Source organism: Streptosporangium sp. NPDC000095 (genome assembly GCF_042899335.1).
Classification (GTDB): domain Bacteria; phylum Actinomycetota; class Actinomycetes; order Streptosporangiales; family Streptosporangiaceae; genus Streptosporangium.
In genome coordinates, this window is record NZ_JBIAZS010000010.1 from 57,672 (window position 1) to 113,132 (window position 55,461).

The following is a 55,461-nucleotide window of genomic DNA, read 5'->3' on the forward strand; positions in this document are numbered from 1 at the left end:
CGCGGCGTAGCCCTCCTTGCCCTCCGAGTCGGCGAAGACGGAGGAGTCGATCCGGAAGTCCTCGCGCGCGGGGACGAGCGCCAGGTCTCCGGCCCAGTCGGAGACGCCCTCGCCCACCGTCAGGAACTCGATCAGCGTGGCCGCCTCGGCCACGTGCTTGGAGCTCTTGGGGATGGCGAGCCCCACCTCGGCCGTACTGCGGACGGCGGGCTTGGAGCCCTGCAGGACGGTCGGGAAAGGTCCGGCGCCGATCTCCTTGACGGAGATCTTCGCGGTCTTGCGGTAGGACGCGGACAACATCGGGCTCCGGCCCGAGCCGTCCACCAGGAACAGGGCCTTGCCCGAGCGGAAAAGCTCGGCCGGGCGGTCGCCCTTGAGCGCGAGTCCCGACTTCGCCAGTACGCCCCTGTCGAACAGCGACCTGTAGGCGGTCAGGGCCGAGACCACCTCGGGGCCGTTCCACGGCCTGTCGTCGGCCAGCAGTTCGTCGGAGAGGGTGGGGTGGCTCTGGCTCGCGATGGTGAACAGCAGTTCCTCCTGCCGGCGCGGATCACCGGAGAAGACGATCGGCCGGAGGTCGGGGATCTCCTTCTTGACCCGCCTCACGACGCTCTCCAGATCGGCGGCCGTCTTCGGGAAGGAGAGTCCGAGCTCGGACAGGAGGCCGGCGTTGTAGTACATGACCGCGCCGCCGTTGGACCCCATCGGGACGGAGTAGAGCGTGCCGCCCTTGGCGGCCTTCTCCGTCTGCTTCACCGCGTTCTTCTCAAGCTCGTCGACCCAGCCGCCGGAGACCTTGTCCTTCCAGTCGTCGACCGGGCGGAGCCGGTTCGCGACCGAGCGGGTCATCGTCGGGATCGGGAGGCCGACGACGTCGAGTTTCTCGTCGTCGGCGAGCGCCTTGGGGAGCCGCTTGCGGTAGTCGGCCTCGGCGAAGGTGCGCAGCTCGACCTTGATGCCGGGGTTCGCCCGCTCGAACGCGGTGACCGCCTTCTTCAGCGCGGCCTCGGGCGGGGTGAAGGTCCAGTACTTCAGCGTGACGGGTCCCGCCGGCTTCTCGGGCTTCTTGGTCTCCTCACCGGCCTTGGGGACGGCCTGCTGCACCGGCCGGCCGTCGGCCGGCGCGCCCGCGCTACAGCCGGTCAGTCCGAGGGCGAGGGCGGCGGTGGTCACGGCGAACGCACGAGCTGTACCACGCATGGCATACCTCCAGCAGAATCACGGTGCGGGTGACGGTGTTCAGCCCGGCGAGGTCGATCACGGTCATTCCGGTCGATCACGAAAAAAGATCTTATGGGGTCCTCTGCCGCCACAGGGGGTCGTCAAACTACCCGGCGGAGCCACGGCTCCCGATCCGAGGTGATGCTCGGCGGCCCGGCGGTGTTCGCCTGTCCCCGCCCTCGGCCTTGACCTCGGGGAAAAGATCCACCGCCCCTTTGGCGATCATGAAACTCATGTCGGCGCGAACGGGCCACGCGGGAAGGCGGTACGGAAGGACGGCACGATGTCCGCTTCACGACAGACTTGTACAGGTATGTGATTTCTCGTCCATGTTTGCCCGTCTTTCTCGGATGACCAGGACAAAACACCGCGTTTTAGATACATTGCGCGAGCGTGTCGAGACTTCACGCTGTTCGGCTCGACGCTGTTCGGCTCGACACCGTTCAGGGATAAAGGGAGATCAATGAAAGCCCGGATCACGGGCGTCGCGACGTATCTGCCGGAGCGGACCGTGTCCAGCGCGGACGTCGAACGGCGGATCGAGGGTTACACGCCCCACAGGGGCGTCGTCGAACGGCTGACGGGAATCCGGCGCCGCCACGTGGCCAGGGACGACCAGCAGGCGTCGGACCTGGCCGTGGAGGCGGCCCGCGAACTCGACCACTCCGACGTCGACCTGCTCGTCTTCGCGTCGGCCTCGCAGGACATGATCGAGCCCGCCACCGCGCACATCGTGGCGGCCAAACTGGGACTCTCGTGCCCGGTGTTCGACGTCAAGAACGCCTGCAACAGCATGCTCAACGGGATCCAGATCGCCGAGGCGCTCATCCTGACCGGGGCGCACCGCAAGGTGCTGGTCTGCTCGGGCGAGATCCCGTCGCGGGCGATCCGGTGGCGGGTCAGGGACCGCGCACAGTTCGTCGACTCCTTCGCGGGCTACACGCTGTCGGACACCGGGGCCGCGGTCACGGTCGCCGCCGATTTGGAACGTGGCATTTTCTACCGCGACTTCGCGGCCGACTCCACGGCCTGGGCGATCGGCACCCTGCCCGGAGGCGGTTCCGCGCACCCCCGCGACCTCGAGTACTCCTACTTCCGTGGCGACGGGCGCAGGCTGAAGGACGCCTTCGAGGCGATCGGCCCGGACATCTTCCTCAACGCCCTCAAGCGCACCGGACTGACCTGGGACGACTTCGCCGTCGTCGCGGTACACCAGGTGGCGCTGCCCTACCTGCGCTTCCTGGCCGAGGTGCTCGACATCCCCGAGGACAGGCTCGTGGTCAGCCTGCCCGAGCACGGCAACTGCGCCTCGACGACGCTTCCGCTCCAGCTCACCCTGGGCGACTGGCGACCCGGCGACCGGGTGGCGCTGCTCGGGCTGGGCGGCGGGATCAGTACCGGTGTGATGCTGGCGGAGATGTGATGGACCTCTGGGTGATCGTTCCCGCCTACAACGAGGCCCCCGGCATCGAGGCGACACTACGGGCCCTGGCCGAGCAGGACGACCGGGACTTCACGCTGCTCGTGGTGGACAACGCGAGCACCGACGGCACCGCCGAGGTCGTACGGCGGCACGGTGTCCAGGTGGTCGTCGAGACTCGGAAGGGCACCGGCGCCGCCTCCGACACCGGCATGCGCCACGCCATCGCGCACGGGGCGACCCACCTGGCCAGGACCGACGCGGACTGCCTGCCCCGCCCCGACTGGGTGCGCAACATCCGGCGGGCCTTCGGCGACGGGCTGGAGATGGTCGGCGGGCAACTGAGACCCAGGACCGACGAGTTCCGGCTGAAGTTCTGGGAGCGCCACCTCATCCCGTTCGTGGTGGAGGTGGCGGCGACCTTCGGACGCTTCCGGCCCGGCAACAGGGACCCGCGCTACCTGGGCCCGTACGTGATGATGCCCGGCGCCACCCTCGCCATCACCGCGGACCTCTACGAGCGCGCGGGCGGCTTCCCCAGGACCGCGATCGAGGAGGTCCACGAGGACCGCGCCCTGGTCAACCGGGTGCGCACGCTCACCCCCGCGTACGCCTCGCGCCGTGACGTGGTGGTCTTCGGCTCCGTACGCAGGCTGCGGGCGTACGGCCTCGCGGGCACCCTCGCCTGGTACGCCGACCACCACTACCGGCCGGAAGTGATCGACGTCCGGTGAACCACGAGACCCGCCTCCACCTGGCCGCCCACCCCTTCGCCTACCCGCTCATGCGGCTGCTGGCCCGGCTCGGGCCCGTGGTGCGCGTCCCCGGTCTGGGAGTGGTGGTCAACGACGCCGCCGTCGCGCGGGCCGTGCTGATGGACGAGCGGTTCCGCAAGGACGGGCCGGGTTCGCCCGGCGACCTGTGGACGCCCGTGCTCGGTCCCTCCGTGCTGCTCAACATGGAGGGCCCCGGCCACCTCGCGCTCCGCAGGAAACTGATGCCGCTGTTCACCGCCGGGTACGTGTCCTCTCTGGTGGAAGACGTGCTCCGCGGGCCGCTCGACGATCTCTCCGCCCGCTTGGGAAAGGGCGAGACGGTCGACCTGGTGGACGCCATGCGGCTGATGGCCGGGGCGGTGATCTGCCGGGTGATCGGGCTGGGCGAGGTCTCCGAGGCGCGGGCGAGGGAACTTTTCGCGGACGGGGAGCGGGTCGTCTCGATGGTCTCGCTGCGCTCGCGGCGGCTGTCCGACCGGCAGGTGGCCGTCGCCAGGCGGGTGCTGGACCGGATCGGGGACATCGCGCAGGCCGCCTACGAGGCCGGGGACGAGTCCACGGTGATGGGCCGGATGCGGGCGCAGGGGCTGTCCGTGGCCGAGGCGCGGGGCGCGGCGGGGGCGTTCTTCCTGACCGGTACCGAGACCGTCGCCACGTTCGTCCCCCGGCTCGTCGCCCTCCTGCACGACCACGGCACCCAGGTCGGCGACCTGGACAGGGTGATCGAGGAGGCGATGCGGGTCACCACGCCGACCCCGCTGATGCTGCGCTCGGTGGCCGCCGCCGCGCACGTCGGCGGCACGGCGGTACGCCCCGGCGACCGGATCCTGATCGTCACCCACAACTGCGCCAGGGCGTACGGCCCGTTCGACCCCTCCCGCGCCCACCCGCCCGAGCTGCGCAGGCTCTGGTTCGGCGCGGGCCCGCACTTCTGCATCGGCTACCCGCTCGCCCTCGCGGAGATCCGGGCGGTGGCCTCCGTCCTGCTCTCCCACCGGGTGCGCGTCGTGCGGCGACGGGCGGCCAGGCGGGTCCTCATTCCCACGTACGAGCATCTGTGGATCGGCCGGGCGGGAGCCTCGTGAACGACATCGTCAGCGGGATCATGACAATCGCCGGGCGGGAGCCGGGGCGTACCGCGATCGCCGACGGGCGGGGCCGCGAGATCACCTACGGCGAGCTGGCCCGTCGGGTGTCGGCGGTCCGCGACGCGATGGGCGGAGGCCGGCCGGGGGACGGGGTGCTGTTCGCGGTGCGGCCGGGGGTGGACGCGGTGGCGCTGGCGCTGGGGGCGGTGGCGGCGGGCGGGACGCTCGTCCTCGCCGACCCCGGCCTGGCCCCCGACGTGCTCGCGGCCCGCATGGCCGCGACCCGGCCCGCCTGGGTGATCAGCGAGTCCCTCCTCTACACCCTGAGCGGCCCGCTCAGGCGCCTCGCCCGCCGCCGTGGGCTGCTGCTGCCCGACCTCGCGGACCCGCTTCCCGGCCACCCCGTCCGTCACCTGTACACGGGCCCGTGGCTGCCGGGAGTACCCCGCGGAGCGCTGCGGCTCTCCCGTGTCCTGCGACGATCGCCCGCCGTTCCCGCCCTGGAGGGGTACGGGACGGATCCGGACCAACCGGCGGCGGTGATCTTCACCTCGGGGACCACCGCGCGTCCGCGAGGGGTGGTGCACACCCGTGGGTCGCTCGCGGCCGGACTGGAGATGTTCAGGAGCGCGTTCCCGCTCGGTCCCGGTGACGTCGTGCACACCGACCAGCTGATGCTCGGACTCCCCGCGCTGCTGGCCGGGGCGACCTGGTCCCTGCCCGGGGGCGGTGACCTCGCCGCGGAACTGGCCGCGCGGCGGGCCACCCACACCTTCGCCGTACCGGTGCACCTGGACCGGCTGCTGCGCGAGACCCCCAGGCTCCCCGGGACCCTCCGCTACCTCCTGCTCGGCGCCGCTCCCGCCCCGCCGGGCGTGCTCCGCCGCGCGATCGAGGCCGGGCCCGAGGTCCTCTCGGTCTACGCGATGACCGAGGCGCTCCCCATCGCGGTCGCGTCCGCCCACGAGAAACTGGCCCAGGCCGAGGGGGATCTGCTCGGGGAGCCCCTGCCCGGCGTCGGGGTCCGGGTCGCCGAGGACGGCGAGTTGTTCGTCTCCGGCCCGCACCTTGCGCGGCGCTATCTCGGCGAGGAGCCGCTGCGGGAGATCGCGACCGGTGACCTGGTCAGGCTCGAAGGGAACCGGCTGGTGCTGCTCGGCCGGAAGAAGGACATGATCCTCCGCGACGGGGTCAACATCTACCCGGGCCTGTACGAGTCCGGCATCGCGGCGCTGCCCGGGGTCGCCGAGGCCGCGATCGTCGGACTCTCCGACCCCGAGACCGGGGACGAGGAGGTCGTGCTGGCCGTCGTTCCCTCGGAGGGCTACGACGAGGGCCTGCTGCGCAGGGCGCTTCCCGAGATCGTGGACGCCGCGGCCCTGCCCGACCGTATCGAGCCGCTCGACGCCTTCCCCCGCTCGGGACGGGCCGACAAGCTCGACCGGGCCGCCCTGCGAGAGCTGGTCACCCGCCGTGCCTGAGCACCCCACCCTGCCTGAGCGACCCGCCGCGGCCGAGCGACCCGTCGGGCCGGGCGGGCGGCCGAGGGTCGCGGTGACGGGCGCCTCCGGATTCGTGGGCGGCGCGGTCTGCCGGGCGGCCGTGGCGCGAGGCTGGACGGTGCGGGCCTTCGGCAGGCGACCCGCTGTGGACACCGGGCACCTCGGCGGCGCTCCGTACACGTCGTGGGACCTCCGCACCCCCCGGCCCGCGACACCCCCGATCGAGGTGGACGTGGTGATCCACTGCGCCGGGAGCGTCACGGACTGGGGATCGCCACGCGACATCTGGGCCGCCAACGTGGACGGCACCCGCAACGCCGCCGCGGCCTTCCCGGGCGCCAGGTTCGTGCACCTCAGCACGGCGAGCGTCTACGACCCGTTCCGGCCGACCGTGATGGCCGTCGAGGACACCGCCCCGGTCGGGCGGTACGCCAACGCGTACGGCGCCTCGAAGGCCGCCGCAGAGAGATGCCTGGAACGGGCGGTCATCCTGCGACCGCACGCGATCTACGGCAGGGGGGACACCACGCTGCTTCCCCGGGTCCTCCGCGCGGTCAGCGGCCGCAGGCTGCTCGCGGTGGGCGACGGGCGCCAGCGGATCAGCCTGACCTCGGTGGACAACCTGGTCCAGGCCTGCCTGCTCGCCGCAGAAGGCCCGGTCGATCACGGCGTCTTCAACGTGACCGACGCCGAGCCCGTCGTGCTCGACGACGCCCTGCGCGCGATCCTCGCGGAGCGCGGCATCGACGCCGAACCGCACTATTTGCCGCTCGCGCTGGTGGATCCCCTCGCCGCCGTCGCCGAGACCGTGTCACGGCTGCTCCGGCGCCCGCGCCCGCCCCGGCTCACGCGCTACGCCGCGGGCCACCTGGCCGTCGAGCGGACCCTCGACATCACCGCCGCGCGCACCCGGCTCGGCTATCACCCCTCGGAGACGTCCTTCGAGGGGTCCGCGGGCTGGTGACGACGGTCCTCGAGCACCGCGGCCGCGAACCTGGAACGGACGCGCTTTCCCTTGACGACGAAGGCGGTCGCCGCCACGAGCAGGCCCAGCGTGAAGAGCACGCGCAGGCCGTCCCTCAGGAAGGCGGTCAGCGCGTCGAATATCGCGGCCACGGCGGAGTACGACATGCCGCCGGTGGCGGAGGCGGGCAGGTAGACGTTGCGGATCACGGACAGGACGACGGCCAGCGCGAGCATGCTCGTGGCCAGGCCGAGTCCGGCGCCGATCAGAGCGGCGCACCGGTCGCGGGGCAGGAGCACCCCCGTGACGATCAGTGCCGGTGACAGCCCCAGCAGGACCCATTTCAGCGAGATCAGCCTGTCGTAGAAATTGTCGATCACGAAAACGGCGGAGGTGGGCAGCAGCAGGGTGACCGGGTGCGTGCTGGGCAGGCGGGACGCCTCTCTCACGCCGACGACCTTCAACCTCCGCTTGACCAGTTCGTACACCGGGGCGAGGTCGTAGCCGACGCCGTCGTCCGCCATGCCGGGATTCGGGGCGTGGCCCAGGATCGCGAGGAGCCTGCGGTGTGTCTGCCGGTTGACCTCCACCCAGGCGACGGCGAAGTCGTTGTCGACGCCGGACTTCACCGTCTCGCGGACGACCTCCCCGCCGACCGAGACGCCCAGCGCGCGCAGCCGCACGACGACCTCGTCGGTGACACGATCCGTGATGGCGTTCCTGACGTCCGGGTGAGCGGCCAGCGGGGCCACGTTCTCGATGTAGCGGTCGGGGTCGGCGATCTCGTTCGCCGCCCAGTAGGCGGTGAGGGCGAAGGGGGCGAGGAGGCACCCGAGCACGATCAAAATCGAGCCGATCACCGTACGCACGGACTTCCCTAACCGCATTACCGGGAAATCCCCGCGTTTGCCAGGCAAAACCGGTTACGACCTATTTTTGACGTGAACTTGGAGATCAATGTCATCCCGACGGCGAAATCTGGTTTACAAACCTTGACCCGCCGCCCTCAGCGCGTCGAACAACCACATAGCCGATTCACCCGAAAACCGTTACTAACCTGCGACGTATTGGTCTGACGGACGGGAGATGTCACGGCTATGGCAGGCAATACGGGGCGAACAGGCGTCGGATCGAGCCTGGCACTGACACTGGGCTCAGCCGTTCTGTGGGGTCTGGCCCACGTCTGGGTGGGCCGCCGCCTGACCGGTGCCATCCTGATGGGCATCGAGTTGATCCTCGCCGCGGCCGTCGCGACCGCCGTGCTGACCGCCGGTCCCTCCCTGCTCTCCCTCGCCGTACAACCCTCCTGGCTCTGGGTCTTCGCCCTCACCGCGATGCTGGTCGCCGGCGTGACGGTCGCCGTGACCATCCGCTCCCACCTGCTGGTGCGGCCGAAGACGGTGTCGCCTGCGGCCCGCTACCTCTCCGCCGCGGCCGTCGGGGTGATATGCGCGCTGGTGGTCGCTCCGATGATCTACACGGCCAAACTGGCCTACATCTCGCACGGCGTCGTGACCTCGGTGTTCGCGGAAAGCGTCGCGCCGATCCCGGTGGACCCGTGGAAGGACGTGGACCGGCTCAACATCCTGCTTGTCGGCGCGGACGCGGCGGCCAACCGGATCGGCGTGCGCACCGACAGCATGACCGTGGCCAGCATCGACCCCAGGACCGGAGACACGGTGCTGTTCGGCCTGCCCAGGAACCTGGAGAACGTCCCGATGCCGCCGGGTCCGGCCCGCGAGCGCTTTCCCTACGGTTTCCAGGGCGAGCCACCGTACACACCGGGCATGCTCAACGAGATCTACCAGTACGCCGAGGACTATCCCGAGATGGTTCCCCGGCAGAGCAAGCGGCACCGCGGCCCGACGCTTCTGAAAAGAACGATCGGCGGCATCCTCGGCCTCGACATTCCCTACTACGCGATGGTCGACATGAGGGGCTTCGTGGAAATCGTCAACGCGATGGGCGGTGTACGGGTCCGCATCAAGGATCCCATCGTGTACGGCAGGCAGAACGAGGGCCTGATCGAGGCGGGAAAACGGAAACTCTCGGGCGAGGAGGCGCTCTGGTACGGCAGATCCCGCACCTACAGTGACGACTACGTGCGGATGGGCCGCCAGAAGTGCCTGCTGAACGCCGTCGCCAAACAGGCCGACCCGGTGACGGTCTTCAGGAGCTTCGAGAAACTGGCCGCCGCCGCCGTCGACACCATCTCCACCGACATACCTCGGCAGTTGCTGCCCGACCTGGTCGAACTGTCGGAGAAGGTGAAGAACTCCAGGATCAGGAGTCTCCAGTTCGTCCCCCCGCTCATCTACTCGGGTGCGCCCGACTACCACCTGATCAGGCGCGAGGTCACCGCCACCCTGGCGGCGCCGCCCGCTCCGCCCCGCTCCGTATCCGCCGCACAGGCCGGAGACCAGGGGAAGGCGGGCGAATACGCGGAGACAGTCGAGACAAAGGCCGTCGTCCTCGATTCCGCCTGCCACTGACGAACCGGCCGAGACCGGAGAACTCGTTGGGCCCGAACGCTCCGGTGGAGCACAGGACCGGCAGGGCGACGAACCAAAGAACCGGCTAACCAGCGGATCGCGGACTGAGGGCCGGCGGACCGAGGGCCAACGAACTGATACGCCGACGGCCTCACGGATGACGGCCCAGCGCCGTGTCCGGCGCGTTGAGAGCGCCCACGAGGTCCAGAATGCTGTTATGGAGTGATTACTTAGTGTGACAACGGAGGTTAGAGGATGAAACACCACCTGGCGAGCGTGAGCCTGCTCGCCGCGATCGCCGCACCCGCTGTCGGATGGCCACTCGCCTGGGCCGATCCGGTCCCCTCGGTCTCCATCTCCCTCGACGACGGAGCGAGGGAGACCACGCCCGGCGCGGAGAACACCTACACACTCCGTCTCAGCAACCAGGGAGGCGACCGGTTGAAGCGCGTCCTCCTGGTGCAGTCCCTGCCACCGTCGATGACCTTCGTGAAGGCCGACGCCGGAGGGCATGTGGAGCAGGGCAAGGTGGCGTGGACGGTGAACGTCCCGCCGGAGAAGGACACGATCGTCCACGTGAGCGCCCGGGTGGGCGCGGTGGCCGGCGCGGCGGTGCAGAACCTGGCGACGACGGCCTGCGCTCGCAGGAGCGCCACCGGCCCCGTACTCGCCTGTGCCACGGACATCAACACCGTGGCCCCACCGAAGGAGACGGCCGCCTGGGTCCTGCCCGTCTCGCTGGCCGCCGCCGTCGCCGCCGGGCTGGCGACCGCCGCGCTCCTGTTCCGCCGCGGTCGCCGGGGCCGACCGGTCTGATCCGGCGCGACGAGCGCCCGGCCAAGGTCCGCGCCGGCCTCTACGCCGACCACGGCCCGTACCCGGCTAGGTTCTCCCTGGCCGGGTACGCAGCCGCAGGGCCAGCCCGAGGCCGGAGAGCAGGAGTCCCAACAGGGCCGGCCCGAGCGGCGGACCAGTGAACGGCAACGAGGGGCCGGCCGACACCTCGCGAGGCCCACGGGGGAGACAGGGGACCGAGAAGGATCGCCCCCGGCCCGGCACGCACGACGGGTCGGAGACCGGCTCCGGCACCCGCGCGGGCGCCGGTTTCCGATCCCGGCCGGGAACCGGAACCGGCGCGGGCACAGAACCGGGAACGGAATCCGACTCGGGAACCGACGCCGGCCCGGAGTCCGACTCAGGAACCGGCACCGACGCGGAGTCCGACCCGGGTACCCGCGTCGGCGCGGAATCCGCCCCGGAAAGCGGCACCGGCCCGGAGTCCGACTCGGGCGCGGGTGCCGAGCCGGGAGCCGGAACCGGCGCCGAGTCCGCCTCGCGATCCTCGGGCCCGAGCGTCCCGGTGCCCGTCGTCCTCTGTACGGCGACCCGCTGCGCGCAGCCGAGCCCCGTACCGGGGACGGGCGCGGCACGCCTCGCGGACCACGGCACCGGGTCCGGGCAGTTCGTCCCACCCCCGAGGGCCTGGACGGCGCTGTCCAGCACCCCGTCCCCGGTGGCGGAAGTACCGACGGTCACGCTGTAGGTGACCGTGACCGTCTCGCCCACCCGAATGTCCCCGGCCCAGTTCAGCTTCGGCGCGCCGTACGAGAGGGTGCCGCTTGTGGCCCGCGCGTCGCCGTTGTAGACCGCGTCGTCGAGGACCCTGGAGAGTTCCCCGGTGAGTGTGGCACCGGGATAGGTGGCGTTGCCGACGTTGCCGACGGTGATCGTGTAGGCGACCGTCTGGCCGGGGTCGGCGGTCTCGCTGTCTGCGGTCATGAGGACGTACAGCAGCGGCAGGCCGATCCCGCCGAGGTTTCCGCAGGCGCGATCGGCCGACCCGGCCTCGCAGTTGGAGCCCTCGGGCCCGACCAGTTCGCCGGAGAGACGTAGGTCCCCCGCCGGGGGGTCGTTCACCGTGACGCCGTAGGTGACCGTCACCGTCTGCCCGGCGGCCACGTCGCCGGTCCAGGCCACCCTGGGTTCGGCGAAGGAGACCGTGCCCGACGTGGCCGACTGGTCGTGGCCGAAGCTCGCGTCGTCGAGCAGCCCCGACAGGTCATCGGTGAAGGTGAGGCCCGGGTAGGCGATGTCACCGGTGTTGCGCACCTCGACGGTGTAGGTGACCTTCTGGCCGGGTTTCGCGAGGACGGGCGAGGCCGTCTTGGTGATCTTGATCTCCGGCTTTCCCACCCTCGCCGTACGACTCTCGCCGCCAAAGGCCCCTCGCGCGCTTCGCCTCCCCGCCACGAACGCGGGAGCCCGCCTTCCGGTCACGAACACGGGAGTCCGCCTCCCCGTGAACACGGGAGCCCGCCTCCCCGTGAACACGGGAGCCCGCCTTCCCGTCACGGACGCGGGCGAAGACACCCCGTTCTCCTTCCCCGCGGATACGGACGAGGGTTCCCTCTTCTTCCTCGCGACCCGCACGTTCTTCTCCACGACCCGCACGGCCGAGGACTTCCCGTCCATCGTCGTCCGGGGAACCGGGGCCTCCGCCCGGACGGACGGCGAGGACACCTCCGCCACCCCGGTCCGGGAGGCGGCGAGAGTGAGCGACGGCGTCACGAGCACCGCGAGCGCGACACTCCACGCGGCGAATCCACCGATCCCCCGCGGGGAAGACCTCCCGCGGGGAGACCACCGCTCGGAGAACCGCCGTTCAGGAACCCGCCGTTCGGAAACGCGACGCGACCAGGTACCGGTACGTGCCACCAGAGCCCCTTGCTGATCCTTGTCCACGATCTCACCGGGGGGTCAAGATCAACCAACTCGGGAGGGGATACCCGGACTGGCCGGATCTCATCGGCGCCGATGGCAAACATCCGCCCCGCCGATCCCCAAGCCGGTTGTCGAGTCCGTACAGGAGACCGCGAAGCGGTAACAGCGGATCTTTGGCACCGGTCATGACATGGCAGACGTTTCCCCTCACACCTTTCGCCGATATTTGTCATGAGACATCACCTTTATTGGCATTTACCAGGCGAGCACGCCTCCCCTCTTCCCCGCGATACGCGTCACGCGCCCCCGCCCGTCGTGGCATGATGGGCCCTCCGAGGTCTTGAAATGATTTTCATAATCAGATTGGATCGTTGTTGTGAGGGTGGCATTCGTCGGTAAGGGCGGCAGCGGCAAAACGACCCTGTCGGCGCTGTTCGCGAGATACGTGGCGAGCCGGAGCGGTCCCGTGGTCGCCGTCGACGCCGACATCAACCAGCACCTGGGCATGGCACTGGGGCTGGCCGAGAGTGCGCTGCCCAGGCCGATGGGCTCGCACCTGACCGAGATCAAGGAATACCTGCGGGGCGACAATCCCCGCATCTCCTCGGCCGCCGCGATGGTCAAGACCACCCCGCCGGGCTCCGGCTCGCGGCTGCTCCGACTCGACGAGGACGACCCGATCCACACCGGATTCTCCGTCGTCACGCCGGAGGGGCCCCGGCTGATGGTCACCGGGCCGTTCAGCGAGGACGACCTGGGGGTGGCGTGTTACCACTCCAAGGTCGGCGCCGTGGAGCTCTACCTCAACCACCTGCTCGACGGTGCGGGCGAGTACGTCGTGGTCGACATGACGGCCGGGGCCGACTCCTTCGCCTCGGGGCTTTTCACCCGTTTCGACATGACCTTCCTGGTGGCCGAGCCGACCCGCCAGGGCGTGAGCGTCTACCGGCAGTACCGCGACTACGCCGCCGACTACGGCGTGCCGATCGCGGTGGTGGGCAACAAGATCCACGGCCCCGGGGACGTGGCCTTCCTCCGCGATCAGGTCGGCGACGACCTGCTGGTCTGCCTGGAGCACTCCTCGGCGATCCGCGCGATGGAGCAGGGCCGCCCCTTCACTCTCCAAGACCTCGAACCGGCCAACTCCCAAGCCCTGGGCACGCTTCTCGACCGTCTCGACAGCCAGGAGAAAGACTGGTTCCGCTTCGGACGCCAGGCGGTGCAGTTCCACCTCCGCAACGCGACGGCCTGGGCGAACAGGGCGACGGGCGAGGATCTGGCGGCCCAGATCGACCCCGGCTTCGTCTTCGGGCCCACACGAGTGTCGCTCTCCCGCTAGGTGGAGCGATCGGTAGGCCCGACCTAGTGTCTGATGAATCCCCTTCTGTGAGGAGAACGCAGCATGTCGCTGACCGTTTCGAACGATCTTCTCGACCAGGCCAAGGCCGGTGAGGTGGACGACGCGGCATTCGTCACCTGTGTCAGAGACTCCCTTCCTTACGCCTGGTCGCTCATCAGCGGCCTGGTCAAGGAGCGCGAGGACACCGGTGCCGAATTCGCCGACAACACGGTGCCCCCGCCGGACGAGGCCGCTCGCGGCCAACTCCTGCGCGCTCTCGCCAGCGACGCCATGCGCGGCGCCCTGGAGCGCCACTTCGGGGTGAGACTCGCCTTCCAGAACTGCCACCGGGTCGCCGTCTTCGACCCGACCGCCACCGGCGCCCACGCGGAGTTCGTCACCGCCAGGTCACAGATCCTCAACCAGTCGCCCGAGCTCGTCGACTGCTGACGGCCTCGTTCCGAGGCGGACCGCCTTCCCCGGTCTCGTCCCGGCCTCCGGACCGGTTTCATCGCGTCCGGCCGGCCCCGGCCGGACGTCACCGGGCGGGCCGGAGGCCCCATATAAAGGGGCGTCTATCCGAAAAGCCCGAGTTGGCCCTCTCCGGCCAGCGGGTTGCGATGCCTCTTGAGGTGGCGCCACCGGGGAAGGTCGTCCAGATAGGACCAGGAAAGGCGGTGATGCTCCGTAGGGCCGAGGGAGGCGAGCGCCGCCTGGTGAACCGGCGAGGGGTATCCCGCGTTGTCGGCGAACCCGTACTCCTCGAAACCGAGTGAGGCCATGTAGGTGTCCCGCCGGACCTTGGCGATCACGGAGGCCGCGGCCACGGAGACGCAGGAGAGGTCGCCCTTGACCTCGCACCTGACCGGCCAGGGCGCTCCCAGATAGTCATGCTTCCCGTCCAGAACGACCACGTCGGGACGGACGGGAAGCCCGGCCAGCGCCCTCCTCGCCGCCCTGCGCAGGGCCTCGGTCATCCCGAGTTCGTCGATCTCCTCGTGGGACGCCTCGCCGTACCCGATACCGGCCGCCCAGGCGGTGATCTCGGAGACCATGGCGGAGCGGCGGGCGGGGGTGAGCAGTTTCGAGTCGGTGAGTCCGGCGGGCGGTTCCGACAGGTCGGTGACCACGGCGCAGACCGCCACCGGACCGGCCCAGGCTCCGCGCCCGACCTCGTCCACCCCGGCGACCAGTTTGGAACCGCCGTCGTTCAGCAACCGCTCAAGGGCGTAGGTGGGAGGCACGTGCCGACGTTACCGGGACGCGAGCCTCCGGGAGCCGTCTCGCTCGAACACCACCCTCATCAGACACCGTCCTGATCGGGACCCACCTTCGAGCGTCACACCAGCCGAGCCCTCGGAGTCCGGTCAGGCATCACCTCCGAACCTCACACCCGCCCGGGCCTTCGAAGCCCGGTCAGGCATCACCTCCAAGCCTCACACCGGACAGACCTTCGGAGTCCGGACCCTCCCTGGACGCCGGCTCGACCCCCTCCAGGTCGGCGGCGAGGAGTCGCGCGGCGACGTGGACGGCCCTGAGGGTGACGGACACCGCGGGGCGGTGGACGCTGGACGATCGAGCCACGGCGTACACGACCCGGCCGACCGACGGACCGGGGAACCGGCGGACGGCGATGCCGCGGACCCCCGCGGCCAGCGCCAGGGCGGGGACGGCCGCGATGCCGATGCCCTTGGCGACGAGGCCGATGATCGTTCCCAGCCCTTCGAACTCCCAGGTAACCGGCCGGTGCCCGCCGACGTCGGCCATCAGCCTGTCCACCGCCAGCCGGGAGGGCTCACCGTCCGGAGTGGCCATCCAGGGCTCGTCGCGCAGATCCCACAGGTCGACGGGGACGTCGGGGGAGGCGAGCCTGTGCCTGCGCGGCACCACGAGCACCAGCGGGTCGCGCAGCAGCGGGAAGACCCGCATCGTGTCGGGCTCGCGCATCCGGCCGTACCAGTCGTCGACCAGGGCGATGTCCACCTCGCCCGACTGCACCTCGCGCATGCCGCGTCCCGAGCGGGCCTGTCCCATCCGCAGGGTGAGCTCGTCGTGCCGTCGCAGCGTCCTGGCGAGCGCGGGCGCGAAGGCCACCGCGGCGGTCGGGAAGGCGGTCACGGTGACCCGCCCCGACGGGGTCGCGGCCTGTGCCGACAGGTCCGACTCCGCGCTCTCCACCATGGCCAGGATGCGCTCGGCGTGCTCGACCAGGCGGCGCCCCGCGTCGGTCAGCTCCGCGCTCCTCGCGGTCCTGTCGATGAGCACGGCTCCCGCCTGGCGCTCCAGCGCCGCGAGTTGCTGCGAGACCGCCGAAGGACTGTAGCCCAGGGAGGCCGCGGTGGCCGCGATGCTGCCACGTCGGGCGAACTCACAGATCAGCGCGAGCCTCCGTAAATCAAGCATCAGTTTTCCTTACGCCCACCCACGACAACCGAAGCTTGTCCTGATGCCGTCCATCCCAGCAGGCTTGAAGACGTTCCACAACGTTCCCCAGACGACCACGACGTACCGCTGCGTTCTGCCGCGTTCTGTCGCGCTCCGTAGCGTTTTCGTGGTGTTCCGCGACGAGGTAAGGACCCCGCGATGAGCGTCACCCTTTCCGCCACCCTGGCGGCCAACGAGGACATCGAACGAAGACGGCGCGCAGGTGAGAGCGTGCTGCACCTGGCCTTCGGTGAGGCGGGCCTGCCCGTTCATCCGGCCCTGCGCGAGCGGCTGATCGCGGCGTCCGACCTCAACGGGTACGGACCGGTCGCCGGCGCGCCCGCGCTGCGCGAGGCGGCCGCCGGTTACTGGTCACGGCGTCACCTGCCCACCGATCCCGACCTGGTGGTCTGTGGTCCGGGAAGCAAGCCCCTGCTGTACGGCCTGCTGCTGGCGATCGGCGGCGACATCGTGCTGCCGATGCCGAGCTGGGTCAGCTACGCCGCCCAGACCGAGCTGGTCGGAGCGCGTTCCCTGCTCGTTCCGACGCCCCACGGCGAGGGTGGGGTGCCGGACCCCGAGCGTGTGGCCGCGGCGGTGAGGCGCGCCCGCGCCCAGGGGCGAGACGTGCGCTCGCTGCTGGTCACGCTTCCCGACAACCCCGCCGGCACGCTGGCCAAGGCGTCCACGATCCGGCGGATCGCCGAGGTCGCCCGCGAGCTCGATCTGACGATCGTCTCCGACGAGATCTACCGCGACCTGGTCCACTCCCCGGCCACCGCTTTCCTCAGCCCGGCCGACGTCGCCCCCGAGCGGACCGTGATCACCAGTGGGCTCAGCAAGAGCCTCGCCCTGGGCGGTTGGCGGATCGGCGTGGCCCGCCTCCCGTCGCCGCTGCTGCGCGACCGGCTCCTCGCGGTGGCGAGCGAGATCTGGTCCAGTCCCGCCGCGCCGGTCCAGCAGGCGGCGGCGTACGCCTACACCGAGCCGCCGGAGCTCGTCGAGCGGGTGGACCGGAGCCGTGAGCTGCACGGCGCGGTGGCGCGGGCGGTGTACGAGCGGTTCGTCCGCGCGGGGGTGCGGGTGGATGCGCCTCAGGGCGGTTTCTACCTCTACCCCGACTTCACCGGGCTCGACTTCGCCTCCTCCGCCGACCTGGCCGCGTACCTGCTCGACCGGCACGGTGTCGGCGTGCTTCCCGGCCACGCCTTCGGTGACGACCCCGAAGCCCTGCGGGTGCGGGTGGCGACGAGCCTCCTGTACGGCGAGACGACGTCGCTGCGGCTCGCCGCGCTCGACGCCGCGGACCCCCTGGAGTTGCCCTGGATCTCGGCTTCGCTGGATGATCTGAGCGAGGCGCTGACCGCCCTGCGCGCGACGCGTCAGGCATCCCGCTCCCACGTGCGTCTCCCGCTCGTCACGGCTCCCGCGACGGGGTGATCGCACCCCGTCGCGGGAGGGTTCCCGCGACGGGTTCTCCACGGGGTTTCAGCGGCTCCCACCTGCGATTTCTCCGTGGAGAGGCCCACCCGTCACGGACGTCCCCCGATGCTCACCAAGATGTCTCGCACTGTTTGGCATCAGGCGTGGTGAGGAGCCCCCATGATGTGCTCATGCCCGCTTTCGTCACCCTGTCCGGGCGCCTCGTGCGCCTGGAACCGCTCAGCCTCGCGGTCGTCGACGACCTCGTCGCCGCGGCGAGTGAAGACCGTTCCACCTATACCTTCACTCGTGTCCCCAATGGCCGGGACGAGATGGTCTCCTATGTGGAGGCCGCTCTGGCTGAGCAGGCGGAGGGCCGCACGATGCCCTTCGCCATCCGGTGGCTTCACACCGATCGTGTGGTCGGTGCCACCCGTCTCATGCACCTGGAGTACTGGCAGGGGCCCATGCCCTGGCCGCCGGGCGCTCGTGGGGCGGTGGGCGATGTCCCGTCCGTGGCGGACATCGGTTACACCTGGCTCTCCGCCTCCGCGCAGGGAACCGGTATCAACCGCGAGAGCAAGTACCTGATGCTCTCCCTCGCCTTCGAGACCTGGCAGGTCCACCGCATAACCCTCAAGGCCGACATACGGAACGTACGCTCCCGGGCCGCCATCGAAGCCCTCGGCGCACACCTCGACGGTGTGCGGCGGGCGGAGAGCCGAGGCGCCGACGACACGGTCCGAGATACCGCGTACTACTCGATCTTGAGCGCGGAATGGCCGGTCGTCCGAGAACGGATGCACGCGCGGATGGGCCTCGCCCAGGCCGCGTGAGACGGACGCCTGACAGGTGCGGGAATACGAGGAGAACGGTTGACCGAAAAGGCCATAGTTATATAACCAGAGCAAAACACTGCAAATAGCACTTTGATCATTTAAAGGAACAAAAGGCCCGCCCGAATTTTCGGGCGGGCCTGGTGTTCGTCCGGTGCCGTACGCGAGTCGCGGCTCACATGATCACCGGGTCGAGCGGAGATCGCGGGCGGAGGAGGACACTGGTATATGGATACCACCGGTACGGGCTACCGGATGGGTTCGCCGAAGACCTCTGGGTCACTCCTCGTCGTCGGAGTCGACCTCGTAGATGTAGTTCCACTTACCGCACAGCGTCTTCTTGGCCTGGTGCCTGTCCCAGTAGCAGACCCTGACCTGCAGGTTGTCGACCTCGTCCGCGACGTAGTGGAAGTTCTGGTAGCCGCTGGTGCCGCACTTGCGCGCCCAGGTGTAATCCTCGTCGCCGTCGTGGTTCTCGAACTTGAACTGGGCGTAGCCGCAGAGCCGGCTCGGCGAGTACTTGTCGTAGAGCCTGCCCTGGACGTGGAGGCGGTCGGCCCCGTCGACCCACACGCTCCCCCTCGCCTTGGCGCGGGAGTCGTCGTAGTACTTGGAGTAGTAGTAGCCCCAGGGCTCCGCGTCGTAGCCGCTTGAGGCGGTGAGAGTGGCGGAGGCGGAGGCGGGGGAGGCGAGGGCGGGAACGCCGATCGCGACAACGGCGGTGGCGGCGGCGAGACCGAGAAGTTTGCTGATCGAGCGGCGCATGATGGTTCTCTCCTTGAGGGGTGCGGCTCCTTTCTTTCTTCAGGAGCCATGGCTCATTGATAGGCGCGCATGCCTGCATCGCACTTACAGAGCCTTTATCCATGCCTGCAATCCGCTGACATGTCGGGCACGGCCGCCCCCGTATGGGGCCATGCCCGACAGCGCCAAGCATCCGCCGCAGGGCTCAACGGCCGATTGACGTGCAATCAACGTCCCGGCGAACAACCAACCCTCCGCCTACGAGGGAAGCGACGGAGGATCTATCATTTGGCCATAAAACTTTCCTTTGGGCGGAGATTCGGGAAATGGCTGTTCAGGGCAGCGGAGACGGACTGCGGTTCGCCGTGCTCGGTCCTGTCCAGGCATGGCGCGACGGCTCCGAGCTCGATCTGGGCACCCCACTGCAACGTTCCATCCTGGCGATGCTCCTGCTCAGGGAGGGTCGGGCGATCACTCCGGCCGAGATGATCGACGCGATCTGGGGAGACGACGCCCCGCCCCGCGCGCTCGGCGCCCTGCGCACCTACGTCTCCCGGCTGCGCACGGTGCTGGAGCCCGGCAGGTCCCCGCGCACCCGTCCCGAGCTGCTCACCTCCGTCGGCAGAGGCTACGCGCTGCGGCTGAACGACAACTCCTTCGACCTGCTCCTCTTCGAACGCGGTGTCCAGGAGGCCGAGGTGGCGCGCCGCGAGGGCGCCCTGGCCCGGGCCGCGGAGAGCCTGCGTGCGAGTCTGGCGCTGTACACCGGCGACCCGCTCGCCGGAGCCGTCGGCCCGTACGCCGAGCACCAGCGCGGACGGCTCGCCGAGCGCCGGATGAGCGTGCTCGAGGTCCTGATGGACCTCGACCTGGAGCTGGGCAGGCACGCCGACGTGCTGTCCGAGCTGATCGCGCTCACCGCCGACCACCCGCTGCGCGAGCGGCTCCGAGCCCAGCTGATGCTCGCCTACCACCGGTGCGGGCGCAGCGCGGAGGCGCTCGCGGCCTTCGCCGACACCCGCGCCACGCTGATCGAGGAGCTGGGCATCGAGCCGGGCTCCGACCTGACGAGCATGCACCAGCGCATCCTCACCGGTGACCCGGCCCTCACGCCGACCCGGCCCGTCCCCGCCGGAGCCGACGAGGTCACGGCACCGTCCGCGCAGGAAACCCCCGAGCCGGATCCGGAGCCCGCGAGGGCGACGGCGACGCCCCCGGAGCTGCCGCGACCGGCGCAGCTGCCTGCCGCCGTGAACGACTTCACCGGCCGCCGCCAGATCATCGCGCGGCTCCGCGCGCTGCTGTCGTCCGGTGGCGGCTCCGAGGGTGTGCCGGTGGCGGCCATCTCCGGTATCGGCGGCGTGGGCAAGACGGCCCTCGCCGTGCACGTCGCCCACGCGATGCACGACCTGTTCCCCGACGGTCAGCTCTACGCCGACCTGCGCGGATACGGCGAGGAGCCGACCGCGCCCGAGTCGGTGCTCGCGGCCTTCCTGCGCGGGCTCGGACTGCCCGCCGACGCCATCCCCGACGGCCTGGCCGAGCGGTCCGCGCTGTTCCGCTCGCTCCTCGCCGACCGGCGGATGCTCGTGCTGCTCGACAACGCCCGCGACGCCGACCAGGTGAGCGAGTTGCTCCCCGGCTCCGCCGGGTGCGCGGCGATCGTGACCAGCCGGGGCAAGCTCGCCGACCTGGCCTCGGCCAGGCTGATCGACCTGGACGTCATGGAGCCGGAGGAGGCCCTCGCGCTGTTCGGCATCGTCGCCGGCGTGGAGAGGGTGGAGGCCGAGCGCGCCGCCACCATGGACGTGGTCGCCGCCTGCGGCTTCCTGCCGCTCGCGGTGCGGATCGTGGCGGCGCGCCTCGCGGCCAGACCCTCCTGGACGGTCGCCTCCCTGGTGCCCCGGCTCGCCGACGAGCGCCGCCGCCTGGACGAGATGCGCGTGGGCAACCTCGCGGTGGAGTCGACCTTCGCCCTCGGGTACGGCCAGCTCACCCCCGCCCAGGCCCGCGCGTTTCGGCTGCTCTCCCTGCCGGGAGGCCCGGACATCTCGATCGGGGCCGCCGCCGGGTTGCTCGCGCTGGACCCGATGGACACCGAGGACCTCCTTGAGTCCCTGGTGGACGCCAGCCTGCTCGAAGCCCCGGCCCCCGGCCGCTACCGCTTCCACGACCTGCTCAAACTCTTCGCCCGCCGCGTCGCGGAACGGACCGAGAACGCGGCCGAGGAGAGCTGCGCCGCGGGCGAGACGAGGCGGGGCGAGCGGCGCGGAACCGGTGTGAGCGTGACCGTCGGCGGGGAGAGCGAGGCGGCGCTGCGCCGGCTGCTCGACTTCTACCTGGCGTCCGCGCGCTCGGCGCACCGCCTCGCCTACGAGGGCAGCACGATGGCCGACCTGCTGGGAGTCACGGGGACCGGTCACGTCTTCGCCTCCGCCGACGAGGCGGTGGCCTGGCTGTCGGTGGAGGCGGAGTCGCTGTTCGCGTCGATCGCCCAGGTGACCTGCGCGGACGAGGCCGACGAGCTGCTGCCGGGGGCCGACCTGCTGCTCGCGATGGAGCCGCTGCTGGAGTCGGGGAGCCACGCCCGCGAGTTCGAGGGCCGGACGAGGGAGATGCTGGCCGTCGCGCGGCGGCTCGGCGCCGTCTCCAGCGAGCTGCGCTGCCGCTACGTGCTCGGGCGGGTGCTGTTCGGCGCGAACCGGCTCGCCGAGGCGGAGGAGGAGTTCCGTACGGCGCTGGAGCTGTCGGCCGGAGGCGACCGCATCGTCACCGGCGAGACGCTCAACGCGCTCGCCGTCGTGGCCGGGCGTCGGCGCCGCCACGCGGAGGCCCTGGCCTGGTTCGACTCGGCGCGCGAGGCGTTCAGAGAGGTCGGGGCACGGGGCGGGGAGGCGCTGACGCTCAGTTACTCCGCCCGCGACCACCTGTTCCTGAAGCAGCCGAAGGAGGCGATCGCCGCCGCCGAGCAGGGGCTCGCCCTGTTCATCGAGATGGGCTCCAGCGCGGGCACCGCGAGGGCCCGCTACCACCTGGGGATGATCCTGTCGCGGGTCGGCCGGCTGAACGAGGCCGTCCACCACCACGCCGAGTGCCTCGCCTTCTTCAGGGCCAGCAAGCAACGGGTCTGGGAACAGCGGGTCTGCTCCCGGCTCGCCGAGACGTTCATCAACGCGGGCCGTTTCACCGACGCGGCCCGTCACGCGGAGCAGGCACTCACCGTGAGCCGGGAGATCGGTCACCCGTACGGCGAGGCGCAGGCCCTGTCGGTGTTAGGCACCGCGCTCAACGGGCTCGGCGAGGTCGAGCGCGGCCGGGGCTGCCTCGAACGCGCCTACGACCTGTTCGGCAGGCTCGGAGCACCTGAGGCCGAGGATCTGCGTCTTCTGCTGGAGCGCGACCAGGTCGACAGCTGATCCCAGGCCGTCGTACAGGTCGTCGTCGAGACGCGTCATCCAGACGTGGTTGATCACCGGCGTTCCCCTCGCAGTCGGACCCCGTGTTTCGGGGCGGGTGTGGAGGTCCGGCCGGCCGTCTGACCCGGGCGACGCGTAGGGGGCCCGGTCATCCGGTGCGTCGCCCGCGGGTCGGCCGCCTCACTGTGACGGTCGGCCGGACGTGGCACGGACCCTTCACCCCCCGGGTCCGTGCCCCACGGCCAGAGCTTCGCCCACGGCGTTTGCCATCCGATTGACAAGTGATAGCGACGATATCCACAGGCTGTGGACAGTCACCCTGTGGATATGTGGAAAAACCCCTCCGCGATCAGCGGGCGAAGAGCCGCGGGGGCCTTTGTCCGCAGGTCATCGTGGTCCTCGCCGGTCAGTTCCGCGATCGCGGCGAGCAGCGGATCCAGTGGATAATCACCGTCGCAGACCCCCGCGAGCGCGGCTTCCACGGTCCCGACCACAGCCCTGCGACGCAGCCCCCCGCTTTGCCTGAGAACGATCCGCGCCGGGTCCTCCGCACCCGGCGGGCCGATCCTCTCCTCCAGCACCCCCTCGGCCACCACAAGCCTGGAGCCGAGCAACTCGGCGTCACTCAGCCGGTGCGCTGCGGCGATCGCACCGAGCACCTCGTCCACATATCCACCGACCGGCAGTTCCACCGGCCCCCCGTACTCCTCCACCCGCACGACAGGATCGAGACTCCCGGAGTCGTTCAGCGTGATCCAGCCGAAGCCGATCCCGGTGACGTTCGCGGCCTCGAACCAGCCGAGCCAGTTATCGTAGAGTTCGCGGTAGCGCGGGGTGCCCTGCTCCGCGGCGTCCCTCAGCCACAGCTCGACGTACTCGGCGGGATCCTGGACGTCACGCTGCACCACCCAGCCGTCACAACCGGTCCCGGTGAGCCAGCCGCCCACCCGGTCGCGCCAGTCCTCCCCGTCGACGTGCAGCCAGTTCGCCAGCAGGTGGCAGGTGCCGCCGGGCGCGAGGTGACGAGGCACGCCCCGTACGAGATCACGGCAGAAGCCGTCGGCGTGGAAGCCCGACTCGCGGTAGGTGAACCGGCCGGCAGGGGAGATCACGAACGGCGGGTTGGAGACGACCAGGTCGAAGTGGTCCCCCTCGACGGGGTCGAACAGGGAGCCCAGCCGGACGTCGACGTCGACGATCCCGGACAGCGCCCAGCTGAGACGGGCCAGCTCCAGCGCGCGCGGGTTGACATCGGTGGCCGTGATCTCCTCCGCCCTGCCGGCTAGGTGGAGGACCTGCACCCCGCACCCGGTCCCCAGGTCCAGGGCACGCCCGACGGGACGGCGGGAGGCGAGCTGGGCGAGGTTCGCCGAGGCGCCGCCCGCGCCGACGACGTGGTACGGGCTCAGGGCCGGGTCTCCCGGCCTCACCTTGCGGTCGGAGACGACGTAGCCGCCGGGGGCGTCGGCGGCGGTGTCCCAGGGCTGCAGGTGGACCGCAGAGGTGACCCGGTCGCCCTCGACGGTCACCAGGCCCGCGACGGCCAGTTCCTCCACGGGCAGGGCCGTCGGCACCCGTCTCGCCTCCACGGGGACGCCGAGCCACCACAGCCGGATCAGGGTGGCGAGCGGGTCACCTTCCGCGGTGGCGCGCAGGGCGGGCACCGTCTCCTCGCGGGAGAGCGCGGTGGCGGCGACGCCGCCGAGACGCTCGCGGACGCCGTCGATGGTGTAGCCGGTGTCGAGCAGAAGCCCTCTGAGCCGGCCAGGCAGATCGTTCACGGGGCAATCCTCGCATCGGGCACGCCCGAACGCTCCCGGTGATGAGACTGTTACCCACCGAGGTAAGCGTTCTGCAAGCGGACTTCAAGCGATAAGCGGTACTTCTTGGTAGCCGCACCACACGCTTCAAAGGATCCTTGATGTTGATCCCCTGCTTCGCCTGCGAGACCCGTTTCCACCCCGACGAATACTTCCGCGCCTGCCACGACTACCACCGTGGCAAGGACCTGGTCGCATGGACCTGCCCGCGGTGCGGCAATCGGGATGAGTTACGGGTCTTTCCCGGAGAGCTGGGGTTCGGCTACGCCCGGCGTGGCGGGTTCGACGTGTCCGACCGGGTGCTGGTGCCCGGCCTGCGGCGCCGACGTCAGGACCTTCGGCTGGACATCTCACTGGACGAGGACGTCTGGCGGGTGTCGACGCGGACGCGTCAACTGGTGGGGGCGCGCTGATACCGCTCCGGCCCGGAAAAGCCCCCGTGATCCGGGCCGGAGTATCGGCGGCGCCACGACCTCAGGGGTTTCGCTGCCTCAGGCTCTGCCAGGCCGCGTCACAGAGGCCGCTGATCTCGTCGGGGGTGGGCTGGTGCGCGCCGGCGAACCACAGGCGGCACATCTCGGTGGCCGGCCCCAGCCAGAGCACGTAGCACATCGTCGGGTGAACGGGCTGGAGCAGGCCGTCCTTCATGTGCGGACGCCACCACTCGGAGACCTTCCTGAAGAACGCCCTGCGCGACTCCGACACCTCGGTGCCGCCCGGCTCGTCGCGCCTGGGCGGCCGCTCGCTGATGAGCAGGTGCGCCCGCTCGCGGTGCTCGCCGCTCCAGGACATGTGCATGGCGACGATGGCCTCGATGCCTCCCCGAGCGCTCTCGTGACGCTGGAGTTCGGCGAGGAACGCCTCCTGGTACATGTGCAGGGTCTCCGCGTACAGGACGCCGAAGACGTGTTCCTTGCTGGCGAAGTGGTGGTAGAAACTGCCGACGCTGACGCCGCTCTCCTCGCGGAGGCTCGCCAGGGTGGTGGCCGAGACACCGTCCTGGCTGAATCGGCGGAGAGCCCCCTCGACGATCCTGGTGCGGCCGTCGCGTCCGTTCTTGGCGGTCTTCACGGATCCATGGTGAGGCAACAGAACCTTGTTCCGCAAACTGCCCGGAAACCGGCTTGGACCATGTCGATCATACCGCCCGCCCTCGGGGCCGCGTCGTCGTCCCGGCGCCCGGCCACCCGTGCTCCCATACCTCCCGACCAGGGGCCTCCGTCCGGCGAATCCCGGTGGGGCCGGCACGGGAATCGGCCGTAAGAGTTCGGCGCCGCCGTCACCGTCGAGCCCGAACACCCCGCTCACATGGGAATCGGCCGTAAGAGTTCGGCGCCGAACCCGTTCGGCGAACCCCGGGACGACCCGCGCGAGGACCGGCCAGGGGTGGCGTTCAACGGAGAACCTGTGCGGTCACCTCGACCATGCCGGAGGAGGCACGCATGGTCGCCTCCGGCCACATCCCGCGGACCATGGACAGGACCTCGCGGTTGTCCCCGAGCACGTCCATCCCCACCGTCACGGCACCCCTCGCCTCCGCGCGGCGCATCAGGGTCCGGATGAGCCGGGAGCCGATCCCCATCCCCTGCCACTCGTCGCTCACCACCACGGCGATCTCGACGTCGACCTCCTCGCCCCGACAACTCATCGCGTGCCCGACGAGCACGTTCCCCCGCACGGCGAGCAGGGCGTCGCGCCGCTCGTCCACCGCGAGCAGCGTCCTGACGAAGCTCGCACTCGGGCGGCTCATCCCGGCGAAGAACCTCAGCGCCCGCGTGCGCGGCGACAGCCCTCCGAGGAAGCGGCGGATCCCCTCCTCGTCGCCCGGCCGCGCGGGCCGGATCTCCACGGCGGCCTCCGACAGCGCCGCGACGTCCCCCGAGGCCGCCCCGACACTTCCGGACACGTCCCCGGATGCGGCCGTGCCCGCTCCGGCCTCCCATGTGACGTGCCCGGATGCGGCGAGGATGCCCTCGGCCCCCTGGGTGACGTTCCCGCACACGACCGGGATGCCGGCGGACCCCGGTACGCCACCCGCCGGCACCAGCTGAGTTCGCATCATGAACTCAGACTCTCGCAGCACACCTGAGTATGTCAACTAGACTTAGACCCACGTTGGAGGTGGTGCGATGGCGACTTACGATTCGCACATGAATGCGGCGACTCCCGGCGACCTGCCCCTGCGGATGGACAACTGCTCCATCGAACGTGCCCTGGGCGTCGTCGGCGAGAAGTGGACGTTCCTGGTGCTGCGTGAGGCGTTCGGCGGCGTTCGGCGCTTCGCCGACATGCAGGCCGCCACGGGAGCGCCCAGGCAGGTGCTCAGCGCCCGGCTGACCCGGCTGGTGGAGGAAGGGCTGCTGCGCAAGGTCCCCTACCGCGAGCCCGGCCAGCGGCAGCGCGACGAATACCGGCTGACCCAGATGGGGCTCGACCTCTATCCGACTTTGATGGCCCTGATGTGGTGGGGCGACCGGTATCTCAGCGACGCCGCGGGACCGCCGCTGCGCATCACCCACCGCGACTGCGGCGCCCTGGTCGAACAGCACTTCCGGTGCGCGGAAGGGCACGAGGTGTCCGGCCCGAGAGAGGTCACTCCGGTGCCCGGTCCCGGAGCGCGCCTTCGCGCTACAGCCCCCGCGTCTCCGGACCCGGCGCCGAAGCCTCCGCAGGCCACGTCCCCCGCGTCGTCTCCAGCCTCCGCAGGCAGTGCCTGAAGCTGAGCACCGAGACCAGCGCCACACCGCCGAGCAGCACCGCGACCGCGGAGGTGCGCACCAGGAGATAGGTCTCCAGGGTCTGGCTGAGCAGCAGCCACAGGCTCAGCGCACCGTTCAGCAGTTGCGCGCAGCCCCACAGCACCGACTGCGACACGAAGAAGCGGCGCATCCGAGGATGCTCCATCACCTGGTCGGGCAGCGGCACGAGGTCGGCCACCACCCGCCGGATCAGCGGCCTCCGCAGCGGCGCGGTGAGCAGAAAACCCATGCTCACGCAGAACACTCCGAGGCAGGGCTGCAGGAAGAACACGATGGGATTGCCCGTCGCCAGCGTCAGTGCCACCCTCACGGTGATCGTGCCCGCCGCCAGCAGCAGCGTGCCGGGGGCCTCACCGCCCTTCACCAGTCGCCAGGCGACGCCGCCGTAGACCCACGCCGCCGCCACCGCCAGCGCGCCGTTCGCGTTGGTGAAGACCAACGCGACGTAGAAGACGAGAACGGGAAGGATCATGCTCTCGAACACCCTGGGGACGGCGTGCCGCAGCAGGACCCCGATGCGGGGGAGTACGAGCGGAGCCGGGGGGGCGGGCATGAGCACGGTCATCAGGGGCGGGCTCCGGAGGTGATGGAACATCCCGAGGGGAAAACTCAGACGACCGTATGCGATGCCCGAAGTGTCCGGTGAGCTTTCCTGACATCCGAGGATCAGGCGGTCCCGGGAACTTTACTACGCCCCAAGGCGTATCCGGCTATCCCCGGAGGCCCACTCGGAGGACAGTCGGAGGGCAGGGCGATGCCCCCGGTGCCTACTCTTGATGACGTGTACCGGTTCCTGCTGACTCCCCGATGGCTCGCTCTCCACGTGGTGGTGCTGCTGGTCATCCCCGCTTTCGTGCTGCTCGGCCAGTGGCAGTTCGGGCGTTTCGAGGAGAGATCCACCAGCAGCCACCAGATCACCGGCAACCTCGCCGCCGCCCCCGTCGCCGTGGAAGAGCTCACCTCACCCGGCGGCACTGTCTCCACGCAGGACAAATACCGCACCGTCCTGGCCAAGGGGACGTACGACGCCGGCGCCCAGCTCCTGGTCCGGCGCCGCGTCCAGGACAAGGCGGTCGGCTTCTACGTGCTGACCCCGCTGGTCACGGCGGACGGCACCGGCGTGCTGGTGAACCGTGGCTGGGTCAGGGCGGGCAGCACCGCCGACGCCCTCCCCGAGGTCCCCGCGCCCTCCTCGGGTGAGGTGACTGTCACCGGCAGGCTACGTCCCACCGAGACCGAGGAGACCTCCGGCATCCGCGACCGGACGGGCCTGCCCGCGGGGCAGGTCCTGCTGATCAACACCGAGGCGATCGGACGCGGCCTGCCGTACCGGCTCCTCGGCGGCTACGTCGACCTGATCGAGCAGTCGCCCGCGGCCGCCGTCGCTCCCGCGCCCGTCCCCGCGCCGGACGTCGGCGAGGGGGGCGGCCTCAACCTGGCCTACGGCGTGCAGTGGTGGTTGTTCATCGGGGTCGCGATCGGCGGCTGGGCCCTGCTGATCCGCAGGGAGGCCGCCGACCTCAAGGCGGCCGCGACGACACCCGGCGAACCCGGGCCGGGCGAGCCTGGAGACGGAGAACCCGGAGACGGAGAACCCGGGCCGAACGCACCCTCCAGGTCCGCAGCGCCCTCAGCGCCCTCAGTGTCCCCGGTGTCCCCGGTGTCCCCGGGGCCTTCAGGAAGGTCCTCCGCGCCCGGCGACTCCTCCGACGAGCCCTCCTCGCCCGGCGACTCCGCAGAGTCCGCCGAGCCCGCTGCGTCCTCCCCGTCCGGCGAATCCACCGAGTCCGCCGTGTCCTCCCCGTCCGGCGAGTCCGCCGACCTCCGCGCCTAGTTTCCGACGAGGGTCAGCAGACAGCCGAAGGCCGACACCAGGCCGAGGGAGAGCAGACCGACTCCGATCGCCAGCAGGAAGCCCCGGCCGCCGCCCAGCCGCTCGCGCGGCGCGAGACGTCGCCCGGCCGCGAACCAGAGCGGGCGGGGTTCGAGCAGCAGGAACAGGAGCGCGCCCACTTTACGATCACGCGTTCACCATCGACAGGCCGAAAAGGAGCGCCACCGCGATCACGAACCCGCGTGTCCCGTCGATCCTGGCCGGCGCGGGCAGCGCCTCGTACGGAGCCCGCCACAGGGGTCTCGGCTCCAGCAGGACGTAGAGCAGCGAGCCGCCGGTGAGAAACATCCAGAACCACGCCCAGCGGCTGGCGTAGCGGGGGTTCGGCCGGGCCAGCATGAGCAGCCAGGCCAGGATCTCCGCCGCCACCGCCACCGGGGCGAACGGCTCCCACCACCGTCCGTAGGCGGGCGAGCCCGCCAGTGCCCTGAAGCCGTCGGTGCGCACGATCTCCACCGAGGGATCGGCGATGGCGCGCACCTGGGCCATGAAAGCCTCCTGGCGGCGTTCCAGGGCCTCGGGGACGAGGCGGGTGGTCTGGGGATCCCAGACGTCGTCCGGCTGGTCGAAACGGGCCTGACTCCAGGAGAGCGGCCCGTGCGACCAGGTCAGCGTGCCGTAGGCGGGCCAGTTGCCGTCGTAGACGATCTTCGTCACCTCGCCCGCCCGCAGGTCCGCCAGGAGTTCGACCGCGGGTCGCAGGGGAGGGGCCTGGTTGATGTGGACGATCACCGTGGAGAGCGCGAGCACGAACAGCAGCGCCACCCGCGCGACGTACGGGATGTCGTCCCGTGCCGGAATCACCACTCGCATCCCCGCCCCCATCGGCCCCCATCAGGCGAGGCCCGCCGCTGCATAGACTAAACGGCGGGTCGGGCTCGCGCGGGTGTACGACTCCCGCCATGCGGCGGGGACGTGCGGGGTTCTCGCCCACGAACCTTAAATATGGACAAAAAGAGCATTTTTCCCTCAAGTATCAACTTATGAAAAATCCTGATACTGGGGCGATCTCTGGGTAGGCGCACCCCCGGGCCCGCCACGGGCGGCACCCTTCCGGCGGGCCCGTCCCGGGGCCGCCCTCCACCCCCCTCGGGTGGTCCCGGGCCGCGACACAGGACACCACGGAAGGTGGCCGCGCGGGACGACCGGGGAGGCGCCGCGCGGGACGGTCGGGAGGCACCGTGAAAACGGTCGCGTCGAGTGTCGCGGAAGGCAGTTACGGAGCGTCATAAAAGGCGTGATGGGGACATCGCAGAAGACGTCACGAGAGACAGAGATACCAAGCGGAGACCTTGCGGCTTGATGAGTGTTATTCCAGCGGAATACGGTTGACCGTGTGACTACGCCGCTGCTCCCCGATCCCGAGCCAAGGCGGCGGGACTATGTGATCATTTCAGCCGACGACCACCTGATCGAGCCGCCCGACATGTTCGACGACCGGCTGCCGGAGAAATACGCCGACCTGGCGCCCAAGGTGGTCGAGACCGACTCAGGTCACCAGGTCTGGCGTTACGGCGGGGCCACCTACCCCTGCGCCGGGCTCGACGTGGGCGCCGGCCTGCCCCGCGAGCAGTGGACGCTCGATCCTGTGCGGTTCGAGCACATGCGTCCCGGCTGCCACGACGTCGAGGCCCGGATCGAGGACATGGACCGTGCCGGTGTCTGGGCCGCGCTGTGCTTCCCCGGCATGCTGGCCGGGCAGTCCGGCATGGTCTTCGCCAAGACCCGCGACCAGGAGCTGGGCCTGTCGGTCCTGCGTGCGTGGAACGACTGGCACGTGGAGGTCTGGGCCGGCACCTACCCGGAACGGATCATCGCCCTGCAGCTGCCCTGGCTGACCGACCCCGAGGTGGCCGCCAAGGAGATCCGCGACAACGCCGCGCGCGGTTTCAAGGCGGTGCTCTTCCCCGAGTTCCCCACCCGGCTGCGCCTGCCGTCCATCCACAGCGACCACTGGGACCCGTTCTTCCAGGCGTGCGAGGAGACGGGCACCGTCGTCTGCCTGCACGCCGGTGCCGGTTCCTGGGCTCCGGTCCCCTCTCCGGACACGCCGATCGAGGCGATCACCACCCTGATGCCCGCGAGCGCCATGTTCGCCTGCGCCGACTGGCTCTGGTCGGGCATCCCGCTGCGCTTCCCCGCGTTGCGGATCCTGATCGTGGAGGGCGGCGTGGGCTGGCTGCCGATGCTGGCCGAACGGGCCGACTACGCGCTCGACCACCCCGTGGCGGGGGAGGCCTCGTGGGAGGGCGGCCTGAAGCCCAGCGAGGTGCTGCGGAGAAACTTCTTCTTCGGCACGCTCAACGACCATGCCCTGTCGGGGGTTCGGCTCGCCGTCGGGCTGGAGCACGTGCTGCTGGAGAGCGGCTACCCGCACTCCGACTCCACCTGGCCCGACACCCAGCAGGCCATCGCGACGAACCTGGGCAGCCTGCCGCCCGCCGACATCGCCCGGGTGGCCTACGGCAACGCCGCCCGCCTGTTCGGCCACCCGCTGCCCTCACGTGCCTGGCTCAGGATGGAACAGATCTGATCCCCTCGCGTCCGATCCCCTCGCGCTCCCAGTCGACGTAGCGCCCGCCCTCACCGAGCAGGGAGCCCATCAGCCACAGGAAGACGCCGAAGTCGTCGGCCACCCCGACGAGGACCAGGAAATCGGGGACGAGGTCGACCGGCGAGATGATGTAGAGAACGCCGAGACCCATCATGGCCAGCTTGCCCTTGGTCATGCCGGGATACCGCCCGTTCATGACCGCGCCGATCATCCTGGGGAGGGCGCGGAGACGGGTGCCGAGACCGGGCGAACCCGGCTTCGTCACCTCTCTGTATGCCCGCCACGTCTGCGCCGCGCGCGCCACCTTCGCCATGGAATCCTCCTCGGAACCACGTTCGTCTGGCTGCGTACTACCCCGCCGCCTCACGATATAACGTGTGATTTCCCCCTTGGGTTCCCGGACACTCTTGGCTTCCCGGACACTCTTGGCTTCCCGAACGGCGGACAGGACGGTCAGCGCATCGCCGTGTGCAGGAAGGGCCGTTCCTCCTCGATCTGGGCGGCCACCCGGACGAGCAGGTCCTCCCGCCCCGCGGCGGCGACCAGTTGGACCCCCACCGGCAGGCCGTCCGCCGTGCGGTGCAGCGGCAGGGAGATCGCGGGCTGTCCGGTGGCGTTGACGGGCGAGGTGAACGACACCGCGCGGTTGGTGCGGCCCCGCGAGGTGCTGACGTCGTCGGCGGGCAGTCGGCCGAGGCGGAAGGGCGCCACCCCCAGGGAGGGCATGAGCAGCAGGTCGTGCGACTCCCACCAGGCGGCCATCCGCCGCCTGAACCCGTCGATCCAGTCGCGCGAGGTCACGTAGCCGACCGCGTCGAGCTTCCTGCCCGCCGCCCCCAGGATCCGGTTGCGCTCCTCCAGTTCGTCGAACTCGACGGGCCTGCCGCGCCAGCGCCCGATGTCCTCCAGGTCGGCGGCCACGTGGGCGGCGACGATCGTGCCGAAGTGCGTGGCGAAGCCTTCCTCGGCGAGCGCGGAGGGTCCTCCCGGCTCGACGTCGTGACCCAGCGCCTCCAGCAACCCGGCGGCCTCGGTGACCGCGGCCACCAGGTCCGGCTCCGAAGGGACGTCTCCGTCCGGGTGCTCGGCGAGGAAACCGATCCGCAGCCGCCCGGGATCCGCCCCGACCTCCTCGGCGAGCGGACGTCTCCAGGCGGGCGCGCCGTACGGGTCGCCCGGCATCGTCCCGGCGATCACGTCGAGGGTCGCCGCGCTGTCCCGCACCGTACGGCAGAGCAGGCCCGCGGACGAGAAACCGGCCCAGGGCTCACCCGCGGACGGGCCGGAGCTCACCCTGCCCCTGCCGGGTTTCAACCCGACCAGCCCGCACATGCTCGCCGGGATCCGGATCGACCCGCCGCCGTCGCTCGCCGTGGCGACCGCGACCATGCCCGACGCCACCGCCGCGGCGGACCCGCCGCTCGATCCTCCGCTGCTGTAACGAAGGTCGTACGGATTGCGGGTGGGGCCGAACGCCACCGGCTCGGTGGTGATCGCGGTGCCGAACTCGGAGGTGTTGGTCCGTCCCAGGATCGTGAACCCCGCCTGGCGCAGCCTGGTCACCGCGTACCCCTCGCGCTCGGCGAAGATCCCGTCGAGGGTGCGCGATCCCGCGCGGTACGGCTCCCCGGCCATGCTCCAGCCCAGGTCCTTCAGCAGCGTCGGCACGCCCGCGAAGGGGGCCTCGGGATCGACCTCGCCCACCTCGGCCAGGGCCCGTTCGAACCTGCGGTGGACGACGGCGTTGATCGCGCCGTCGCACGCCTCGATCCGCGCGATCGCCGCCTCGGCGAGCTCCCTCGGGGAGATCTCCCCTTTCCGCACGGCTTGCGCCTGCCCGAGGGCGTCGAGCTTCAACAGGTCGTACAAAGGGTCACTCCTCGACGGGGGCCAGATCTCGTACGGCCTGGGCGATCGGGACCCCACCCCCGGGAATGGGGGCGAGGATCGGGGTGTCCAGGCCGTTGCGCACATACTCCCGGATCCGGCTCCGGCACGTGGCCGCGTCGCCGTGCACGATGAGATCGTCCACGACCTCGTCGGGGATGGCCTTGAGCGCCGCCTGCCGGTCTCCGGCCGCCCATGCCTCGTGCATCGGCCGCAGCACCTCGCCGCGCCCCAGCCAGTCGTGGAAGGCGGCGTAGACCGGGACGGTCAAATAGCTCGCGAGCATCCAGCGCCCGAGTTCGCGCGCCTTCTCCGCGTCCTCGCCGACGCACACGAACAGCCTGGCGATGAGCTCGGTCTCCGGGCCGACCTCGGCCCGCACCTTCCGCACGTCCTCGGGCGAGAGCCAGTTGGTGATCGCGCCGTCGGCCTCCTCGGCGGCCAGACGCAGCATGCGGGGGCGGAGCGCGGCGAGCACGATCTTCGGCGGAATCTTGGGGGCGCGCTCCAGCTTGAAGCCCTTGACCTCGAACGTCTCGTACCGCTCGCTGATCTTCTCGCCCGCGAGGGCTCCGCGCAGGAAGCGCAGGGTGTCTCTGGTCCTGGCGAACGGCTTGACGAACTCCCCGGCGTTCCAGCGTTCCACGATGGCCGGCGAGGAGGCCCCGATGCCCAGGACGAAGCGTTCGGGGGCGAGGTCGGCGAGCGTGGCGGCGGACATGGCGAGCAGGCCGGGCCCCCGGGTGGAGACCGGGACGATCGCGCTGCCGAGCCGCATCCCCGGGGCCCACTCCGAGGCCATCGCGAGGGGTACGAAGCCGTCGACACCGTTGACCTCGGCGGACCAGGCGTCGGTGTAGCCGAGTCCGGGAAGCTCGGCGATCAGGTCCTTGGAGGCGGCGAGCGAACGGTCGTAGAAGGGAATCGTCATACCCCAGCGTGGGCCTGTGGTCATCGTGCCGCCTCCGTGTTCTGCGATCGCAGCCGGGAACCCTCCCTCGAAACGATATTCCGAGGGAGAATCCGGCCCGATCCGGGTGCCGTCAGTGGCCTCGACCGTACCAACCAGACGGTATGTGACCAAAAGAATGATCCACACCGACCGGCCACTTAACACCCCATCACTTTCCGTATGATGTTAGAAACCTTGGGTGACGAAACATCGGCGGATGAGCCGGCGACGGGGCCTGCTCAGTGTGGCGGCCCTCGCGAGCTGCATGACGATTCCCGTGCTGATCGGAACGCACCCCAGTTGGGCGAAAGACGGGACGGGATCGCCCGTCCCGCGAGACGCCCCGCATCTCCGGATGTCGCACGCGGCCCTGAGCCCGACCTCCGGCCGATCTCCGCTCCCCGAGCCAGGGCCGTTCTCCTCGCCCCTCCCTCCATCCGGCCTTCCACCCGGCCCTGACCGTCGACCGCAGCCGGAAACCGGGCGCTCGACCGCTCCGCACCCCGCGCCGAAGCCCGAACCGGACTATCCGACCGCGCCACCGCCGAGGCTCGACGTCAGGGAACCCCCCTGGTGGCACTGGTGGCACTGGTGGGAGCCGAAGCCGGATCACCCGGCGGACATACCGGCCAAGCCGAAACCCGAGCCGGAGCCGAAACCAGCGCCCGAACCGAAACCCGAGCCGACGCCAGTGCCCACACCGGAACCCACGCCGGAGCCCACACCGGAGCGGCCGACCCCCACCGCGTCCTCTTCACCCATCTCCGACCCCTCCCCGCCCCCCAGGCCCCGGCCCCTCCCCGTTTCCGCGCCCAAGACGGTCGTCACACCGACGCCGAGTCACACCCCTCGGCCCAGGGCGACGCCCTCCGGTGCGCCTCCCCTCCTGCGGCAACGACTGGTGCTCGATCGCTACACCGAGCGGCGCAAGGGGACCGACAGGAAGCTGGTCCTCCTGGTGATGTTCACCGGGGTGATCTCGGTCAGCGCGGTCACCGCGCTCAACCGCAGGGGGCGCGGATAGCCCGGCCGGTGGCCGGACCCGCAGGCGATGCAGCCCACCGTGGGAGATCCACACGGTACCCCCGACGCCTGCCCGAGGCAGGGACCGCCCTCACGGTGAAGCCCGCCTGGGAGATCCACGCGGTGTCCCCGGCGCCCGTCCGAGGCGGGCCCGCACGTACGTGAAGCCCGCCGGCGAGAGATCCACCGGCGGGCTTCCGCGCCGTCGTCAGCACCACATCCGCACCGGGCCGGATCCGCGCCGAGCAGCGACCGGACCGGACACGTTCGCACCGGACAACGGCCCACGGCCGGACCGGTGACGGCAAAGAAGGGCTACGGCTGCGCGGGGAAGTGGCCGTCGATCTGGTCGTACTGTCGCTGCGCGCTTTTGAACGCGTCGGGGTCGACGGCACCGAGCCCGCTGAACGGGTGGCTGATCAGGATGATGAAGCACACGCCGATGACGACCACGGCCACCCGGACCAGGTCGGCGATGATCGACGAGGCCGTGGGCCGCACCCCGAGGGTCCAGGGCAGCGCGATCACCAGGAGGCCGGAGAGGATCATCGAGATCACGAAGATGCTCTCCAGACTGGCACTCGCGTCGTCACCTCGTATCACGCGGGCGTGGGAGACCTCGGAGATCCGGTCGAGCGTGTCCTGCTGGAGGTTCTTGCTCTCGTCGCCGATCGGACGGAGCCTGAGCACCGTGGCCCGCATGTCCGCGAGGGTCTGCCCGGGGATCGGGGACATCTCGCTGTCGGCCATGAGCGGCCAGTCGAGGGCGATGCTCTGCGCGGTGTACTGCCGGATCTGGGAGCGGACGGGGGCCGCCTCGGGGATGGGCGCCACCGACCAGTACATCTCGGTGAGGCTCTCGGCCTCGGCCTGGACGTCGGCCTCCGACACCGAGAGCGCGTCCCGGCACAGGACCGCGGCGTAGGCCAGCACCAGCAGGTAGACGGCGAGGGCGAGGTTGGCGGAGAAGTCGACGGACGACGCGCCGTGCTCGCCGTCGTCGTACCCCTTTCTCCTGAGGACCCGGAACGCGATCAGCGCGATCGCGACGGACACCACCACCAGCACGGCTACCCAGCCCATGAGACTCCCTTGAAGCGGTCATCGAATAAGCTACTCAGGGTAATCAGATCGATACCGTTGTTCACGGAGTTCCATGGAGTTCAGCGCGGTTTCGTGAAGTCCTGGGGGCCTCAGAGAGTTTCGTGGGATTCATTCGCGAAGTTCGTGAACCCCCGCGATGAAGTCACGGGCGACCCCGCGCAGTCCGGGCAGGTGCGAGAGCCCCACCAGGCGGTCCACCAGCGGGACGGTGAGCTCGATGAGCCGGTGTGTCCGTCGGCACCCCTCCGACTCGTCGTGCACCCAGAACAGGACGACGCCCATCGACATCAGCCAGAGCAGCTCGGGAAGCTCGGTCCGCAGCTCGCTGTCCATCCGGTCGGAGGACCCTTCCACGACCCGCCGATAGATCGCGATCGACGCGTCCCGGGAGGGTGAGGACTCGGCGCTGAACGGGTTGAGCGGGTTGTTCGGCTCGGCCGCGTGCTTGAAGAACTTCACCGCGAACTCGTGGTACGGCTCGGACACCCGTACCCACTCCCGCAACACCCCCGCCAGCCGCGCGGCGAACCGGTGCTCGGTGGCCAGTAGTTTCTCGCACGCGGCCTCGTGCTCGGCCTGGGCCCGGTCGTAGTACGCCTGGACCAGGATCTCCTTCGAGGCGAAGTAGTAGTAGGCGTTGCCCACCGAGACCCCGGCCTCGGCGGCGATGGCCCGCATGGTGGTCGCCTCGTATCCACGTTCGCGAAAAAGCCGCAGGGCCGTCTCCACGATGACCTCACGGGTCCTGTCCGATCCACGGGTTCTCGGGGTCGGCTCGGTCATAGGGCGCTCGTCACCTATCGATTGGAGCTGGGAGAACGTGCTCATCCGGTCTTTCTCCACTGGACGAACCCTAGATCATCCGTCCCGCACCGCCGGGGATGAGCCCAGGGAACGACCTTAGGCGCGCCACATTGCCCCCGCCACTCATATCCGTGATTGCTCCGTCACTCTCGCCGTCGCGCCACCCCGTCCCCGTCCGGCGCGCTCCCCGCCAAGGACGTGATAGTGGCGCTATGCACGACAAATACGGATATGTCACTTATCGCCGAAAACGCCGTCTCAGCAGGTCATCGAGCTGCCCGATCATTCCCACTACCGGGCAAAAATCACTCTTCGTGAGGGATCATCCGGGTTCGGGGGTGGGATTGATCCTTTTGGCGGAAGGGCTCCCGCGACAAGGGATACATAAATGGGGACATGTCCCTGTAGGCAGCGGGCTGCCCGGTTCACCACCGGAGCACTGCTCGCTCTGCAACTGTCTTTCATCGCATCGGCCCCGCACCACAGCGCGACCGCGGAGAGCGGGAACGCGTCGGCCGACGCGGCGATCGTGAGCCGGCCCGTCGCGGCCGGCCCGGCGGAGGTACGCCGGTCCACGATCATCGGAGTGTACGACATCGCCACCCTGGAAACCTCCCGGCGCTACCTCCGGGAACTGTGTCATTCGATCGCCGTTCAGCGCGGCCGGGAGCCCACGGCCCCCCTCTGGCCCGAGGAGGCCACTCCCGCGGACGCACCGCCCCGGCCCTCCGGAACCACCGCACGAACACGCACCGCCGCCCTGACAGGCGCGGCCGGGAGACAGACGCCCCCCCGGACCGAGGAAGCCACCCTCCGGAACGGAGGAAAGACCCCGGTGGAGGCCGAAGAGAACGCGCGGACACCGGTCGCGGCCGCTTCTGAGGAGCAGGTCTCCGCCGTCCTCGAAAAGCCGTCCGAGGCGAGGCCCGCCCAGCGGCAACAGGCGCAAAAGGCCCAGCAGCCCATACGGCTCCAGCAGACGGACGCCAAGCGGCTCCTGCGAGAAGCGGGCCTGACCTGGTTCTCCTCGGGTAAGTGCGCGAACCGCAACGGACCGCACTGCACCTCGCTGGAGGCCGTACGATCCGCGACCGTCTCCAGCGCCATCGAGCTGAAGCGCCGCAGCGGTTGCCCCCTCGTCGTCACCGGCGGCACCGAGGTGGGCCACGCCCCTGGCCCCTACAGCCACTACGAGGGCTACAAGCTCGACATAAAGCCCAACGCGTGCATCAACCGCTACATCACGAAGAACTACCCATTACAGGGCGTGCGAGGTGACGGAGCCCGCCTGTACGGCCAGTCGGCGACCTCGGGGCCCCTATTCGCCCGCGAGGCGGACCACTGGGACATTCTCTTCCGCTGATGGAGGTCACCGGGTCAGCTGATCGGGCAGACTCGGTGCCTGGTAGCCGCCGGTGAGTGAGCACCTTCATCCGCTGGACCGATGTTCGAGTCCCGAGGTCAGGGGCCTTGATCACTGATGGGATGTCTGACCGGAATTCCACTCGACCGGGCCGTTCAACCAGGCTGTCACCGGTATCCGTGCCGGATCCGGGGTTTCACCGAGCCTGCGCTCCCGTCGGCCGGGCCACCGCCGCTCCTGACCCGCGCCGGCCCGGCGGATCCCGCCGGTCCTCGATCCGCGACCGTACGGATCCCACCGATCCCGCGGCCACGCGGATTCCGCCGGTCCGCAGGATCACCGACGACTCACCGCCGCGCGGGATCCCGTCGCCCGAGGCCCGAGCCTTCAGGACCGCGAAGGCCGTACGGCGGCGTGACGTCGCAGGACGTCACGCCGCCGTACGGCCAGGGAGAAACTACGCGAACTCGGCCGCGACCAACTCGGCGATCTCCGCCGCGTTCAGGGCGGCGCCCTTGCGGAGGTTGTCGCCGCAGACGAACAGGTCGAGCGTGTTGGGGAAGTCGAGCGCCTGGCGGATCCGGCCCACGTAGGTCGGGTCGGTGCCGACGACCTCCGCGGGGGTCGGGAAGACGCCGTTGGCCGGGTCGTCCATGACGACCACGGTCGGGGCGGCCTCAAGGATCCGGTGGGCGTCGGCGACGGTGATCTCACGCTCGAACGTCGCGTGCACGGCGAGCGAGTGGGTGGTGATCACCGGGACGCGGACGCAGGTCGCGGAGACCTTCAGGTCGTCGATCCCGAGGATCTTCCGTGACTCGTTGCGGAGCTTGATCTCCTCGGAGGCCCAGCCGCCGTCCTTGAGCGAACCCGCCCACGGCACGACGTTGAACGCCACCGGCGCCGGGAACGGCGACTCCTCGTCCCCGAGCTTGTTCTGCAGCGCCTTGCGCACGTCGCCGGCGGTCTGCCCGATCGTCCGGTCACCCGCGAGGGCCTCGACCTCGTCGTAGAGGCGGGCCGAACCCGCCACGCCCGCACCGGAGACCGCCTGGTAGGAGGCGACCACCAGTGCCCGCAGGCCGTACTCCTCGTGGAGGGCGCCCATCGCGGCCATCATCGACAGGGTCGTGCAGTTGGGGGTGGAGATGATCCCCAGCGGCCGCTCCCGCGCGGCCTCGGGGTTGACCTCCGGCACGACCAACGGGACCTCGGGGTTCATCCGGAAGGTGCCCGACTTGTCGATGACGACGGCCCCGCGCTCGGCGGCGATCGGCACCCAGGTCGCGGAGACCTCGTCCGGCACGTCGAAGATCGCGATGTCGACGCCGTCGAACACCTCGGGGGCCAGCTCCTGGACGACGAGGTCCTCGTCACGGACCCGCAGGACCTTGCCGGCCGAGCGGGCGGACGCGACGAGCTTGATCTCGCCGTAGACGTCCTCGCGGCCGGAGATGATGTCACGCATGACGGTGCCGACGGCACCGGTCGCCCCGATCAGGGCGAGAGTGGGCTTGCGGCTCATCGCCCGCTACCTCCGTAGATCACGGCTTCAACCTGGTCCACATCGAGATCGAACGCGCGGTGCGCGGCGCTGACCGCCGTGTCCACCTCGTCCTGCCCGACGATCACCGAGATACGGATCTCCGAGGTGGAGATCATCTCGATGTTCACCCCCGCGTCGGCGAGGGCCGCGAAGAACGTCGCGGTGACGCCGGGATGCGAGCGCATCCCCGCCCCGATCAGCGAGATCTTGCCGATCTGGTCGTCGAAGAGCAGCGACTCGAAGCCGATGCGCTCCTGGATCTTCTTCAGCGCGGTGAGCGCGGCCGAGGCGTCACTCGTGGGCAGCGTGAAGGAGATGTCCGTCCGGCCGGTCGTCGCCGCCGACACGTTCTGCACGATCATGTCGATGTTGATCTCGGCGTCGGCGAGCGTTTTGAAGATCGTCGCAGCCTCACCGACCTTGTCGGGCACCCCGACAACCGTGATCTTGGCCTCGCTCCGGTCGTGCGCGACGCCGGAGATGATCGGCTGCTCCATCTCTGTTCCTTCGCTGTCGGGGTCGGAGACGACCCACGTGCCTTCCTTGGTGCTGAACGAACTTCTGACGTGGATCGGCAGGCTGAAGCGGCGAGCGTACTCGACACAGCGCAGGTGCAGGATCTTCGCACCGCACGCCGCCATCTCCATCATCTCGTCGTAGGAGATCTTGGGGATCTTGCGGGCGGCGGAGACGATGCGGGGGTCGGCGGTGAAGACACCGTCCACGTCGGTGTAGATCTCGCACACGTCGGCGTTCAGAGCGGCGGCGAGCGCGACCGCCGTGGTGTCGGAACCGCCCCTGCCGAGCGTGGTGATGTCCTTGGTGTCCTGCGAGACGCCCTGGAAGCCGGCCACGATCGCGATCTGGCCGTTGTCGAGCGCCTCGCGGATCCGGCCGGGCGTCACGTCGATGATGCGCGCGCGACCGTGCGAGGAGTCGGTGATCACCCCGGCCTGGGACCCGGTGAACGAGCGCGCCTCCTGACCCAGGTTGGCGATCGCCATCGCCAGCAGCGCCATCGAGATGCGCTCACCCGAGGTGAGCAACATGTCGAGCTCGCGGCCCGGCGGAAGCGGCGAGACCTGCTGGGCGAGGTCGAGCAGCTCGTCCGTCGTGTCGCCCATCGCCGAAACGATCACCACGACGTCGTTGCCGGCTTTTTTCGTCGCGACGATCCGCTGCGCGACCCGCTTGATGCAGGACGCGTCGGCGACGGACGAACCACCATACTTCTGAACAACGAGCGCCACGAGATGTCTCCGAAGCAATCTAGGGCTGTGGAGCTCACAGTCTACTGGCGCCCTCGCTGAGACCCTCGGGTCAACCCAGCATGTGGACGATCACACCGTTGTGCGCTCCTCCGCGACATCGAGCCGCGTGTGGGCGACAAGCGCCTGAAGTGCTCGCATCGCCGCTCCGGCGTGGTTGCCCCAGGTGTTGAAATAGGAGTACTGCCACCACCAGAGCGCCTCAAGAGGACGCCCCGCCCTGTGATGCCGCAACCCGTGCAGGAGGTCGGCGGCCACCGCCGTCAGGTCGTCCGACAGGCGGTACGGGGTGACCACGGTGTCCTTGTAGGGGTCGAAGACCTCGGCGTAGTCGTCCACCGGCTTCAGCCTCTCGGCGAGGGCGGTACGGACGACGTCGACGTCCGGGTCCTCACCCAGGTGCGGCTCCCAGTTGCCCGACAGGATCACGTCCTGGCTCGCGCCGAGCTGCGCGCCGGCCGAGCTGACCTGCGCGACCTCCACCAGCAGCAGCGGCAGGATGGCGTCGCCGCCCTCTCCGCCCGCCAGACGGGTCAGGCCGTCGATGTAGTTCTTCGCGTGCTCCGCGATCCGTTCCGCGAGAGCGCTCCACGCATCGTCAGACATCAAGGAGCCTTCTTCCTTCGAACGCGCGGCCCAAGGTGACCTCGTCCGCGTACTCAAGGTCACCGCCTACCGGCAGACCGCTGGCCAGTCGTGTCACTTTCAATCCCATCGGCTTGACCAGACGGGCGAGATAGGTCGCCGTCGCCTCCCCCTCAAGGTTGGGGTCGGTGGCGAGGATCAGCTCGGTGACCTGGCCGTCCGCCAGGCGGGCCATGAGCTCTCTGATGTTCAGGTCGTCGGGGCCGACGCCGTCGATCGGGCTGATCGCCCCGCCGAGCACGTGGTAGCGACCCCGGAACTCGCGGGTCTTCTCGATGGCCACGACGTCCTTCGACTCCTCGACGACGCAGATCACGTGAAGATCGCGCCTGGTGTCGCGGCAGATCCGGCACTCCTCCTCCGCGGCCACGTTGCCGCAGACCCGGCAGAAGCGGACCCTCTCCTTGACCTCGAGCAGGGCGTGGGCGAGCCGCTTCACGTCGGCCGGCTCCGCGGCCAGCAGGTGGAACGCGATGCGCTGCGCGCTCTTGGGACCGACCCCCGGGAGCATGCCCAGCTCGTCGATCAGATTCTGGACGACCCCTTCGTACATGCCTAGAACCCGGGAAGCTGGCCGAGCCCGCCCCCGCCGCCCAGCCCCTGGGCGAGGGGACCGAGCTTCTCCTGCTGCAGGTCGGCGGCGGCGCGCACGGCGTCCCGAATGGCCGCGATGACCAGGTCGGCGATGGTGTCGGCCGTCTCCTGGGGATCGTCGGGATCCACGGCCTCAGGACTGATCTTGAGTTCGAGCAGCTCGCCCCCGCCGTTGACCGTGGCCACGACAAGTCCGCCGCCCGCGGAGCCCTCGACTTCCGCGTCGTTCAGCTCCTGCTGGGCGCTCACAAGCTGCTGCTGCATGAGCTGTGCCTGCTCCAGCAGCTGCTGCAGGTTGACATCCCCTGGGTTCACCGTCGTTGTGCTCCTCGTCCGTGACATCGGTCGTCACGAGCCTACGGGGTCCGGGCCGGGTGTTGTGTACTCGACCGAGCACGCGTTCCCCCTGGATGGGGATTAAACCCCCCGTCGGGCCTCGGTCCCCCCTCCAGACGCCCGAGACCCGACGCGACACGCGCCGGAGCGGCCGCACACGGCGTCGTGTGCTCGGAAGGTAACCCTCCGAAGGTTGCACACACGTTGCGGTCGTTCACTCACTCTTCGCACACCCTCTTTGGCCGAACGGGTTGCGAGCGCAGGCCCGACCGCCGATGCTTCGGCCATCGGCTCTATTCCGGGGGGATATGTGCGCGACGGCCACCGTGGAGCCGTCCAGACGGCCGACCTCGCCTCCTACTCGTCACGGCTGCGACGTCTGCACGAGACCTTGATCAGGGGCGAGCGGCCGACGGGCGAGGGACCCAGAAGCGTGATCTCCGCCTCATGGCGGCGATCGCTGGACGCCGGTGTCGACCCCGACACCGGGTCGGCCCCCATCGCCTTCGAGGGCGAGGACATCCACGAGGTCCGCTCGGCGCACCCGATGAGCGGGCTTCTGCCGGTCATCACCGGGACCCTTCTGGAGGCCGTCGACGCGGACGACCAGATCCTGCTCGTCACCGACGCCCTCGGCAGGGTGCTCTGGCGCGACGGCAACCGCCGGACGATGGACAGCGCCGACGAGGTGGGACTGGCCGACGGCTTCGACTGGAGCGAGGGCGCGATCGGGACCAACGGCCTGGGCACTGCGCTCGCCACCCGGAGGCCCCTGCACGTCTTCTCCGCCGAGCACCTGGTCAGGGCGCTCCACTTCTGGTCGTGCTCCGCCGCGCCGATCGTCGACCCCGACAGCGGCGACCTGCTGGGCTGCGTCGACGTCAGCGGCACGACTCGCGTCATGCACCCGGCGAGCGTCGCCCTCGTCGAGGCCGCGGCGCGACTGGCCGAGAACCACCTCACCCTGCGCATGCTCGAACGCGACGAGCGGCTCAGACGCCGTCACGAGCGGCACCTGAGCACGTTGCGCGGCGAACCGGGCGCCCTGGTCACCGCGACCGGGCGGATCATCGCCGGTGACGACGCGCGCCAGTGGGGTGCCCGCGTACGCCTGCCGGAGACGGGCGACCGGGTGATCCTGCCCGACGGACGGAGCGCCTTCCTGGAGGGACTCGGCGGCGACGGCTTCCTGCTCCGCCTCTCCGGCCCGGCCAGGGGCCCCGTGCTCACCCTGTCCTTCCTCGGCGCGGAACACCCCACGGCGCACCTCGAAGGGGCCCGTCTGTCACTCTCCCTGCGCCATGCCGAGATCCTCACGATGCTCGCCCTCAACCCCCGGGGCATGACCGCCGCCCAGCTCTCCTTCCATCTGTACGGCGACGCGGGCAACCCGGTGACCGTCCGCGCCGAGATCCACCGGCTCCGCGCCCAGCTCGGCCGTACGATCGCCGCCAAGCCGTACCGCCTCACCTGCGTGGTGGAGGCCGACTTCCTGGAGCTCAAGCGGCTGCTCGCGGCCGACGAGGCCGCCCCGGTCGCCCGCGCCTACCGCGGCCCCCTGCTGCCCCGCTCCGAGGCACCCGCCCTGCGCCTCGAACGGGAGGAGTTGGAGGGGCAGGTACGAGCCCGCCTGCTGCGGCGGGGAGGCCCCGAGGACCTGTGGGCCTACGCGGAGACCGAGCACGGCAGGAACGACATCCAGATTCTCGAACGCCTCGTCGTCGCGCTGCCCCGCCACGACCACCGCGCGGTGGCCGCCCGGATCCGCCTCGGCGGCGTCGGCCTGCCCTGAGCCCGCCGTGTCCGGTGATCCGATTCGCCCCGGAACCCGCCGGCACGGCCGATCTCGCTCCGCACAGGGGCCGGGGGCGTGATCCCGCTTCGCCGAGGGGTCGGGAGACTGACTCGCTTCCCGGCCTGAGGGCCGGAGCACTGTGGAGCGCCATGGAGCACCGCGGACAACTTCGGTGGCGACAGCGGCCGAGCAGCGGGCCGGCAGCGGACTGGCAGCGGACTGGCAGGGCATCGCCGGTGACGCCCCGTGCGACGGGATCCCTTCCGGTGGTGCCGGTTCCGTGGTGCCGGCGCCGTCAGGTGTGGTCGATCTCGCCGATCACCTGGCCCCCCAGCTCGCGCTGGAGGAGGGCCATGCCGCTGAGCGCGTCGACGTCGGCGTCCGCGTCGTTGAGCGGGTCGACCTCGTCGGCGTCGGGTGCGGCGCCGCGATCGCCTCGGGGAGGCACCGCGTCAGGCCAGGCCGCCGCCTTGGCGCCGGTCTTGGCCCTTGGGCCGGCCTGGGCCGCCGCCTTCGCCGCGGAACGGGCCGCGGCCAGACCGGGGCTCGACATGGAGTTGGGCGGGGGAGGTGAGCCGGGGTCCTCCGGCATGGGGGCGTCCGGCCAGGACTCGTCCGTCGCGGATGGGGCCTGTCCTGACGGAGCCTCTCGCGAGACCGCCGGTGACGGCCCGGAGGCGGGCGCCTGGCGTGCGGGCGCCTGCTGCGACCGTGCTGCCTGACTTTGGGAGGTCTGGTTCTGGGAGGTCTGGTCGGCCTGGGGTGCGGGGTGCTGGGGGGCCGGGGGGTGCCTCGGGGCCGGAGGGCGGCTCCCGCCGGAGGGAGGGGGCCCGTTGCCGACGACGGCCTCGACCTTCCAGGTTCCGCCCAGCACCTCCTGCAGCACCGCCGCGACGACCGCGTCCTTACCGCCACCAGTGAAGTTCTTCATCGCACCGACCTGGGCGAACCCGAGGGTGACGATCTTCCCTTCGACCCCGACGACCTGGGCGTTGGTGTTGACGTTGGCCCACACGACGATGCTGCGCCGCTTGAGCGCCGCGAGCACCTGCGGCCAGGCCTGCTGTACCGCTCCGGTTCCGGCTCCCGCCTCCGGGGCGGACGCCGTCGCCCGGTCGGCAGGCACGAAGGCGCCCGCGGCCTCGGGAGCCTGCTGGACGGGCGCCTGAGGCTGTCCCTGCCGCCCCTGTCCCTGGCCCGGCGCGCCGGGCCTGGCCGCCGCGGGCCAGTCGTCGCCCTGTCCGGCGGACCCGGCGGCGGCGGAGGGCGCACCGGCGGGTGTCGCCGTCCGCGAAGGGGGCGCCGGGTTGACCACCGGTGCGGGATCTCGCTGCGGGAGGGCGACCGGAGCGGGAGCCGGGACGACTCCTCCCTTCTCCAGCCGCTCCAGGCGGGTGAGCAGCGCGGCCTCACCCTGGGCCGCGCCGGGGAGGAGGATTCTCGCGCACATGAGTTCGAGCAACAGTCGTGGCGAGGCCGCCCCGCGCATCTCGATCAGGCCCGCGTTGAGGATCTCCGCCGCGCGGGTCAGCTCCGCCGGCCCCATGGAGGCCGCCTGGACCTGGAGCCGTTCCAGCTCGTCGCCCGGCCGGTCGAGCAGCCCGCTGGTGGCCGCCTCCGGCACATTCGCGAGGATCACCAGATCCCGGAAGCGCTCCAGCAGGTCCATCGCGAACCGCCGGGGGTCGTGGCCGCCCTCGATCACCCGGTTCACCACCTGGAACACCTGCGCGCCGTCACGACCGGCGAAGGCCGCGACCACGTCGTCGAGCAGGTCGCCGTCGGTGTAGCCGAGGAGGGAGACCGCGCGGGCGTACGTGATGCCCGCCTCGTCCGACCCGGCGAACAGCTGGTCGAGGATCGAGAGCGAGTCTCGGGCCGAGCCCGCACCGGCCCGCACCACCAGCGGGAGCGCGGCGGGCTCGAACGGAACCTTCTCCGAGGTGAGGATCTCCTCCATGAGCGCGCGCAGCGCGGCCGGCGGGATCAGCCGGAACGGGTAGTGGTGGGTCCGGGATTTGATCGTCCCGATGACCTTCTCCGGCTCGGTGGTCGCGAAGACGAACTTCAGGTGCGGGGGAGGCTCCTCGACGAGCTTGAGCAGCGCGTTGAAACCCTCGCGGGTCACCATGTGCGCCTCGTCGATGATGTAGATCTTGAAGCGCGAGGACACCGGCGCGAAGAAGGCCCGCTCGCGCAGGTCGCGGGCGTCGTCCACACCACCGTGCGAGGCGGCGTCGATCTCGATGACATCGAGGTGGCCGGGGCCGGTGGGCGCCAGCGCCACGCAGGACTCGCACTCCCCGCACGGGTCGGGGGTCGGGCCCTTCTCACAGTTCAGGGAGCGGGCCAGGATGCGCGCGCTGGACGTCTTGCCGCATCCCCTGGGCCCGCTGAACAGGTAGGCGTGGTTGATGCGCCCGCTGCGCAGTGCCTGACGCAACGGGTCGGTGACGTGCTCCTGACCCTTGACCTCGGCGAAGGTCCCGGGCCGGTACTTGCGGTACAGCGCAAGACTCATGCGACGATCCCACCTGCGAGGGGTCTCAACGAAGAGACCCCTCGCACACCCGCCAGAGCCCGCTTATCCTTGCTGCCTTCCGGCCCTGGGGAGGTTCACAGGATGACGCCGCGCGAGGGGTCGGCCCTCAGTCTAGCCTCAGATCCGAGTGGTCGGTGTCGGAAAACAGTGGTCCGCGCCACTCGGAAAGTTCGGTAAGCTTCTCCACGGAGGATTCGCCTAGTTGGCCTAGGGCGCACGCTTGGAAAGCGTGTTGGGGGCAACCCCTCAGGAGTTCGAATCTCCTATCCTCCGCCATTGCTTTAAGCAGGCGATACGTTGAAGGGCTCCACCGTTCACGGTGGGGCCCTTCGGCGTTGACGGTTGCGGTTCTGGTTTCGGTTGTCCCTGTGGTGACAGCCTTTGATTCCGGAAGGGCTCGTCGCGACCTCGATGTGACCCACCCCGTACGGGGAAGACAGCAGGCACTCCGGACTCGGCGTGATGACAGTCGTCGCAGTCAGCCGTGCCGACCGGCGTGTGACGCGAGGTGCGGTGGCGTCAGTGCCGGACGCCGGTTCGGGCGGCCCGTTCCACTCGGGCGATCAGGCGGCTGTTGTGAGCGGCGTGCTGGAACCCCGGGGTGTGATGGGTTCCGTTCGTGATGTCGCGAGCCAGGCCGGCGTAGACCTCGCCCACGTTGATGGACGCGCCCGTCCAGATTTCGGCGGCGGTGGGACCGGTGCCGGTGGCGACGGGGCTGTCCGGCGCCGGGAAGTCCACGCTCGACGAGAGTGCGAGGTCGCCGACCTGGACACCGGCCGGGTGATCGCCGATCAGTTTCAGCCAGCCGTCCGATCCGCGGACCTCCAAGCTGAAGTGGGCATCGGGGGCGGGCACACCCGCCAGGATCTGTACTCCCACCGGGGCGCCGGATGAGGTCTTGACGATGGCGTCGAGATGGTCCGGGACCTCCCGGACGGATATCTCGCCGGTGTCGACCAGCTTCACCTGGGGCCAGAGGAGTTCTGTGCGGGCGTCGATCTCGGTGATGTCACCGAGAACCGCCTCGACCACATCCAGAACGTGGCCCGCGGCGATGGTGAGGAAGCCGGCTCCCGCCGCCGCCTTGTCGAAGTACTCGTACGCGCTCACCGACTCCGGACCGTTTCCGAAGGTCGTCGCGGCGACTCGCGCCGAGAGCAGCCGACCGAGCCGGCCCTGGGCGATGATTTCGGCCGCGCGGCGTACCGAGGGGTTCTGTCGGCCCTGCAGGCCGATCGCCGTGTGCAACGAACCCGCCGCGGCGGCCATCTCCTCTGTCTGCGCCAGGGTCGCGCCGAGCGGGGATTCGGAGTACACGGCCTTCTTGGCTGCGAGAGCCGCGAGCACGAGCTCACGGTGGGCCGGGACCTTGACCGCGACGGTGACGAGATCGATCGAAGAGTCGTGGATGAGTGCGAGCGGATCGGCGAACCAACGCTCCGCACCGAAGGCCTCGGCAGCGCGACGGGCGCTGTCCTCGTGCCGGGTCGCCACGGCCGCCAAGGTGAACTGCGGCTGTGCCGCCAGCGCGGGGATGTGCGATGCCCCTGCCCAGCTGGCCCGGGTGTCGGCACCGATGACACCGACGCGAATCACGCTGCTTGTCATGTTGTACTGCTCCGTTCAACGACCTGCGATCGCGGCACGACCGTTTCCGTACCGCCCAGCACAGGGTTCAGGTGGGGAATGCCCGGGTCCGCCCGAGCCGTTCTCAGCGGTCGATGGCGGCCATGTCGGCCTCGGCGTGGCGATCACCTGACGCCGGCGTCAGGTTGTTCAGCCGCGTGATCTGATCGGCGGTGAGCCGGATGGCGTCAGCGGCGCTGTTTTCCTCAAGTCGGTCGATGCGCTTGGTACCCGGAATGGGGGCGATGCCGTCCCCTTGAGCGAGCAGCCAGGCCAGGGCGACCTGCCCGGGCGTTGCCCCTGCCTCGTCGGCGATCTCGCGTACCTCGTCGACGATACGCAGGTTCCGAGTGAAGTTGTCGCCGGTGAAGCGGGGGTTGGTACGGCGCCAGTCGTCGGCGTCCAGTCCGTCGAGCGAGCGGAGGTCACCCGTGAGGAAGCCGTGCCCGAGGGGTGAATAGGGAACGAAGCCGATCCCCAGTTCTCTCAGCGTGGGCAGGATGTGGGCCTCGGGATCCCGGGTCCACAGTGAGTACTCGCTTTGGACGGCGGCCAGCGGATGAATCGCATGAGCCCGGCGGATCGTTCCCGCGGCCGCCTCGGACAGTCCGATGTGGAGCACCTTGCCCGCGGCCACCAGCTCGCTCAGTGCTCCCACCGTCTCCTCGATCGGCGTACCGGGGTCCACCCGGTGCTGGTAGTAGAGGTCGATGCGGTCGGTTCCGAGCCGCCGCAGGGAGCCCTCGACAGCCGTGCGGATACTGGCGGGGGTGCTGTCCGGGCCCGGTCGACCGGTGTGGGAGACGAGACCGAACTTGGTGGCGAGAACAACCTCGTCCCGGCGGGTTTTGACGGCGCGACCCACCAGCTCCTCATTCGCGTAGGGTCCGTATACCTCGGCGGTGTCCAGATGTGTGACACCGAGGTCCAAGGCGCGATGGATGGTACGTACCGCTTCGCCCATGTCACGACCCGCGCCTGTGTAGAACGCCGACATTCCCATCACTCCCAGGCCGATGCGCGGCACCTCAAGCCTGCCCAGGCGCGTGATCTGCATCCTGTGGCACCTCCTTGGATCGACTGCCTTCGCCGCACTCCCTCGCGAGGAACTCCAGGGAGATACGAACTTGATGCGTCAACATCGAAGCATGCCGAACTTGATGCGTCAACAAGTGACGGTAGAGTGGCCCGCATGGCCAAGACCACAGCACGAGCGACGGAACCGGATGCCGACACCGACGCCTCCGCGACGACAACGTCCGAAGCGGCGGAGTCCGCCGACCCTGCCGCCGCGACGCGCTGGCTGAGTCGCGACGAGCTGGCGGCGTGGCTGGCGAACTCCGCGATCATGATCAGCCTGCCGGCCGCCCTGGACGCACGCATGCAGCGCGAAGCGCAACTGACGTTCTTCGAGTACATGGTGCTGTCGGTGCTGTCCGAGGAGCCGGAACGCACCCTGCGGATGAGCGATCTGGCCACCCGGACGTCAGCATCGCTGTCACGGCTCTCGCACGTCGTCGGACGGCTGGAGAAGCGTGAGCTGCTTGAGCGAGCCCGGATTCCGGGTTCCGGCAGGCGTACTGTCGCGACGCTGACCGAGGCCGGCTACCAGGTGGTCGTAGCGGCGGCACCAGGGCATGTCAAAGCGGTCCGCGAGTATCTGATAGACGAACTCGAGCCCCATGACCTGGCAGCGTTGCGCCGCATCGGCACTGCGGTGGACGCGGCCATCAACCGTGCGATCCGACGGGGGTAGCGGTCCGTTGGCGCCTGGCCCTTGCGGCTTTCCCGTCCGAATTTGCTTAGCTAAAAGGGATATACGGATATATAGCGCAATAAGCCATCACCTTCCCCGCAGCCACCGGCATGTCGGGGTACTCCCAGGGCAGGGGAAGCGCCCCAAGCGGATCGAAGGGACATCGGGCGATGGATTTCAAGGATGACGCCCAGCTGGACAGCTCTCAGGTCGAGAGCCGTGGCGGCGGGGGGAGGATCCCCGGGGGTGGTATCGCGATCGGCGGCGGCGCGGCGGGAATCATCGCGCTCATCGTGGCCCTGATCTTCGGGATAAACCCCGGTGACATCACCGGTGGCTCCTCCCAACCGGCACCGGTGGGCACGGGCTCCGACCTCACCGCCCAGTGCAGGACCGGGCAGGACGCCGACCAGAACGAGGAGTGCCGGGTGGTCGGCGTGGTCAACAGCATCCAGGACTACTGGCCGAAGGCGGTCCAGGGGTACGAGCCGGCCAAGACCGTCATGTTCTCCGGCCAGGTCGACACGGCCTGCGGCGCCGCCGACTCCTCCGTCGGTCCGTTCTACTGCCCGGCCGACCGCCAGGTATACCTGGACCTCAGCTTCTTCAAGGAACTGGAGAGCAAGTTCGGCGCCAAGGGCGGCCCCTTCGCCCAGGCGTACGTCATCGGTCACGAGTACGGTCACCACGTCCAGAACCTCCTCGGCACCAACGCCAAGGCCCAGCAGGGCCCGCAGCAGGGGCCGGAGAGCGGCTCGGTCCGGCTGGAGTTGCAGGCCGACTGCTACTCGGGCGCCTGGGCCAAGAACGCGTACGAGACCGGCCTGTTCGAGAAGCCGTTCACGAAGACGGACATCGAGGAGGCGCTCAGCGCGGCCTCGGCCGTGGGTGACGACAGCATCCAGGAGCGGACCCAGGGGCGGGTCAACCCCGAGGGCTTCACCCACGGGACATCAGCGCAGCGTGTCAAGTGGTTCACCACCGGTTACGAGAGCGGCGACCCGGCCAGGTGCGACACCTTCGCCGGCAGCATCTAAAAAAGGCCTGTGAGCTGCGACGATGGGAGCCCGCCCGGCGGAGGGCGGGATTCTCTCCTAAACTACGTACTGTGATCTTCAAGTTGGTCGGCGACGAACGGCCCTATCCAGAACACGGCCTCTCGCATCGCGAGTGGGCGCAGATACCGCCGCGGCAGGTCCGGCTCGACACCCTGATCACCACGAAAGCGGTGCTCGACCTCCACTCCCTGCTCGCCAAGGACTCCACGTTCTACGGCGATCTGTTCCCGCACGTGGTCCAGTGGCGCGGCGACCTCTATTTGGAGGACGGCCTGCACCGGGCGCTGCGTTCCGCCCTGCACCAGCGCTCGGTTCTGCACGCCCGGGTCCTGGACCTGCCCGCCGAGAGCTGACGGGACATACGAAAAGCCCCCGGGGCGCTCACGCACCCCGGGGGCTTTTTCTGTGGCGGTGGAGGTGGGATTTGAACCCACGGATAGGTTGCCCCATCACACGCTTTCGAGGCGTGCGCCCTCGGCCACTAGGCGACTCCACCGCGGAGCAGCTTACCGGATAACCGCTATTGCTCGCGCATCCGGCGAGCGGTGAAGAACTCGGTGAGAACCGCCGCGCATTCGTCGGCCAGAATCCCGCCGAGCACCTCCGGCCGGTGGTTCAGACGGCGGTCCCTGAGCACGTCCCAGAGCGACCCCGCGGCGCCGCCCTTGGGGTCCGCGGCGCCGTAGACGACCCGATCGACCCGGGCGAGCACGGCGGCCCCCGCACACATGGTGCAGGGTTCCAGAGTGACCACCAGCGTGCAGCCGCTCAGCCGCCACTGGCCGCGGGCCTTCGCCGCCTGCCGCAGGGCGAGCATCTCGGCGTGCGCGGTGGGGTCGACGGAGAACTCCCTGTCGTTTCCCGCGCGTGCCAGCACGGAGCCGTCAGGGCCGAGGACGACCGCGCCGACCGGCACGTCTCCGCGGGCTCCGGCCTCGGTCGCCTCCGCCAGCGCGAGCCTCATCTCCGGGACGTAGCCCACCGGTGTCAGGCCGGTCATCACACGTCCCCCGGCGCCGAATCGGCGCGTACGCCCACCGGCGCCCGACCGGTCGTCGCACGCCCGCGCCAGGCCGGTGTCCCCGAAGCCGTGCCCGTGAGGCGCGGATCCGCGGCGGTCACAGCGCGCTCGTCGGCACCGGGCCGGGCACGGCGCCCCGTCACCGCAGCCGGTCGAGCTCGTCGCCGAACGCCAGCCGTTCGGCGATCACCGAGAGCGTGTCCGCGGGCAGCGCGCCCTCCTCCATGCTGAGCTCGACGAGCTCCTCGGAGCTCAGCCCGAGGTCTTCCAGCAGCTCGAAGTCACCCGCGGGCCGCACGCCCAGATCGGGGGTGTCCTTGTCCACCGCCACCCCGGCGAGCTCGGTGAAGAGCTCTCCCAGGTCGTCGGAGAGACCCGCGTGAGCGTCGGACAGGAAGGTGCGCGGCTCCAGGTCGCCCTGGTATCGAACGATCGCGAACCACTCGTCCTCCACCTCCACGCACAGCAGGGCGAGCTCGTCACCGGTGAGTCCCAGGTGCTCCTGGACGGCGTCGCCGAGATCGTCGACGATCTCCGCCTCGCCGAGGTCGATCTCCGCACCGTTCCAACCGTCCGCCGTACGGACGAAGGCGGCGGAGAACACACTGCTGGATGGTCTGGAGGGCATGGCCGATCTCCCGAGGTCAGCCGAACACAGAGTCGATGGCGCGTTCGAACGGCTCGGAGAACCCCAGCCGCGCGGCGATGCTCGACAGGACGTCCTCGGGGAGGAGGTCGATATCCCCTGACAGGATGCCGAGCTCCATCTCGTCGAGGCCCAGGTCCGCGAAGATGGAGAGGTCTCCCGCGGGGAGCGCCGTCTCCTCGTCCTGGAGGATCGCGTCGAGCTCGTCCTCGTCGGGAACCGGCACGTCCAGGTATTCCAGCGCCTGCTGCGCGAGCGGGAAGTCCCAGGACGCGGCGATGTCGGAGAGGAAAACCTCGACTCTCTCACCGAACACCCGTAGCGCCACGAAGAACTCATCCCCAACGGCGACAAGGCCAATCGTGCCGTTCGTGCTCGGCTGCTGGCGCAGGGCGTGGATGAGGCCCTCAAGGTCGGAGGTGAGCGCCACCGGGAGCATCTCCGCCTCCCAGCGATCGTCCTCGCGGTAGATCACGATGGCAAAGTCCAGTGAGTCTTCGTCTGACATGGCCATCCCCACCGAATGCTTTCTCTACGGAGGTCAATGCTTTCAGAAGCGAAGCACCGACGTGGGCCTCTCCGACCAAATTGTGATCAAATCCGAAGTGAGCGGGCGATGTCCGACGAGTGGCCCGTCGTCCCCCGGCTCATCGCCGCCCGCCGGTCCAGGATACCTTTGACCACCATGGAAACCCTGGTCGTCGACCATCCCCTGGTGGCTCACAAGCTGACCGCGCTGCGGGATGTGAACACCGACTCTCCCACCTTCCGACGTCTCGCCGACGAACTGGTGACCCTGCTGGCCTACGAGGCGACCAGGCAGGTCCGCGTCACCGAGTGGTCGGTGGAAACCCCCGTGGCCCCCGCCGAAGGTGTGCGGCTCGCGCACCCGTACCCGCTGGTGGTGCCGATCCTGCGCGCGGGGCTGGGCATGCTGGAGGGGATGACCCGGTTGCTGCCGACGGCCGAGGTGGGTTTCCTCGGGATGATCCGCAACGAGTCCACGCTGGAGGCGGAGACCTACGCCACCCGCCTGCCCGACGACCTCTCGGGCCGTCAGGTCTACGTGGTCGACCCGATGCTGGCCACCGGTGGCACCCTCGCCGCCGCGATCAAGTTCCTCTTCGACCGGGGCGCCGACGACGTGACCGCGCTGTGCCTGCTCGCCGCGCCCGAGGGGATCGCTCATCTCGACGAGGTCTTCGCCGGCACCGGCAGGCCGATTCGCCTGGTGACGGCGGCTCTGGACGAGCGGCTGAACGAGCACGGCTACATCGTGCCCGGCCTGGGCGACGCGGGAGACCGTCTCTACGGCGTCGTCTGAGACACCCCGCCCGCCACTCCCCGTACGGCGCCCGCCGGAACGCTCCGGGAACCGCCCCGGCAATTCCAGCACCATCCTTTTCCCTTAAAGGATGGTTCTTCTACTCACCGGCCGTTACATAATGCGGTTGTCCGGGTACGAAGCGTGGCGAAGATATCTCTTCTGTGTCCCCGGTCCGCCGAGGCCGCGGGCGCACACCAGGGAGAACCATGAGCGAGCGAATCATCCCGGACACCGAGCCGGACCCGTACGCGGACTTCAGTGCCGCGCTCAGGGACGAGTTCTCGGAGATCCATCCGGCGGCCACGGTGACCCGCTGCATAGAGGCGGCCCACTACGGAGCGCTGGAGGTCGTCGGTCACGCCCATCCGGCGCTGGTCGAACGGATCGCCCGCAAGCACCTTGAGGTCCTCGCGCTGGTCGCGAGTGAGCGCGGGTGACGCGGGCGACAGGGGATGGCGGGTGCGTCGGACGGTAGGTGCTCCGCGAGGACCTTCGAGGGGTTCCTCGCGACGCTTACAAGACCGCGTCGATCGATATCGGCCGATGCGCTTTACCTCGGCATGGCCCTGGGTAATGTATATGCGGGTGCAGTGGGTGAGCGGTAGTAGGAGGCCAAGGTGCAGGTCAAGAAGGTCCTAACGTACGGTTCCATTGGATTTGTGGCGTTTTACCTGTTCACACGACCAGGTGACGCGGCCAGTGCGGTGAAGGGTGCCATGGACACGGTTTACACGGCGGCCGATTCTCTGGCCCAATTCGTCTCACATCTGTCA

General features: G+C 69.9%; 53 protein-coding genes, 2 tRNA genes and 1 other RNA gene (2 of these 56 running past the window's edge). 26 read left to right on the forward strand and 30 right to left on the reverse strand.

Annotated elements, in window-relative coordinates; all coding sequences use genetic code 11:
• On the reverse strand, positions 1-1,200 hold the 5' portion of the coding sequence (locus tag ACFY3V_RS22260) for an ABC transporter substrate-binding protein (RefSeq protein ID WP_389775870.1). The gene continues 159 nt to the left of window position 1, outside the view; only the first 1,200 of its 1,359 coding nucleotides appear in the window; its start codon is at positions 1,198-1,200; its stop codon lies beyond the left edge, outside the window.
• Positions 1,201-1,684: 484 nt separating this feature from the next.
• On the opposite strand from ACFY3V_RS22260, the gene ACFY3V_RS22265 reads away from it, so the two are divergent.
• From ACFY3V_RS22265 to ACFY3V_RS22285, 5 genes are read left to right on the forward strand one after another with little or no spacing between them, the layout of a single operon-like run.
• Positions 1,685-2,644 (forward strand): ketoacyl-ACP synthase III, encoded by a 960-nt coding sequence (locus ACFY3V_RS22265; RefSeq protein WP_362898233.1) that lies wholly within the window; start codon positions 1,685-1,687, stop codon positions 2,642-2,644.
• Positions 2,644-3,375 carry a glycosyltransferase gene (locus tag ACFY3V_RS22270; RefSeq protein WP_389775874.1) on the forward strand — a complete coding sequence of 244 codons (732 nt, stop codon included), beginning with the start codon at positions 2,644-2,646 and terminating at the stop codon, positions 3,373-3,375. The genes ACFY3V_RS22265 and ACFY3V_RS22270 overlap by 1 nt, the downstream gene beginning before the upstream one ends.
• Positions 3,372-4,502, forward strand: coding sequence for a cytochrome P450 (locus tag ACFY3V_RS22275; protein WP_389775877.1), 1,131 nt, complete (start codon positions 3,372-3,374; stop codon positions 4,500-4,502). Before ACFY3V_RS22270 ends, ACFY3V_RS22275 begins: the two co-directional genes overlap by 4 nt.
• Positions 4,499-5,986 (forward strand): AMP-binding protein, encoded by a 1,488-nt coding sequence (locus tag ACFY3V_RS22280; protein WP_389775880.1) that lies wholly within the window; start codon positions 4,499-4,501, stop codon positions 5,984-5,986. Before ACFY3V_RS22275 ends, ACFY3V_RS22280 begins: the two co-directional genes overlap by 4 nt.
• Positions 5,979-6,971: an NAD-dependent epimerase/dehydratase family protein gene (locus ACFY3V_RS22285; protein WP_389775883.1), complete on the forward strand. Its 993-nt coding sequence runs from the start codon at positions 5,979-5,981 to the stop codon at positions 6,969-6,971. Before ACFY3V_RS22280 ends, ACFY3V_RS22285 begins: the two co-directional genes overlap by 8 nt.
• Here ACFY3V_RS22285 and ACFY3V_RS22290 read toward each other — a convergent pair.
• On the reverse strand, positions 6,929-7,840 hold the full coding sequence (locus ACFY3V_RS22290) for a hypothetical protein (RefSeq protein ID WP_389775886.1): 912 nt from the start codon (positions 7,838-7,840) through the stop codon (positions 6,929-6,931). The two genes, ACFY3V_RS22285 and ACFY3V_RS22290, sit on opposite strands and share 43 nt — an antisense overlap.
• Positions 7,841-8,068: 228 nt before the next feature.
• Between ACFY3V_RS22290 and ACFY3V_RS22295 the strand changes: the two genes are divergently transcribed.
• Entirely contained in the window at positions 8,069-9,463 is a 1,395-nt protein-coding gene (locus ACFY3V_RS22295; protein ID WP_389775889.1) for an LCP family protein, read from the forward strand.
• A gap of 255 nt (positions 9,464-9,718) precedes the next feature.
• The gene (locus tag ACFY3V_RS22300) at positions 9,719-10,279 is read left to right on the forward strand and encodes a hypothetical protein (protein ID WP_389775892.1); all 561 of its coding nucleotides are present in this window, start codon (positions 9,719-9,721) and stop codon (positions 10,277-10,279) included.
• A 66-nt stretch (positions 10,280-10,345) separates the two neighbouring features.
• Here the strand turns inward: ACFY3V_RS22300 and ACFY3V_RS22305 are convergent, their stop codons facing one another.
• Positions 10,346-11,746, reverse strand: coding sequence for a hypothetical protein (locus ACFY3V_RS22305; protein ID WP_389775895.1), 1,401 nt, complete (start codon positions 11,744-11,746; stop codon positions 10,346-10,348).
• 814 nt (positions 11,747-12,560) lie between these two features.
• On the opposite strand from ACFY3V_RS22305, the gene ACFY3V_RS22310 reads away from it, so the two are divergent.
• Positions 12,561-13,523, forward strand: a complete 963-nt coding sequence (locus tag ACFY3V_RS22310; protein ID WP_362898249.1) for an ATP-binding protein — start codon at positions 12,561-12,563, stop codon at positions 13,521-13,523.
• Positions 13,524-13,586: 63 nt separating this feature from the next.
• Positions 13,587-13,973: an SCO5389 family protein gene (locus ACFY3V_RS22315; protein WP_350941753.1), complete on the forward strand. Its 387-nt coding sequence runs from the start codon at positions 13,587-13,589 to the stop codon at positions 13,971-13,973.
• Positions 13,974-14,098: 125 nt separating this feature from the next.
• Here the strand turns inward: ACFY3V_RS22315 and ACFY3V_RS22320 are convergent, their stop codons facing one another.
• Positions 14,099-14,767 carry a ribonuclease HII gene (locus ACFY3V_RS22320; RefSeq protein ID WP_350941754.1) on the reverse strand — a complete coding sequence of 223 codons (669 nt, stop codon included), beginning with the start codon at positions 14,765-14,767 and terminating at the stop codon, positions 14,099-14,101.
• Positions 14,768-14,939: 172 nt separating this feature from the next.
• A complete protein-coding gene (locus tag ACFY3V_RS22325; protein ID WP_362898251.1) occupies positions 14,940-15,926 on the reverse strand; it encodes a LysR family transcriptional regulator in 987 nt (328 codons plus the stop codon).
• A 180-nt stretch (positions 15,927-16,106) separates the two neighbouring features.
• Between ACFY3V_RS22325 and ACFY3V_RS22330 the strand changes: the two genes are divergently transcribed.
• Together ACFY3V_RS22330 and ACFY3V_RS22335 are read left to right on the forward strand one after the other, a co-directional pair.
• Positions 16,107-17,387, forward strand: a complete 1,281-nt coding sequence (locus tag ACFY3V_RS22330) for a pyridoxal phosphate-dependent aminotransferase (protein WP_389775900.1) — start codon at positions 16,107-16,109, stop codon at positions 17,385-17,387.
• Positions 17,388-17,560: 173 nt separating this feature from the next.
• On the forward strand, positions 17,561-18,205 hold the full coding sequence (locus ACFY3V_RS22335; RefSeq protein WP_362898255.1) for a GNAT family protein: 645 nt from the start codon (positions 17,561-17,563) through the stop codon (positions 18,203-18,205).
• Positions 18,206-18,484: 279 nt separating this feature from the next.
• On the opposite strand, the gene ACFY3V_RS22340 is transcribed toward ACFY3V_RS22335, so the two are convergent.
• The gene (locus tag ACFY3V_RS22340; RefSeq protein WP_350941758.1) at positions 18,485-18,970 is read right to left on the reverse strand and encodes a hypothetical protein; all 486 of its coding nucleotides are present in this window, start codon (positions 18,968-18,970) and stop codon (positions 18,485-18,487) included.
• Positions 18,971-19,275: 305 nt separating this feature from the next.
• On the opposite strand from ACFY3V_RS22340, the gene ACFY3V_RS22345 reads away from it, so the two are divergent.
• A complete protein-coding gene (locus ACFY3V_RS22345) occupies positions 19,276-22,365 on the forward strand; it encodes a BTAD domain-containing putative transcriptional regulator (RefSeq protein WP_389775905.1) in 3,090 nt (1,029 codons plus the stop codon).
• Between the two features lie 314 nt (positions 22,366-22,679).
• Here the strand turns inward: ACFY3V_RS22345 and ACFY3V_RS22350 are convergent, their stop codons facing one another.
• The gene (locus tag ACFY3V_RS22350; protein ID WP_362898260.1) at positions 22,680-24,146 is read right to left on the reverse strand and encodes a class I SAM-dependent methyltransferase; all 1,467 of its coding nucleotides are present in this window, start codon (positions 24,144-24,146) and stop codon (positions 22,680-22,682) included.
• A 140-nt stretch (positions 24,147-24,286) separates the two neighbouring features.
• Here ACFY3V_RS22350 and ACFY3V_RS22355 point away from each other — a divergent pair, with 140 nt between their 5' ends.
• Positions 24,287-24,598 carry a hypothetical protein gene (locus ACFY3V_RS22355; RefSeq protein ID WP_350941761.1) on the forward strand — a complete coding sequence of 104 codons (312 nt, stop codon included), beginning with the start codon at positions 24,287-24,289 and terminating at the stop codon, positions 24,596-24,598.
• A 61-nt stretch (positions 24,599-24,659) separates the two neighbouring features.
• Here ACFY3V_RS22355 and ACFY3V_RS22360 read toward each other — a convergent pair whose 3' ends face one another.
• Both ACFY3V_RS22360 and ACFY3V_RS22365 read right to left on the reverse strand, forming a co-directional pair.
• The gene (locus ACFY3V_RS22360) at positions 24,660-25,256 is read right to left on the reverse strand and encodes a TetR/AcrR family transcriptional regulator (RefSeq protein WP_350941762.1); all 597 of its coding nucleotides are present in this window, start codon (positions 25,254-25,256) and stop codon (positions 24,660-24,662) included.
• A 322-nt stretch (positions 25,257-25,578) separates the two neighbouring features.
• Positions 25,579-26,247 (reverse strand): GNAT family N-acetyltransferase, encoded by a 669-nt coding sequence (locus tag ACFY3V_RS22365; protein ID WP_362898263.1) that lies wholly within the window; start codon positions 26,245-26,247, stop codon positions 25,579-25,581.
• Between the two features lie 88 nt (positions 26,248-26,335).
• On the opposite strand from ACFY3V_RS22365, the gene ACFY3V_RS22370 reads away from it, so the two are divergent.
• Positions 26,336-26,902, forward strand: coding sequence for a helix-turn-helix domain-containing protein (locus tag ACFY3V_RS22370; protein WP_362898265.1), 567 nt, complete (start codon positions 26,336-26,338; stop codon positions 26,900-26,902).
• On the opposite strand, the gene ACFY3V_RS22375 is transcribed toward ACFY3V_RS22370, so the two are convergent.
• Complete coding sequence (locus ACFY3V_RS22375; RefSeq protein ID WP_362898267.1) at positions 26,814-27,509, reverse strand: VC0807 family protein; 696 nt, start codon at positions 27,507-27,509, stop codon at positions 26,814-26,816. The two genes, ACFY3V_RS22370 and ACFY3V_RS22375, sit on opposite strands and share 89 nt — an antisense overlap.
• 198 nt (positions 27,510-27,707) lie before the next feature.
• Between ACFY3V_RS22375 and ACFY3V_RS22380 the strand changes: the two genes are divergently transcribed.
• On the forward strand, positions 27,708-28,778 hold the full coding sequence (locus tag ACFY3V_RS22380) for an SURF1 family protein (RefSeq protein WP_362898269.1): 1,071 nt from the start codon (positions 27,708-27,710) through the stop codon (positions 28,776-28,778).
• Here the strand turns inward: ACFY3V_RS22380 and ACFY3V_RS22385 are convergent.
• The gene (locus tag ACFY3V_RS22385; protein ID WP_362898271.1) at positions 28,775-28,957 is read right to left on the reverse strand and encodes a hypothetical protein; all 183 of its coding nucleotides are present in this window, start codon (positions 28,955-28,957) and stop codon (positions 28,775-28,777) included. The genes ACFY3V_RS22380 and ACFY3V_RS22385 overlap by 4 nt on opposite strands.
• Positions 28,958-28,964: 7 nt before the next feature.
• A complete protein-coding gene (locus ACFY3V_RS22390) occupies positions 28,965-29,651 on the reverse strand; it encodes a hypothetical protein (protein WP_362898273.1) in 687 nt (228 codons plus the stop codon).
• Between the two features lie 523 nt (positions 29,652-30,174).
• On the opposite strand from ACFY3V_RS22390, the gene ACFY3V_RS22395 reads away from it, so the two are divergent.
• On the forward strand, positions 30,175-31,371 hold the full coding sequence (locus ACFY3V_RS22395; RefSeq protein ID WP_362517639.1) for an amidohydrolase family protein: 1,197 nt from the start codon (positions 30,175-30,177) through the stop codon (positions 31,369-31,371).
• Here ACFY3V_RS22395 and ACFY3V_RS22400 read toward each other — a convergent pair.
• The 3 genes from ACFY3V_RS22400 to ACFY3V_RS22410 all read right to left on the reverse strand — a co-directional run bounded on the left by ACFY3V_RS22400 (position 31,352) and on the right by ACFY3V_RS22410 (position 34,234).
• Positions 31,352-31,705 (reverse strand): YkvA family protein, encoded by a 354-nt coding sequence (locus ACFY3V_RS22400; protein WP_362898275.1) that lies wholly within the window; start codon positions 31,703-31,705, stop codon positions 31,352-31,354. The two genes, ACFY3V_RS22395 and ACFY3V_RS22400, sit on opposite strands and share 20 nt — an antisense overlap.
• A gap of 140 nt (positions 31,706-31,845) precedes the next feature.
• Positions 31,846-33,261, reverse strand: a complete 1,416-nt coding sequence (locus ACFY3V_RS22405) for an amidase (RefSeq protein ID WP_362898277.1) — start codon at positions 33,259-33,261, stop codon at positions 31,846-31,848.
• Positions 33,262-33,265: 4 nt separating this feature from the next.
• Positions 33,266-34,234, reverse strand: a complete 969-nt coding sequence (locus ACFY3V_RS22410) for an LLM class F420-dependent oxidoreductase (protein WP_350941777.1) — start codon at positions 34,232-34,234, stop codon at positions 33,266-33,268.
• 898 nt (positions 34,235-35,132) lie between these two features.
• Here ACFY3V_RS22410 and ACFY3V_RS22415 point away from each other — a divergent pair.
• On the forward strand, positions 35,133-35,255 hold the full coding sequence (locus ACFY3V_RS22415; RefSeq protein WP_350941779.1) for a hypothetical protein: 123 nt from the start codon (positions 35,133-35,135) through the stop codon (positions 35,253-35,255).
• 314 nt (positions 35,256-35,569) lie between these two features.
• Here the strand turns inward: ACFY3V_RS22415 and ACFY3V_RS22420 are convergent, their stop codons facing one another.
• On the reverse strand, positions 35,570-36,337 hold the full coding sequence (locus ACFY3V_RS22420) for a hypothetical protein (protein ID WP_362898282.1): 768 nt from the start codon (positions 36,335-36,337) through the stop codon (positions 35,570-35,572).
• A 129-nt stretch (positions 36,338-36,466) separates the two neighbouring features.
• Positions 36,467-37,141: a TetR family transcriptional regulator gene (locus ACFY3V_RS22425; RefSeq protein ID WP_362898284.1), complete on the reverse strand. Its 675-nt coding sequence runs from the start codon at positions 37,139-37,141 to the stop codon at positions 36,467-36,469.
• A gap of 856 nt (positions 37,142-37,997) precedes the next feature.
• Between ACFY3V_RS22425 and ACFY3V_RS22430 the strand changes: the two genes are divergently transcribed.
• Positions 37,998-38,525, forward strand: coding sequence for a hypothetical protein (locus ACFY3V_RS22430; protein WP_362898286.1), 528 nt, complete (start codon positions 37,998-38,000; stop codon positions 38,523-38,525).
• Between the two features lie 457 nt (positions 38,526-38,982).
• Here the strand turns inward: ACFY3V_RS22430 and ACFY3V_RS22435 are convergent, their stop codons facing one another.
• The 5 genes from ACFY3V_RS22435 to ACFY3V_RS22455 all read right to left on the reverse strand — a co-directional run bounded on the left by ACFY3V_RS22435 (position 38,983) and on the right by ACFY3V_RS22455 (position 42,893).
• Complete coding sequence (locus ACFY3V_RS22435) at positions 38,983-40,050, reverse strand: aspartate-semialdehyde dehydrogenase (RefSeq protein ID WP_362907535.1); 1,068 nt, start codon at positions 40,048-40,050, stop codon at positions 38,983-38,985.
• Positions 40,047-41,321, reverse strand: coding sequence for an aspartate kinase (locus ACFY3V_RS22440; protein ID WP_350941786.1), 1,275 nt, complete (start codon positions 41,319-41,321; stop codon positions 40,047-40,049). Before ACFY3V_RS22440 ends, ACFY3V_RS22435 begins: the two co-directional genes overlap by 4 nt.
• A gap of 90 nt (positions 41,322-41,411) precedes the next feature.
• Entirely contained in the window at positions 41,412-41,945 is a 534-nt protein-coding gene (locus ACFY3V_RS22445; RefSeq protein ID WP_350941788.1) for a DUF5063 domain-containing protein, read from the reverse strand.
• Positions 41,938-42,537 carry a recombination mediator RecR gene (gene recR / locus ACFY3V_RS22450; RefSeq protein ID WP_350941789.1) on the reverse strand — a complete coding sequence of 200 codons (600 nt, stop codon included), beginning with the start codon at positions 42,535-42,537 and terminating at the stop codon, positions 41,938-41,940. Before recR ends, ACFY3V_RS22445 begins: the two co-directional genes overlap by 8 nt.
• 2 nt (positions 42,538-42,539) lie before the next feature.
• Positions 42,540-42,893, reverse strand: a complete 354-nt coding sequence (locus ACFY3V_RS22455; RefSeq protein WP_362907532.1) for a YbaB/EbfC family nucleoid-associated protein — start codon at positions 42,891-42,893, stop codon at positions 42,540-42,542.
• Positions 42,894-43,224: 331 nt separating this feature from the next.
• On the opposite strand from ACFY3V_RS22455, the gene ACFY3V_RS22460 reads away from it, so the two are divergent.
• On the forward strand, positions 43,225-44,706 hold the full coding sequence (locus tag ACFY3V_RS22460) for a GAF domain-containing protein (protein ID WP_350941791.1): 1,482 nt from the start codon (positions 43,225-43,227) through the stop codon (positions 44,704-44,706).
• A 298-nt stretch (positions 44,707-45,004) separates the two neighbouring features.
• Here the strand turns inward: ACFY3V_RS22460 and ACFY3V_RS22465 are convergent, their stop codons facing one another.
• Both ACFY3V_RS22465 and ffs read right to left on the reverse strand, forming a co-directional pair.
• A complete protein-coding gene (locus ACFY3V_RS22465; RefSeq protein WP_389775921.1) occupies positions 45,005-47,230 on the reverse strand; it encodes a DNA polymerase III subunit gamma and tau in 2,226 nt (741 codons plus the stop codon).
• A 29-nt stretch (positions 47,231-47,259) separates the two neighbouring features.
• Positions 47,260-47,355, reverse strand: an RNA gene (ffs, locus tag ACFY3V_RS22470) — signal recognition particle sRNA small type.
• A gap of 83 nt (positions 47,356-47,438) precedes the next feature.
• Here ffs and ACFY3V_RS22475 point away from each other — a divergent pair.
• Positions 47,439-47,527, forward strand: a tRNA-Ser gene (locus tag ACFY3V_RS22475).
• Positions 47,528-47,770: 243 nt separating this feature from the next.
• Here ACFY3V_RS22475 and ACFY3V_RS22480 read toward each other — a convergent pair.
• A complete protein-coding gene (locus ACFY3V_RS22480; protein WP_389775924.1) occupies positions 47,771-48,862 on the reverse strand; it encodes a Gfo/Idh/MocA family protein in 1,092 nt (363 codons plus the stop codon).
• A gap of 103 nt (positions 48,863-48,965) precedes the next feature.
• On the reverse strand, positions 48,966-49,937 hold the full coding sequence (locus tag ACFY3V_RS22485; RefSeq protein ID WP_389775927.1) for an aldo/keto reductase: 972 nt from the start codon (positions 49,935-49,937) through the stop codon (positions 48,966-48,968).
• Between the two features lie 135 nt (positions 49,938-50,072).
• Between ACFY3V_RS22485 and ACFY3V_RS22490 the strand changes: the two genes are divergently transcribed.
• From ACFY3V_RS22490 to ACFY3V_RS22500, 3 genes are all read left to right on the forward strand, one after another.
• Positions 50,073-50,636, forward strand: a complete 564-nt coding sequence (locus ACFY3V_RS22490; protein ID WP_362907524.1) for a MarR family transcriptional regulator — start codon at positions 50,073-50,075, stop codon at positions 50,634-50,636.
• A 170-nt stretch (positions 50,637-50,806) separates the two neighbouring features.
• Positions 50,807-51,673, forward strand: a complete 867-nt coding sequence (locus ACFY3V_RS22495) for a neutral zinc metallopeptidase (RefSeq protein WP_362907522.1) — start codon at positions 50,807-50,809, stop codon at positions 51,671-51,673.
• Positions 51,674-51,744: 71 nt separating this feature from the next.
• Positions 51,745-52,047, forward strand: a complete 303-nt coding sequence (locus ACFY3V_RS22500; RefSeq protein WP_329087971.1) for a type II toxin-antitoxin system VapB family antitoxin — start codon at positions 51,745-51,747, stop codon at positions 52,045-52,047.
• A gap of 53 nt (positions 52,048-52,100) precedes the next feature.
• Here the strand turns inward: ACFY3V_RS22500 and ACFY3V_RS22505 are convergent.
• The 4 genes from ACFY3V_RS22505 to ACFY3V_RS22520 form a co-directional block, all read right to left on the reverse strand.
• Positions 52,101-52,190, reverse strand: a tRNA-Ser gene (locus tag ACFY3V_RS22505).
• Positions 52,191-52,214: 24 nt separating this feature from the next.
• Entirely contained in the window at positions 52,215-52,694 is a 480-nt protein-coding gene (gene tadA, locus ACFY3V_RS22510; protein WP_350941796.1) for a tRNA adenosine(34) deaminase TadA, read from the reverse strand.
• Positions 52,695-52,854: 160 nt separating this feature from the next.
• Positions 52,855-53,343 carry a tRNA adenosine deaminase-associated protein gene (locus ACFY3V_RS22515; protein ID WP_350941798.1) on the reverse strand — a complete coding sequence of 163 codons (489 nt, stop codon included), beginning with the start codon at positions 53,341-53,343 and terminating at the stop codon, positions 52,855-52,857.
• A gap of 16 nt (positions 53,344-53,359) precedes the next feature.
• Complete coding sequence (locus ACFY3V_RS22520; RefSeq protein ID WP_362517691.1) at positions 53,360-53,869, reverse strand: tRNA adenosine deaminase-associated protein; 510 nt, start codon at positions 53,867-53,869, stop codon at positions 53,360-53,362.
• A 177-nt stretch (positions 53,870-54,046) separates the two neighbouring features.
• On the opposite strand from ACFY3V_RS22520, the gene upp reads away from it, so the two are divergent.
• From upp to ACFY3V_RS22535, 3 genes are all read left to right on the forward strand, one after another.
• The gene (gene upp / locus ACFY3V_RS22525; protein WP_350943520.1) at positions 54,047-54,685 is read left to right on the forward strand and encodes a uracil phosphoribosyltransferase; all 639 of its coding nucleotides are present in this window, start codon (positions 54,047-54,049) and stop codon (positions 54,683-54,685) included.
• 209 nt (positions 54,686-54,894) lie between these two features.
• On the forward strand, positions 54,895-55,125 hold the full coding sequence (locus tag ACFY3V_RS22530; protein WP_350941801.1) for a hypothetical protein: 231 nt from the start codon (positions 54,895-54,897) through the stop codon (positions 55,123-55,125).
• A 335-nt stretch (positions 55,126-55,460) separates the two neighbouring features.
• Position 55,461, forward strand: partial view of a PH domain-containing protein gene (locus ACFY3V_RS22535; protein WP_344742919.1) — a 1-nt sliver only. It continues 530 nt past the right edge of the window; a 1-nt sliver of its 531-nt coding sequence is all that appears in the window; the start codon is cut by the window's right edge — 1 of its three bases falls inside, at position 55,461; the stop codon falls past the right edge of the window.

What these genes read in the sequence shown, in the direction of transcription:
- upp (WP_350943520.1), top strand. Translation starts at nt 54,047, where the DNA reads ATGGAAACCCTGGTCGTCGACCATCCCCTGGTGGCTCACAAGCTGACC.
- ACFY3V_RS22420 (WP_362898282.1), bottom strand. Translation starts at nt 36,337, where the DNA reads ATGGGCTGGGTAGCCGTGCTGGTGGTGGTGTCCGTCGCGATCGCGCTG.
- ACFY3V_RS22315 (WP_350941753.1), top strand. Translation starts at nt 13,587, where the DNA reads ATGTCGCTGACCGTTTCGAACGATCTTCTCGACCAGGCCAAGGCCGGT.
- ACFY3V_RS22295 (WP_389775889.1), top strand. Translation starts at nt 8,069, where the DNA reads ATGGCAGGCAATACGGGGCGAACAGGCGTCGGATCGAGCCTGGCACTG.
- ACFY3V_RS22370 (WP_362898265.1), top strand. Translation starts at nt 26,336, where the DNA reads ATGAATGCGGCGACTCCCGGCGACCTGCCCCTGCGGATGGACAACTGC.
- ACFY3V_RS22480 (WP_389775924.1), bottom strand. Translation starts at nt 48,862, where the DNA reads ATGACAAGCAGCGTGATTCGCGTCGGTGTCATCGGTGCCGACACCCGG.
- ACFY3V_RS22375 (WP_362898267.1), bottom strand. Translation starts at nt 27,509, where the DNA reads ATGACCGTGCTCATGCCCGCCCCCCCGGCTCCGCTCGTACTCCCCCGC.
- ACFY3V_RS22390 (WP_362898273.1), bottom strand. Translation starts at nt 29,651, where the DNA reads ATGCGAGTGGTGATTCCGGCACGGGACGACATCCCGTACGTCGCGCGG.
- ACFY3V_RS22330 (WP_389775900.1), top strand. Translation starts at nt 16,107, where the DNA reads ATGAGCGTCACCCTTTCCGCCACCCTGGCGGCCAACGAGGACATCGAA.
- ACFY3V_RS22425 (WP_362898284.1), bottom strand. Translation starts at nt 37,141, where the DNA reads ATGACCGAGCCGACCCCGAGAACCCGTGGATCGGACAGGACCCGTGAG.
- ACFY3V_RS22340 (WP_350941758.1), bottom strand. Translation starts at nt 18,970, where the DNA reads ATGCGCCGCTCGATCAGCAAACTTCTCGGTCTCGCCGCCGCCACCGCC.
- ACFY3V_RS22300 (WP_389775892.1), top strand. Translation starts at nt 9,719, where the DNA reads ATGAAACACCACCTGGCGAGCGTGAGCCTGCTCGCCGCGATCGCCGCA.
- ACFY3V_RS22345 (WP_389775905.1), top strand. Translation starts at nt 19,276, where the DNA reads ATGGCTGTTCAGGGCAGCGGAGACGGACTGCGGTTCGCCGTGCTCGGT.
- tadA (WP_350941796.1), bottom strand. Translation starts at nt 52,694, where the DNA reads ATGACCGGCCTGACACCGGTGGGCTACGTCCCGGAGATGAGGCTCGCG.
- ACFY3V_RS22400 (WP_362898275.1), bottom strand. Translation starts at nt 31,705, where the DNA reads ATGGCGAAGGTGGCGCGCGCGGCGCAGACGTGGCGGGCATACAGAGAG.
- ACFY3V_RS22325 (WP_362898251.1), bottom strand. Translation starts at nt 15,926, where the DNA reads ATGCTTGATTTACGGAGGCTCGCGCTGATCTGTGAGTTCGCCCGACGT.
- recR (WP_350941789.1), bottom strand. Translation starts at nt 42,537, where the DNA reads ATGTACGAAGGGGTCGTCCAGAATCTGATCGACGAGCTGGGCATGCTC.
- ACFY3V_RS22435 (WP_362907535.1), bottom strand. Translation starts at nt 40,050, where the DNA reads ATGAGCCGCAAGCCCACTCTCGCCCTGATCGGGGCGACCGGTGCCGTC.
- ACFY3V_RS22495 (WP_362907522.1), top strand. Translation starts at nt 50,807, where the DNA reads ATGGATTTCAAGGATGACGCCCAGCTGGACAGCTCTCAGGTCGAGAGC.
- ACFY3V_RS22270 (WP_389775874.1), top strand. Translation starts at nt 2,644, where the DNA reads ATGGACCTCTGGGTGATCGTTCCCGCCTACAACGAGGCCCCCGGCATC.
- ACFY3V_RS22520 (WP_362517691.1), bottom strand. Translation starts at nt 53,869, where the DNA reads ATGTCAGACGAAGACTCACTGGACTTTGCCATCGTGATCTACCGCGAG.
- ACFY3V_RS22410 (WP_350941777.1), bottom strand. Translation starts at nt 34,234, where the DNA reads ATGACCACAGGCCCACGCTGGGGTATGACGATTCCCTTCTACGACCGT.
- ACFY3V_RS22485 (WP_389775927.1), bottom strand. Translation starts at nt 49,937, where the DNA reads ATGCAGATCACGCGCCTGGGCAGGCTTGAGGTGCCGCGCATCGGCCTG.
- ACFY3V_RS22530 (WP_350941801.1), top strand. Translation starts at nt 54,895, where the DNA reads ATGAGCGAGCGAATCATCCCGGACACCGAGCCGGACCCGTACGCGGAC.
- ACFY3V_RS22365 (WP_362898263.1), bottom strand. Translation starts at nt 26,247, where the DNA reads ATGATGCGAACTCAGCTGGTGCCGGCGGGTGGCGTACCGGGGTCCGCC.
- ACFY3V_RS22355 (WP_350941761.1), top strand. Translation starts at nt 24,287, where the DNA reads ATGTTGATCCCCTGCTTCGCCTGCGAGACCCGTTTCCACCCCGACGAA.
- ACFY3V_RS22265 (WP_362898233.1), top strand. Translation starts at nt 1,685, where the DNA reads ATGAAAGCCCGGATCACGGGCGTCGCGACGTATCTGCCGGAGCGGACC.
- ACFY3V_RS22490 (WP_362907524.1), top strand. Translation starts at nt 50,073, where the DNA reads ATGGCCAAGACCACAGCACGAGCGACGGAACCGGATGCCGACACCGAC.
- ACFY3V_RS22335 (WP_362898255.1), top strand. Translation starts at nt 17,561, where the DNA reads ATGCCCGCTTTCGTCACCCTGTCCGGGCGCCTCGTGCGCCTGGAACCG.
- ACFY3V_RS22515 (WP_350941798.1), bottom strand. Translation starts at nt 53,343, where the DNA reads ATGCCCTCCAGACCATCCAGCAGTGTGTTCTCCGCCGCCTTCGTCCGT.
- ACFY3V_RS22465 (WP_389775921.1), bottom strand. Translation starts at nt 47,230, where the DNA reads ATGAGTCTTGCGCTGTACCGCAAGTACCGGCCCGGGACCTTCGCCGAG.
- ACFY3V_RS22445 (WP_350941788.1), bottom strand. Translation starts at nt 41,945, where the DNA reads ATGTCTGACGATGCGTGGAGCGCTCTCGCGGAACGGATCGCGGAGCAC.